This window comes from Enterobacter sp. 22452, assembly GCF_052045065.1.
Lineage (GTDB): Bacteria > Pseudomonadota > Gammaproteobacteria > Enterobacterales > Enterobacteriaceae > Enterobacter > Enterobacter mori.
This window is the reverse complement of the sequence record NZ_JBQEOB010000006.1, coordinates 181,506-238,434: the sequence shown is the minus strand read 5'-3', so window position 1 is coordinate 238,434 and position 56,929 is coordinate 181,506. Positions and strand designations below refer to the sequence as shown.

The 56,929-nt window shown below is 55.3% G+C and carries 53 protein-coding genes and 4 tRNA genes (2 of these 57 only partly in view); 22 read left to right on the top strand and 35 right to left on the bottom strand.

What is annotated here, in order from left to right; genetic code table 11:
- Nucleotides 1-488, bottom strand: the 5' portion of a protein-coding gene (gene pldA, locus ACTJJA_RS18385; RefSeq protein WP_042716814.1) for a phospholipase A. It extends 382 nt beyond the left edge of the window; the window shows 488 of its 870 coding nt (coding positions 1-488); it begins with the start codon at nt 486-488; the stop codon falls past the left edge of the window.
- Between the two features lie 160 nt (nt 489-648).
- Between pldA and yigI the strand changes: the two genes are divergently transcribed.
- Both yigI and rarD read left to right on the top strand, forming a co-directional pair.
- Nucleotides 649-1,116 (top strand): acyl-CoA thioesterase YigI, encoded by a 468-nt coding sequence (gene yigI, locus ACTJJA_RS18380; RefSeq protein ID WP_010426301.1) that lies wholly within the window; start codon nt 649-651, stop codon nt 1,114-1,116.
- A gap of 51 nt (nt 1,117-1,167) precedes the next feature.
- Nucleotides 1,168-2,064 carry an EamA family transporter RarD gene (rarD, locus tag ACTJJA_RS18375; RefSeq protein ID WP_440668880.1) on the top strand — a complete coding sequence of 299 codons (897 nt, stop codon included), beginning with the start codon at nt 1,168-1,170 and terminating at the stop codon, nt 2,062-2,064.
- A 43-nt stretch (nt 2,065-2,107) separates the two neighbouring features.
- Here the strand turns inward: rarD and corA are convergent, their stop codons facing one another.
- From corA to lptM, 8 genes are all read right to left on the bottom strand, one after another.
- Nucleotides 2,108-3,058 (bottom strand): magnesium/cobalt transporter CorA, encoded by a 951-nt coding sequence (gene corA, locus ACTJJA_RS18370; protein ID WP_010426304.1) that lies wholly within the window; start codon nt 3,056-3,058, stop codon nt 2,108-2,110.
- Between the two features lie 150 nt (nt 3,059-3,208).
- The gene (ysgD, locus tag ACTJJA_RS18365) at nt 3,209-3,265 is read right to left on the bottom strand and encodes a YsgD/CorL family protein (protein ID WP_212743980.1); all 57 of its coding nucleotides are present in this window, start codon (nt 3,263-3,265) and stop codon (nt 3,209-3,211) included.
- A 149-nt stretch (nt 3,266-3,414) separates the two neighbouring features.
- Nucleotides 3,415-5,577, bottom strand: a complete 2,163-nt coding sequence (gene uvrD / locus ACTJJA_RS18360; protein ID WP_440668879.1) for a DNA helicase II — start codon at nt 5,575-5,577, stop codon at nt 3,415-3,417.
- A 107-nt stretch (nt 5,578-5,684) separates the two neighbouring features.
- Nucleotides 5,685-6,401 (bottom strand): 5-amino-6-(5-phospho-D-ribitylamino)uracil phosphatase YigB, encoded by a 717-nt coding sequence (gene yigB, locus ACTJJA_RS18355; protein ID WP_010426308.1) that lies wholly within the window; start codon nt 6,399-6,401, stop codon nt 5,685-5,687.
- A complete protein-coding gene (gene xerC, locus ACTJJA_RS18350; protein ID WP_010426310.1) occupies nt 6,401-7,300 on the bottom strand; it encodes a tyrosine recombinase XerC in 900 nt (299 codons plus the stop codon). The genes yigB and xerC overlap by 1 nt, the downstream gene beginning before the upstream one ends.
- Nucleotides 7,297-8,004 (bottom strand): DUF484 domain-containing protein, encoded by a 708-nt coding sequence (locus ACTJJA_RS18345; protein ID WP_100167445.1) that lies wholly within the window; start codon nt 8,002-8,004, stop codon nt 7,297-7,299. The genes xerC and ACTJJA_RS18345 overlap by 4 nt, the downstream gene beginning before the upstream one ends.
- Nucleotides 8,001-8,825: a diaminopimelate epimerase gene (gene dapF / locus ACTJJA_RS18340; protein WP_440668897.1), complete on the bottom strand. Its 825-nt coding sequence runs from the start codon at nt 8,823-8,825 to the stop codon at nt 8,001-8,003. Before dapF ends, ACTJJA_RS18345 begins: the two co-directional genes overlap by 4 nt.
- Nucleotides 8,826-8,861: 36 nt before the next feature.
- On the bottom strand, nt 8,862-9,065 hold the full coding sequence (lptM, locus tag ACTJJA_RS18335; RefSeq protein WP_042716806.1) for an LPS translocon maturation chaperone LptM: 204 nt from the start codon (nt 9,063-9,065) through the stop codon (nt 8,862-8,864).
- 135 nt (nt 9,066-9,200) lie between these two features.
- On the opposite strand from lptM, the gene cyaY reads away from it, so the two are divergent.
- Nucleotides 9,201-9,521 carry an iron donor protein CyaY gene (gene cyaY, locus ACTJJA_RS18330; protein WP_440668878.1) on the top strand — a complete coding sequence of 107 codons (321 nt, stop codon included), beginning with the start codon at nt 9,201-9,203 and terminating at the stop codon, nt 9,519-9,521.
- A 75-nt stretch (nt 9,522-9,596) separates the two neighbouring features.
- Here cyaY and cyaA read toward each other — a convergent pair whose 3' ends face one another.
- Nucleotides 9,597-12,140, bottom strand: a complete 2,544-nt coding sequence (gene cyaA, locus ACTJJA_RS18325) for a class I adenylate cyclase (protein WP_421511351.1) — start codon at nt 12,138-12,140, stop codon at nt 9,597-9,599.
- A 350-nt stretch (nt 12,141-12,490) separates the two neighbouring features.
- Between cyaA and hemC the strand changes: the two genes are divergently transcribed.
- The 5 genes from hemC (at nt 12,491) to ACTJJA_RS18300 (ending at nt 17,968) form a co-directional block, all read left to right on the top strand.
- Nucleotides 12,491-13,432, top strand: coding sequence for a hydroxymethylbilane synthase (gene hemC, locus ACTJJA_RS18320; RefSeq protein WP_139157908.1), 942 nt, complete (start codon nt 12,491-12,493; stop codon nt 13,430-13,432).
- On the top strand, nt 13,429-14,169 hold the full coding sequence (gene hemD, locus ACTJJA_RS18315) for a uroporphyrinogen-III synthase (RefSeq protein WP_440668877.1): 741 nt from the start codon (nt 13,429-13,431) through the stop codon (nt 14,167-14,169). Before hemC ends, hemD begins: the two co-directional genes overlap by 4 nt.
- Before the next feature lie 20 nt (nt 14,170-14,189).
- Nucleotides 14,190-15,383 carry a uroporphyrinogen-III C-methyltransferase gene (gene hemX, locus ACTJJA_RS18310; protein WP_174340366.1) on the top strand — a complete coding sequence of 398 codons (1,194 nt, stop codon included), beginning with the start codon at nt 14,190-14,192 and terminating at the stop codon, nt 15,381-15,383.
- Between the two features lie 2 nt (nt 15,384-15,385).
- On the top strand, nt 15,386-16,585 hold the full coding sequence (hemY, locus tag ACTJJA_RS18305; RefSeq protein WP_042715887.1) for a protoheme IX biogenesis protein HemY: 1,200 nt from the start codon (nt 15,386-15,388) through the stop codon (nt 16,583-16,585).
- 171 nt (nt 16,586-16,756) lie between these two features.
- The gene (locus ACTJJA_RS18300; RefSeq protein WP_440668876.1) at nt 16,757-17,968 is read left to right on the top strand and encodes an MFS transporter; all 1,212 of its coding nucleotides are present in this window, start codon (nt 16,757-16,759) and stop codon (nt 17,966-17,968) included.
- Nucleotides 17,969-18,474: 506 nt separating this feature from the next.
- On the opposite strand, the gene ACTJJA_RS18295 is transcribed toward ACTJJA_RS18300, so the two are convergent.
- The 17 genes from ACTJJA_RS18295 to trxA form a co-directional block, all read right to left on the bottom strand.
- Nucleotides 18,475-18,551 (bottom strand) — tRNA-Pro (locus ACTJJA_RS18295).
- Between the two features lie 46 nt (nt 18,552-18,597).
- Nucleotides 18,598-18,683: transfer RNA gene (locus ACTJJA_RS18290), tRNA-Leu, on the bottom strand.
- Nucleotides 18,684-18,705: 22 nt separating this feature from the next.
- Nucleotides 18,706-18,781, bottom strand: a tRNA-His gene (locus ACTJJA_RS18285).
- Between the two features lie 64 nt (nt 18,782-18,845).
- Nucleotides 18,846-18,922, bottom strand: a tRNA-Arg gene (locus tag ACTJJA_RS18280).
- Between the two features lie 102 nt (nt 18,923-19,024).
- Nucleotides 19,025-20,410, bottom strand: a complete 1,386-nt coding sequence (thrP, locus tag ACTJJA_RS18275; protein WP_440668875.1) for a bifunctional threonine/serine APC transporter ThrP — start codon at nt 20,408-20,410, stop codon at nt 19,025-19,027.
- A gap of 196 nt (nt 20,411-20,606) precedes the next feature.
- Nucleotides 20,607-21,347 (bottom strand): lipopolysaccharide N-acetylmannosaminouronosyltransferase, encoded by a 741-nt coding sequence (gene wecG, locus ACTJJA_RS18270; protein ID WP_212474327.1) that lies wholly within the window; start codon nt 21,345-21,347, stop codon nt 20,607-20,609.
- Nucleotides 21,348-21,359: 12 nt separating this feature from the next.
- Nucleotides 21,360-22,712: an ECA oligosaccharide polymerase gene (gene wzyE, locus ACTJJA_RS18265; protein ID WP_440668874.1), complete on the bottom strand. Its 1,353-nt coding sequence runs from the start codon at nt 22,710-22,712 to the stop codon at nt 21,360-21,362.
- On the bottom strand, nt 22,709-23,788 hold the full coding sequence (locus ACTJJA_RS18260) for a TDP-N-acetylfucosamine:lipid II N-acetylfucosaminyltransferase (RefSeq protein WP_440668873.1): 1,080 nt from the start codon (nt 23,786-23,788) through the stop codon (nt 22,709-22,711). The genes wzyE and ACTJJA_RS18260 overlap by 4 nt, the downstream gene beginning before the upstream one ends.
- Nucleotides 23,785-25,035 (bottom strand): lipid III flippase WzxE, encoded by a 1,251-nt coding sequence (gene wzxE, locus ACTJJA_RS18255; RefSeq protein ID WP_010426338.1) that lies wholly within the window; start codon nt 25,033-25,035, stop codon nt 23,785-23,787. The genes ACTJJA_RS18260 and wzxE overlap by 4 nt, the downstream gene beginning before the upstream one ends.
- Nucleotide 25,036: 1 nt before the next feature.
- Nucleotides 25,037-26,167 (bottom strand): dTDP-4-amino-4,6-dideoxygalactose transaminase, encoded by a 1,131-nt coding sequence (gene rffA, locus ACTJJA_RS18250; protein ID WP_042717731.1) that lies wholly within the window; start codon nt 26,165-26,167, stop codon nt 25,037-25,039.
- A gap of 4 nt (nt 26,168-26,171) precedes the next feature.
- Nucleotides 26,172-26,849 (bottom strand): dTDP-4-amino-4,6-dideoxy-D-galactose acyltransferase, encoded by a 678-nt coding sequence (gene rffC, locus ACTJJA_RS18245; protein ID WP_440668872.1) that lies wholly within the window; start codon nt 26,847-26,849, stop codon nt 26,172-26,174.
- A complete protein-coding gene (gene wecC / locus ACTJJA_RS18240) occupies nt 26,846-28,108 on the bottom strand; it encodes a UDP-N-acetyl-D-mannosamine dehydrogenase (protein WP_421511344.1) in 1,263 nt (420 codons plus the stop codon). The genes rffC and wecC overlap by 4 nt, the downstream gene beginning before the upstream one ends.
- Nucleotides 28,105-29,235 (bottom strand): non-hydrolyzing UDP-N-acetylglucosamine 2-epimerase, encoded by a 1,131-nt coding sequence (gene wecB / locus ACTJJA_RS18235; RefSeq protein WP_010426343.1) that lies wholly within the window; start codon nt 29,233-29,235, stop codon nt 28,105-28,107. Before wecB ends, wecC begins: the two co-directional genes overlap by 4 nt.
- Nucleotides 29,236-29,291: 56 nt before the next feature.
- On the bottom strand, nt 29,292-30,338 hold the full coding sequence (gene wzzE, locus ACTJJA_RS18230) for an ECA polysaccharide chain length modulation protein (protein WP_042717725.1): 1,047 nt from the start codon (nt 30,336-30,338) through the stop codon (nt 29,292-29,294).
- A 13-nt stretch (nt 30,339-30,351) separates the two neighbouring features.
- The gene (gene wecA / locus ACTJJA_RS18225) at nt 30,352-31,455 is read right to left on the bottom strand and encodes a UDP-N-acetylglucosamine--undecaprenyl-phosphate N-acetylglucosaminephosphotransferase (RefSeq protein ID WP_089598263.1); all 1,104 of its coding nucleotides are present in this window, start codon (nt 31,453-31,455) and stop codon (nt 30,352-30,354) included.
- Between the two features lie 244 nt (nt 31,456-31,699).
- Complete coding sequence (gene rho, locus ACTJJA_RS18220) at nt 31,700-32,959, bottom strand: transcription termination factor Rho (protein ID WP_001054528.1); 1,260 nt, start codon at nt 32,957-32,959, stop codon at nt 31,700-31,702.
- A 341-nt stretch (nt 32,960-33,300) separates the two neighbouring features.
- Nucleotides 33,301-33,630, bottom strand: coding sequence for a thioredoxin TrxA (gene trxA, locus ACTJJA_RS18215; protein WP_004386384.1), 330 nt, complete (start codon nt 33,628-33,630; stop codon nt 33,301-33,303).
- A 144-nt stretch (nt 33,631-33,774) separates the two neighbouring features.
- Between trxA and rhlB the strand changes: the two genes are divergently transcribed.
- Both rhlB and gppA read left to right on the top strand, forming a co-directional pair.
- Nucleotides 33,775-35,043, top strand: coding sequence for an ATP-dependent RNA helicase RhlB (rhlB, locus tag ACTJJA_RS18210; RefSeq protein ID WP_010426359.1), 1,269 nt, complete (start codon nt 33,775-33,777; stop codon nt 35,041-35,043).
- 6 nt (nt 35,044-35,049) lie between these two features.
- Complete coding sequence (gene gppA / locus ACTJJA_RS18205; RefSeq protein ID WP_010426361.1) at nt 35,050-36,534, top strand: guanosine-5'-triphosphate,3'-diphosphate diphosphatase; 1,485 nt, start codon at nt 35,050-35,052, stop codon at nt 36,532-36,534.
- Between the two features lie 51 nt (nt 36,535-36,585).
- Here the strand turns inward: gppA and rep are convergent, their stop codons facing one another.
- Entirely contained in the window at nt 36,586-38,610 is a 2,025-nt protein-coding gene (gene rep / locus ACTJJA_RS18200) for a DNA helicase Rep (RefSeq protein WP_126545694.1), read from the bottom strand.
- An 85-nt stretch (nt 38,611-38,695) separates the two neighbouring features.
- Here rep and ppiC point away from each other — a divergent pair, with 85 nt between their 5' ends.
- The gene (ppiC, locus tag ACTJJA_RS18195; protein ID WP_006812396.1) at nt 38,696-38,977 is read left to right on the top strand and encodes a peptidylprolyl isomerase PpiC; all 282 of its coding nucleotides are present in this window, start codon (nt 38,696-38,698) and stop codon (nt 38,975-38,977) included.
- A gap of 55 nt (nt 38,978-39,032) precedes the next feature.
- Here ppiC and cysE read toward each other — a convergent pair whose 3' ends face one another.
- The 5 genes from cysE to ACTJJA_RS18170 form a co-directional block, all read right to left on the bottom strand.
- Nucleotides 39,033-39,854 carry a serine O-acetyltransferase gene (gene cysE / locus ACTJJA_RS18190; protein WP_010426365.1) on the bottom strand — a complete coding sequence of 274 codons (822 nt, stop codon included), beginning with the start codon at nt 39,852-39,854 and terminating at the stop codon, nt 39,033-39,035.
- Between the two features lie 74 nt (nt 39,855-39,928).
- Entirely contained in the window at nt 39,929-40,948 is a 1,020-nt protein-coding gene (gene gpsA / locus ACTJJA_RS18185; RefSeq protein ID WP_440668871.1) for an NAD(P)H-dependent glycerol-3-phosphate dehydrogenase, read from the bottom strand.
- Nucleotides 40,948-41,415 (bottom strand): protein-export chaperone SecB, encoded by a 468-nt coding sequence (gene secB, locus ACTJJA_RS18180; protein ID WP_003860835.1) that lies wholly within the window; start codon nt 41,413-41,415, stop codon nt 40,948-40,950. The genes gpsA and secB overlap by 1 nt, the downstream gene beginning before the upstream one ends.
- Before the next feature lie 32 nt (nt 41,416-41,447).
- On the bottom strand, nt 41,448-41,699 hold the full coding sequence (grxC, locus tag ACTJJA_RS18175) for a glutaredoxin 3 (RefSeq protein WP_010426371.1): 252 nt from the start codon (nt 41,697-41,699) through the stop codon (nt 41,448-41,450).
- A gap of 11 nt (nt 41,700-41,710) precedes the next feature.
- Entirely contained in the window at nt 41,711-42,142 is a 432-nt protein-coding gene (locus ACTJJA_RS18170) for a rhodanese-like domain-containing protein (protein ID WP_010426372.1), read from the bottom strand.
- Nucleotides 42,143-42,389: 247 nt separating this feature from the next.
- Between ACTJJA_RS18170 and gpmM the strand changes: the two genes are divergently transcribed.
- Genes gpmM through ACTJJA_RS18145 form a run of 5 tightly spaced genes read left to right on the top strand, consistent with a single transcriptional unit; the run spans nt 42,390 to nt 48,326 of the window.
- Entirely contained in the window at nt 42,390-43,934 is a 1,545-nt protein-coding gene (gpmM, locus tag ACTJJA_RS18165; protein WP_421511341.1) for a 2,3-bisphosphoglycerate-independent phosphoglycerate mutase, read from the top strand.
- Between the two features lie 33 nt (nt 43,935-43,967).
- Nucleotides 43,968-45,227: a murein hydrolase activator EnvC gene (gene envC, locus ACTJJA_RS18160; protein WP_029484911.1), complete on the top strand. Its 1,260-nt coding sequence runs from the start codon at nt 43,968-43,970 to the stop codon at nt 45,225-45,227.
- A gap of 3 nt (nt 45,228-45,230) precedes the next feature.
- The gene (locus ACTJJA_RS18155; RefSeq protein WP_089598268.1) at nt 45,231-46,181 is read left to right on the top strand and encodes a divergent polysaccharide deacetylase family protein; all 951 of its coding nucleotides are present in this window, start codon (nt 45,231-45,233) and stop codon (nt 46,179-46,181) included.
- 9 nt (nt 46,182-46,190) lie between these two features.
- Nucleotides 46,191-47,396 carry a glycosyltransferase gene (locus ACTJJA_RS18150; protein ID WP_440668870.1) on the top strand — a complete coding sequence of 402 codons (1,206 nt, stop codon included), beginning with the start codon at nt 46,191-46,193 and terminating at the stop codon, nt 47,394-47,396.
- Nucleotides 47,397-47,411: 15 nt separating this feature from the next.
- Nucleotides 47,412-48,326 (top strand): hypothetical protein, encoded by a 915-nt coding sequence (locus tag ACTJJA_RS18145; RefSeq protein ID WP_440668869.1) that lies wholly within the window; start codon nt 47,412-47,414, stop codon nt 48,324-48,326.
- A gap of 27 nt (nt 48,327-48,353) precedes the next feature.
- Here ACTJJA_RS18145 and tdh read toward each other — a convergent pair whose 3' ends face one another.
- A complete protein-coding gene (gene tdh / locus ACTJJA_RS18140) occupies nt 48,354-49,382 on the bottom strand; it encodes an L-threonine 3-dehydrogenase (protein WP_042717745.1) in 1,029 nt (342 codons plus the stop codon).
- A 9-nt stretch (nt 49,383-49,391) separates the two neighbouring features.
- Nucleotides 49,392-50,588, bottom strand: a complete 1,197-nt coding sequence (gene kbl / locus ACTJJA_RS18135) for a glycine C-acetyltransferase (RefSeq protein WP_416719797.1) — start codon at nt 50,586-50,588, stop codon at nt 49,392-49,394.
- Between the two features lie 215 nt (nt 50,589-50,803).
- Here kbl and rfaD point away from each other — a divergent pair, with 215 nt between their 5' ends.
- The 6 genes in view from rfaD to ACTJJA_RS18105 are tightly spaced (at most 5 nt apart) and all read left to right on the top strand, a layout consistent with a single transcriptional unit that may run on beyond the window.
- The gene (rfaD, locus tag ACTJJA_RS18130) at nt 50,804-51,736 is read left to right on the top strand and encodes an ADP-glyceromanno-heptose 6-epimerase (RefSeq protein WP_008502707.1); all 933 of its coding nucleotides are present in this window, start codon (nt 50,804-50,806) and stop codon (nt 51,734-51,736) included.
- Nucleotides 51,737-51,738: 2 nt separating this feature from the next.
- Nucleotides 51,739-52,785, top strand: coding sequence for an ADP-heptose--LPS heptosyltransferase RfaF (gene rfaF / locus ACTJJA_RS18125; RefSeq protein WP_108417300.1), 1,047 nt, complete (start codon nt 51,739-51,741; stop codon nt 52,783-52,785).
- A gap of 3 nt (nt 52,786-52,788) precedes the next feature.
- A complete protein-coding gene (gene rfaC / locus ACTJJA_RS18120) occupies nt 52,789-53,772 on the top strand; it encodes a lipopolysaccharide heptosyltransferase RfaC (protein ID WP_440668868.1) in 984 nt (327 codons plus the stop codon).
- A gap of 3 nt (nt 53,773-53,775) precedes the next feature.
- Complete coding sequence (locus tag ACTJJA_RS18115; protein ID WP_440668867.1) at nt 53,776-54,885, top strand: glycosyltransferase family 9 protein; 1,110 nt, start codon at nt 53,776-53,778, stop codon at nt 54,883-54,885.
- A gap of 5 nt (nt 54,886-54,890) precedes the next feature.
- The gene (locus tag ACTJJA_RS18110) at nt 54,891-55,799 is read left to right on the top strand and encodes a glycosyltransferase family 2 protein (RefSeq protein WP_440668866.1); all 909 of its coding nucleotides are present in this window, start codon (nt 54,891-54,893) and stop codon (nt 55,797-55,799) included.
- On the top strand, nt 55,787-56,929 hold the 5' portion of the coding sequence (locus tag ACTJJA_RS18105; protein ID WP_440668865.1) for an O-antigen ligase family protein. Its footprint extends 69 nt past the window's final position; 1,143 of the gene's 1,212 nt are visible here — the first part of the coding sequence; the start codon lies at nt 55,787-55,789; the stop codon falls past the right edge of the window. Before ACTJJA_RS18110 ends, ACTJJA_RS18105 begins: the two co-directional genes overlap by 13 nt.

Here is a 56,929-nt window from a genome sequence, read left to right as displayed (position 1 = left end):
TCGTGGTTAAAGCCCACCTCGACGTCACGCAGCGTCCAGCCAGCAAATTCGTAATCCGTTGCGAAGCCGAGGAACAGCTGCGGCTCATAGTTGGTTTCACGGAACGGCGAGGACTCACCGCTGTTGGAGAGCTGCCACCAGGACTTTTGGGTGTATGACGCACCGAGCACCGAGTTCGGCCCAAGAATGCCTCGCCAGAACGGGAACGCGAGGCTGAGCTGGAACTTCACCTCATCTTTACGCGCGTTATCGGACCAGTTATAGGAACTTATCGCCTCTTTGTTGAGATCGCTGGTCTGGGTGTAGATCACGTAGTTGGTATCATACGGGTACAGCGTGAACGGATTGTCATGCTCCTGAAGCATATTGGCGATAATGCTGCCGCGTACTGCGGGGGCATCGTGCACTTCTTTGACGGTTGCTTCTTGCGCATATGCTGTGAGGGGCAGCGAAACCGCCGCCAGTAACCAACCCAGATACGTCCGCATCGGTGGTGTTCTCCTGAAAGGGTGAAATTTAATAAATAGTTTTGTCCGGGCATTCTACAGACTTCTGCAGCAACTTCCGCCTCCTCGTTTCTGAAAGTGGAAATCCTTATTGTTGAGGCATAAAATCAACATTTTGTTAACAACAAGGATGCAACCCCTCATGTCAGCCACGCTTACCGCCGAAGAAACGTTAAAACTCGTGGGCGAGATTTTTGTGTACCACATGCCGTTTAACCGCGCGCTGGGGCTGGAGCTGGAGCGATACGAGAAAGACTTTGCCCAGCTCAGCTTTAATAATCAGCCAATGATGGTAGGCAACTGGGCGCAAAGTATTTTGCACGGCGGGGTAATTGCCTCCGCGCTGGACGTGGCGGCAGGGCTGGTCTGCGTCGGCAGCACGCTGACGCGCCATGACACCATCAATGAAGAGGAGCTCCGCCAGCGTCTTTCGCGGATGGGCACTATCGATTTACGCGTCGACTATCTGCGCCCTGGCCGGGGTAATCGCTTTACCTGTACCAGCAGCCTGCTGCGCGCGGGCAACAAAGTCGCGGTAGCGCGCGTTGAGTTGCATAACGAAGAACAGGTTTATATCGCCAGCGCAACCGCCACTTATATGGTGGGTTAAGGCGATAAAAACGGGTAAAATTAATTCACTCTTTTGTAACGGATTTTCCCGATGGATGCTAAACAGACGCGGCAGGGCGTTTTACTCGCCCTTGCCGCTTATTTTATTTGGGGTATCGCACCGGCGTACTTCAAATTTATCGCCTATGTACCGGCCGACGAGATCCTCACCCACCGCGTCATCTGGTCGTTCTTCTTTATGATTGCGCTGATGAGCGTCAGCCGTCAGTGGTCCGGCGTCAAAACGCTGCTGCAAACCCCTAAAAAGGTCTTCCTGCTGGCGCTTTCTGCGGTACTGATCGGCGGCAACTGGCTGCTGTTCATTTGGGCGGTGAATAACCATCACATGCTTGAAGCGAGCCTGGGATACTTTATTAACCCGCTGGTGAACATTGTGCTGGGGATGATTTTCCTCGGCGAACGCTTCCGCCGGATGCAGTGGGTAGCGGTGATTCTGGCTTTCTGCGGCGTGCTGGTGCAGCTGTGGACCTTCGGCTCACTGCCGATTATTGCCCTCGGTCTGGCGTTCAGCTTTGCGTTCTATGGGCTGGTACGTAAGAAGATTGCGGTGGAAGCGCAGACCGGGATGCTGTTCGAAACCCTGTGGCTGCTGCCGGTGGCGGCAATTTATCTGTTTGGCATCGCCGACAGCGCCACCAGCCACATGGGCAGCAACCCGTGGTCGCTGAACCTGATGCTGATGGCCGCGGGCGTAGTGACCACCATTCCGCTGCTGTGCTTCACCGGCGCGGCGACGCGCCTGCGTCTCTCCACGCTGGGCTTCTTCCAGTACATTGGCCCAACGCTGATGTTCCTGCTGGCAGTGGTGTTTTACGGCGAAGTGCCGGGTGCGGATAAGATGGTGACCTTCGCCTTTATCTGGGTGGCGCTGGCGATTTTCGTTGCAGATGCCATTTATACCCAGCGCAGGGCCCGCAAAGGAATATAGGTGTTTTGTAGGGCGGGTAAGCGCAGCGCCACCCGCCAGGTTTTTACAGCCAGTTCCGACGCTTGAAATAGAGATACGGCGCCAGCCCGGCGAGGATCATGAAGATTATCGCCCCCGGGTAGCCAAAGCTCCACTTCAGCTCCGGCATAAACTCAAAGTTCATCCCATAGCTGGATGCCACCAGCGTCGGCGGCAGGAACACCACGGAGACCACCGAGAAGATCTTGATGATGCGGTTCTGCTCGATGTTGATAAAGCCCATCGCCGCCTGCATCAGGAAGTTCACCTTCTGGAACAGGGATTCGTTGTGCGGCAGCAGGGATTCGATATCTCGTAAGATCTCACGCGCCTGCTCCAGCTGACCGCCCGGCAGACGTGCTTTACGCACCAGGAAGTTCAGCGCACGCTGGGTATCCATCAGACACAAACGCACTTTCCAGCCGATATCTTCCTGCTCCGCCAGCGTCGAAAGCGCTTCGTCATATTCATCGCCCTGATGGCCTTCCATGATCACGCGGCTCAGCTTTTCCAGATCGCTGTAGATGTTCTCAATTTCGTCCGCCAGCTGTTCAATTTTGGTTTCGAACAGATCGAGCAGCAGCTCGTAAGCATTACCGTCCACCATCGCCTGGCTACGGGCGCGCATGCGGTAGAGACGAAACGCAGGCAGTTCGCGCTCGCGCAGGGTAAACAGACGACCATCACGGATGGTAAACGCCACGGTGGAGTTACCCGCGTGGTCATCAGCGTCTTCAAAGAAGAAGAAGGAGTGGATGTGCAGACCGTCTTCATCTTCAAAAAAACGTGCGGATGCTTCGATGTCTTCCAGTTCAGGACGCGTTGCCAGGCTTTGCCCCAGCTCAGATTGTACGCGAAGGCGCTCATCGTCGTCCGGCTCGACCAGATCCACCCATACGGCATCAACGAGGGGCTGTGACTCTTCGGCTTCAAGCCGAGTCAGTCGGTTATTTTCGAGTTGAAATGCGCTCAACATGACCGGGACTCCCAATGCAAAAAATATCGGACAGTTCGGTGGGCACACAGAAACAATTTGGGTTTCAGACCATTAAACAGCCTGACTCAGCGCGACGGGGATAATGCAGTCGCTGACAACCACTAAGGCCATCAGCAAGGGGAGATAGCCTTAGGAGTTGTTCCTGGATGACAGGGAATTGAGCCAGTATCTACTGGGTGTGTCCAAGGCGAATGTCCTCTTAGCGTAATCGTGCGCGCATGTTACGCCAGCAGTAACTGTGGCGTCAACACGCAACGGAACGCTGAAGGGCATTAATTGACCTTCAGCCTATAAGGTTAGCAGATCATTACAAAATAATGATATTTTTCTGAACGTTACACGGTTTCCAGCCTGGCGTAAGCAGCCACCAGCCATTTGATCCCCTGGCCCTGGAACGCCACCTGTAAGCGGCTGTGTTCACCGCTACCTTCGAGGTTCACGATGGTGCCTTCACCAAATTTCGAATGACGCACGCGCTGGCCCAGCTTGTAGCCGGTATCGGTTTCAGCGATGGGTGAACCCATACGCTGATGGCTGACCGGACGGCTGATGCTTGCCCGCAGACGCACTTCTTCCACGCACTCTTCCGGCAGCTCGCCGATGAAGCGCGACGGACGGTGATACACCTCTTTGCCGTACAGACGGCGGGTTTCGGCGTAGGTCAGCGTCAGCTTTTGCATCGCACGGGTTACGCCCACGTAGGCCAGACGACGCTCTTCTTCCAGACGCCCGCCTTCATCCAGCGACATCTGGCTCGGGAACATCCCCTCTTCCATCCCAACGATAAACACCTGCGGGAACTCCAGACCTTTGGCGGAGTGCAGGGTCATCAGCTGAACCGCATCCTGCCAGGTGTCCGCCTGCCCTTCTCCCGCTTCCAGCGCGGCGTGGGACAGAAACGCCTGCAGCGGCATCAGGTCTTCGTCTTCTTCGTTGTAGCTGAACTGGCGCGTTGCCGTCACCAGTTCCTCTAAGTTCTCAATACGGGTCTGGCCCTTCTCGCCTTTTTCCTGCTCGTACATGATGCGCAGGCCGGAGTCTTTAATCACCCGGTCGGTCTGCACGTGCAGCGGCATATCGGCCGTTTCCTGCGCCAGCGCGTCAATCAGTTCGAGGAAGCGCTGTAATGCGCTGGCGGCACGTCCGGCGAGGGCTTTTTCCTGCAGCAGCTCGCGGCATGCCTGCCAGAGCGTAAGCTGGCGGTCACGCGAGGCCTGACGCACCACGTCCAGCGTGCGGTCACCGATGCCGCGCGTCGGCGTGTTCACCACGCGCTCAAACGCCGCATCGTCGTTGCGGTTGGCGATCAGGCGCAAATACGAGAGCGCATCCTTGATCTCCTGACGTTCGAAGAAGCGCATCCCGCCGTAAATGCGGTACGGCATGCTCACCTGCAGCAGCGCCTCTTCCAGCACGCGCGACTGGGCGTTGCTGCGGTAGAGAATGGCGCACTGCTCCAGGACGCCGCCGTTGTCCTGCCAGGTTTTGATGCGGTTCACCACGAAGCGGGCTTCGTCGAGCTCGTTGAAGGCGCAGTAAATCGAAATCGGTTCGCCGTCGACGCCGTCGGTCCACAGCTTTTTACCCAGACGCCCGTTGTTGTTTTCGATCAGGGCGTTAGCCGCGCTGAGGATGTTGTTCGTCGAGCGGTAGTTCTGCTCCAGACGGATAGTTTCCGCGCCGGGGAAGTCCTTGAGGAAGCGCTGGATGTTCTCCACCTGCGCCCCGCGCCAGCCGTAGATCGACTGGTCGTCATCGCCTACGATCATTACCTTGCCGGTATCGCCGGCCAGCAGGCGGATCCATGCGTACTGGATGTTGTTGGTATCCTGGAATTCGTCCACCAGGATATTGGTGAAGCGTTCACGGTAGTGCTGAAGGATGTGCGGCTTGTTGAGCCATAGCTCGTGGGCGCGCAGCAGCAGCTCGGCGAAATCCACCAGACCGGCGCGATCGCACGCTTCCTGATAGGCCTTATAAACGTTCTGCCAGGTCTGCTCGACCGGGTTGCCAAAGCTCTGAATGTGGTGCGGGCGCAGCCCTTCGTCTTTCTGACCGTTGATGTACCACATCGCCTGACGCGGCGGCCACTGCTTCTCGTCAAGATTCATCGCCTTAATCAGGCGTTTGAGCAGACGGAGCTGGTCTTCGCTGTCGAGGATCTGGAAATCCTGCGGCAGGTTGGCGTCCATATGGTGCGCGCGCAGCAGGCGGTGCGCCAGGCCGTGGAAGGTGCCAACCCACATGCCGCCCTGGCTGGTGCCCATCAGCTGTGCGATACGGTGGCGCATTTCCGCCGCCGCCTTGTTGGTAAACGTGACCGCCATGATGGAGTACGGCGAGCAGTTCTCCACGCTCTGCAACCAGGCAATACGGTGAACCAGCACGCGCGTCTTACCACTGCCCGCTCCAGCCAGCACCAGCATATTGGTGCGCGAGGCCGCTACGGCTTCACGCTGTTTGTCATTAAGGCTGTCGAGCAGGTATGAAACGTCCATTGGCACCGTCACATAGTATTCAGGAACACAGCAAAACGCCCGGTGGCGCTTCGCTTACCGGGCCTACAACTGCAAAACCCTGGTAATTTATACAATATTACTGGTGATTATATCAGCGTCGTGAGGGATGCCAACCGCGAAATTTCCACGTGCGGCAGAAGACGGCTATCCTTCGTGGTCATCAGGTCGGCGTTTTCTGGCTTGATCCAGCAAGCCTGCATGCCGCAGCGAATGGCACCCGCTACATCCGTGGTCAGATCGTCGCCCACGTGCAAAATTTCACCCAGCGGCAGGTTCATTTTTTCCGCTGCCAGATGGTACATATCGCTGAACGGCTTCGAGCGCCCGTGCGGGCCCGCGCGCAGCACGAACTCAAAGTAATCGCCGAGGCCAAACAGTTCAGGCTGGGCGTTACCGTTAGTGATGGCCACCAGCGGCCACTTTTCGGCAAGCTTCGCCAACGTGTCGTGGGTCTCCTGCGGTACATCGATACGGCTGCGCCATTTGGCGAAGTTTTCCATTGCCGCTTCAGCCCCAATGGCCGCGTCCTGTACGCTCAGGCCCACGTTGAGCATCGCCTGCTCAACCGCACGACGACGCCATTCGGTCACGTCGTGGTAAATGTCCGGCTCGGTCTCCCGCAAGGACTGACGCAGGGTCTGAAAATCCTTGTTTTGCATTGCTTTCAGCGCGGGATGGTAGTTCTGCACAAACGCCAGCGACTCCTGCTCGGTACGCAGGATCACCTCACGGTTGTCATAAAGGGTGTCATCAAGGTCAAACGTCAGGGCCGAGATCTGACCGAGTGGGCGGTAAAAACGCATTATTTCCCCCGTTTGGCGCGTGGATGCGCCGCGTCATACACCGAGGCAAGGTGTTGGAAGTCTAAGTGGGTATAGATTTGAGTGGTCGACAGATTTGCGTGGCCAAGCAGTTCCTGCACGCCGCGCAGATCGCCGCTGGATTCCAGCATGTGGGTGGCGAACGAGTGGCGCAGCTTGTGCGGATGAACGTGGCTGTTTAGCCCCTGCTTGATGCCCCACTCCGCAAAGCGCTTCTGCACGTTACGCGCCGAGATCCGCTTGCCGAGCTTTGATAAAAACAGCGCATTCTCCTCTGCGCCAAACAGCCCGCGCAGATCCAGCCAGTGCTCAATCCAGGAAACTGCGTTGCGGCCAATCGGCAGGCGACGCTCTTTGCTGCCCTTGCCCATGACCCACACTTCGCCGGATTCCAGATCGAGATGCTTTAAATCAAGGTTCACCAGCTCAGAGAGACGCAGGCCCGCACCGTACATCACCTCCAGCATCGCGCGGTCGCGCACGGCCAGCGGATCGTTAAGGTCGATATCCAGCAGGCGATTTACGTCGTCGACGTCGATATTTTTCGGCAGATGGCGCGGGGCTTTTGGCGTGGCGATGCCTTTCGCCGGGTTGGCTTTTAAACCGCCCTGGCTCACCAGCCAGTCGAAGAAACTGCGCAGGGCGGAAAGCCTGAGCGCCAGGCTCGCCGGGCTGAGGTTTTTTTTACGGCTACGCACAACGAACCCGCGCACCGTGGCAGCATCACATTGTTGCCAGCTTTTCAGGCCGATCTCGTCGGCAATCTGGATGATGGCATCAAGCTGACGCTGATAGTTAAGCAGCGTTATGGGGCTGAGCTGACGTTCCACGCCCAGATAGCGCAGAAAGCGCGTGACGTCAGCGGCGAGTGCATCTGTCATACGCGCTCAATCCAGCGCTCCAGCAGCTCAGGCAGCATCAGGGCGATTTCCTGCAGCAGGTGCGTCCCCTGCCCCTGCTCATAATGATGTGCGTCACGGCTGGTAAATAACATCACGCCCAGATCGCCATCGCGCCCCATCAGCGACATCGCCACCGAGCCAATCGCTTTGGCTTCCGGCAACACGACCAGCAGCTCAGGCCCGTTTAGCGGCCCGAGATAGTGCTGCTCACGGCCCAGACGCTGAATGCGCAGCGGCTCAAACGCCTGGCGGCTCAGCGCCAGATGGGTAAACCCGGACGGCGCGCCAATGCGCCAGCGGTCCGGGAACAAGCGAATCGTCGCGCCTGCCAGCCCAAGCTCACGCGCCCAGCGGTGGAAGCGGCTGAGAAACTCTTCAAGGCTGTGCGCCGAGGCCAGACGCGCCTGCAGGTGCAGCAGACGATAAAACAGGCTCTCGTTATTGCTGGCCTGCTCCATCAGCAGCGTCATGTTCTCTTCAAGCTGATTGATGTGCTTGCGCGAGCGCGCCATGTGCCATTCGACCAGCGACACGGTTTCACGAACCGGATGCGGTACGCGCATCTGTTCAACAACGCGTGCATTGCGGATAAAAAACTCAGGATTGTTCAGCAGGTAATCAACAACAGCGCTGTCATCCAGTTCCGTCATTATTTCCTGCAGTTCTTCCCCTGGTTGTTTCATAGATGGATAAACCCGTCATAAACATGTGTCGCCGGGCCCGTCATATACAGTGGATGACCCGGTCCTTTCCAGGCGATATCAAGCCGACCGCCCGGTAATTCCACGCGAACCTCTTCTGCCAGTAACCCCTGAGAGATGCCCACAGCAACTGCAGCACAAGCACCGCTTCCGCAGGCCTGGGTTTCGCCCGCGCCGCGCTCGTAAACCCGCAGACGGATGTGCTCACGCTTCACCACCTGCATAAAGCCGATGTTCGCGCGCTCCGGGAAACGTTCGTGGCTTTCCAGCACCGGACCGAGCGTTTCAACCGCGGCGGTTTGCACATCATCAACCTGAATCACACAGTGAGGGTTACCCATCGAGACGACGCCGCACAATACTGTCTGCTCGGCCGCACGCATAATATAGGTCTTTTCCGCTTTGTTTGCGCGGAACGGTACGGCGGAAGGCTCGAAGTTTGGCTCGCCCATATTCACGCGTACCAGCTCGTCATCGGTCACGCTGAGCACCATACGGCCGTTCGCAGTACTGACGCGAATATCGCGCTTGTTGGTCAGCCCTTTCAGGCGGACAAAGCGGGCAAAACAGCGCGCGCCGTTGCCGCACTGGCTAACTTCGCTGCCGTCTGCGTTAAAAATGCGGTAGTGGAAATCGAGATCGGGATCGTAAGGCGGCTCGACCACCAGCAGCTGATCGAACCCCACGCCCACGTGCCGATCCGCCAGGCGGCGAATCAGCTCCGGGGAGAAAAACACATTCTGCGTTACCGCGTCGACGACCATAAAATCGTTGCCAAGGCCATGCATTTTAGAGAACTGCATCATTTGCTCCATTGCGCGGGTACAGAACGTAATTTGTCAGAGATTAACCTGAGTCGGGCCACCGTTATCGCCGCGATCGTTAGTATCTGGCGTAGTCGACTCAATGCCGCTTTGCACCGGTTTCGTTGGCGGCGGTGCGTTTTTATCCTCTGGCGGGAAGTACAGCGGCCCTTTCAGTCCACAGCCCGTCAGGCTAAACAGCGTGATGAGAACGGCAAGCGTTCGGAAGACGTTTTTCATTATCAAGTTGCTCGTAAGTTCAAATCTGTTTCTATCATCGCAGGAGAAGACACAAAAGCAAGAGTTTGCCGCTTTCCTGCAACGGGAATTATTTAGCGTTATACTGCCGCCATCACGAAAAACAGGAACAAAACCATGAACGACAGTGAATTCCATCGCCTTGCCGACACCCTGTGGATGACCATCGAAGAGCGCCTGGACGACTGGGACGGCGACAGCGATATCGATTGTGAAATCAACGGCGGTATCCTGACCTTAAGCTTTGAAAACGGCAGCAAAATTATTATTAACCGCCAGGAGCCGCTTCACCAGGTGTGGCTGGCGGCCAAACAGGGCGGCTATCACTTCGATCTGAAGGGTGATGAGTGGGTGTGCGACCGTAGCGGCGAAACGTTCTGGGATCTGCTGGAACAGGCGGCGACCGCGCAGGCAGGTGAAGAAGTGAGTTTCAGGTAGTTTTGTTGCCGGGTGGCGGCTACAGCGACTCGGACCGTAGGCCGGGTAAGCGTTAGCGCCACCCGGCGAAAAGGCTCAGGAGAAATACTGCTGCAACAGCGGCGCGGTATCCTGACTGGCAGGCGCGGCAGGCGTTACGGCCTGGGTCCGGAACGGGATCACCTGCGTACGACCATCGACGTTCACAATCTGATAGAACTGCGGCAGGTTGAAGTTAATGAAGCTTGAGCCGTAGGTAAAACGGTCGTGCGAAGAGGAATAGAAGCGGCTGACGTCGCGCACCAGCTCCTCTTTACTGCCTTCACAGTGGTGATACACCTCGGCGCGGTTAGTCTCATCAAGGATGTAGATATTGAAACCGGCATCCTCACCTGACTCTTCGAAGAAGAACTGAATAATCCCTTCGCTCGCAAAACCATCCACCACCTGCGGCAGCTTAACGTGGTTGGTTTCAACCTGCACCGACAGGCCATGCAGCTTGTTGTGTGAAATCGCGCCGTAGAACTCGATGGCATTTTCCAGCTTCTGTACTGACACGTTCAGGCGCTCGAAGAACAGTCCCCAGGTCTGGCCGGAGACGCGCAGCGCTTTAAAGCGCCCGGTTTCGTGACGGGTGCTGGAAAGACGCAGTTCGATGCACTCAGAGACCAGCTGCTGCACGCGGGTACGAATCAAACCGCGCAGGTGCTGGCTGTAGCAGAACACTTCGACGCTGTCCGGCGGCGCGGCGTCCTGGTGCATCTTGCCAAGAATGGTTTTCAGCGCTTCGATCATCGCCTGCTCGCCGTTGAAGTGCAGAGTACGCACTTCATTCCACGAGTTGCGGTACAGCAGATCTACGCTGCCCACCAGGCAGTTTTGCTGCTCGCCAAAGCTGAAGACGTCCAGCTTGCGGAAGTCAAAATGGACCACCTGATTGCGGAAGGCCGCCGTCGGGTCGTACTCCAGGTTGACGATAATCGCCAGATGGCGAATCTCGCACGGGCTGTAGAGCGCTTTTGGCGTTGGCGCAGGCAGACGCAGCGGGAAGTGGTGCGAGACGTCAGCGACCATCTCCTGCAGCTTGGCTAAATCAACCACCTCGTTGCCTTTGATAAACAGGCGCGTGCGCGAGGTCAGCAGGCCGTTAAACCAGGCCCAGGCCACCAGCTTGTTCAGGTAGCGGTTATACTCCAGCGGCTGATGGCTGATGATCGAATCCATGCTTGGGGCACGGTTGTACAGATACCACCCGGTGCGGTTTGCGCGGCCCGGTGGCACAAAGATAAAGGTCAGGTTCGGCTCTGACAGGTCAGGTGAAATCTGCGGGTTCACCAGGGTGACTTTACCCGGCAGCGCTTCAAACGCGGCGTACAGCTTGCGGGTCAATACCCCGATGTCCTGCGGGCTGGCGGAAACGCTGAGGTTGTTACGGCGCGCAAAGCGGATCAGATTACGATAGCTTTGCATCATTGCATCGAGCAGTTCGTTGTGCGCTTCACGCACCTGATCGATCTTCCAGTTGGCGCGGTTGTCGAGCATGGACAGACGCGCTTCGTCCCATCCCCACTCTTTGACTAACTGACTGACCACTTCACGACGCCAGCCCACGCAGGCGCGTTCGCGGCTCAGTTTTTCACAGACTTTGAGATAGAAACATCGACGCACCAGATCGAGACGCGTGGTGTCATCAATGGCTTTCAGGTATTCGGTAACGCGTTCCAGCATCATGCAGTAGGCATCAAGCCCGTAGGAGACAATCTCCCCATCGTGCAGACGCTGTTTGATGTCTTTCGCCAGCAGACGCGGCGTAGGGTATTCCCAGGAATAGGCTTCCAGCAGCAGCGTTTTCAGCACCGCTTTGTACGGTGAGTCGATGCTCTTATAAAGCTGCCAGAGGCTCGCGCCAAAGTACTCTTCGGCGGACAGAGAGCTGAGGCCCCCCAGATCCAGCCATTCGTTTGGCGTCAGTACGCCCTGCGAATAGAGCGACATGACGTAATCATCGTAATGCTCTTCTTCATCGCACGGCACCATATTCCACAGAATACGCTTTCCGGCGAGGCGAACGGCAGTACGGTAGAACTCATCCAGCAATAAGATGTGCTGAGTCGAGCCGCAGTCTTCACCACCCAGACTGCCGCTTTCGTTATGGCGGAAACGGTTTTCATCAATCAGGAAGAAGCTCACTTCCACGCCGAGCGACGCCGCCCAGCTCTCCAGCAGGCTGCATTTACGCTGCAGCAGCTGGCGCTCTTCGTTATCGAGCCAGGATTGATGGCAGACCCAGATATCCAGGTCAGAAGAACAGCTTTGCCCTACCGATGAGGTGCTCCCCATTGAGTAAACGCCAGTGATTGGCAGTTCACCTTTCGGAGAAACCTGAGGCGGCATGCCGCGGTAGAGTTCCAGCTCGTTCAGATAGTGCTGTTGGGTTTCATCAGGCGTGAAAAGGCAAATGCCCTGGGGAACGTTACCATCGAGGTAACCCGGCATCAGCGGATGGTGATAGTGCAATAATGTCGGCAGCAGACTGTATACCTGCTGGAAAGCAGGGCCCATGGCAGCAAGCGCGCGATCCACGCGCAGTTGATTTATGGCATCCAGTCTCTGTTTCAGAGTCTCAATATAGAGGTACAAGACGTATCGCCTGATGTTTCCGGGTGTCGTAAGCTATTCAAAACACGAATAACAGCGAGCCCGCAGTATTTCAAAAAGATAACCGTTACCCTTCTTTCGCCCTTATCATTATGGTGGTACCGACGAAAAAATGGTCTAAAACGTGATCAATTTAACACCTTGCCGGTTGACCGTAAAGAAAGATGCGCTACATACAAGTGTAGCACCGTTCTGTACGTGTAAATTCCTGAATACGGCTACGGCAGACGAATACGCCGCCTTGTCCCTCTCACCCTTCATCAACCGTAAAACTGCCATCCCAGAGTCAACAATGTTAGGATGGTTAGCGATTGATAATGACGGTAACAAGCATGTTAGACAATGTTTTGAGAATTGCCACACGCCAAAGCCCTCTTGCGCTCTGGCAGGCACATTATGTGAAGCAGCGCCTTGAAGCCTGCCATTCCGGATTGCGCGTCGAGCTGGTGCCGATGGTGACGCGCGGTGACGTGATCCTTGATACGCCGCTGGCGAAAGTCGGCGGAAAAGGCTTGTTTGTCAAAGAGCTGGAAATGGCCTTGCTTGAGAACCGTGCTGATATCGCCGTGCACTCCATGAAGGATGTGCCCGTTGAATTCCCGGAAGGGCTGGGGCTCGTGACCATCTGCGAACGTGAAGATCCGCGCGATGCGTTTGTCTCCAACCAGTATGATTCTCTTGACGCGTTGCCGGAAGGCAGCGTGGTTGGCACGTCCAGTTTACGCCGTCAGTGCCAGCTGGCTGAACGCCGCCCGGACCTGGTGATTCGCTCGCTGCGCGGAAACGTGGGTACGCGTCTGGGCAAGCTGGATAACGGCGACTACGATGCCATTATCCTCGCCGTTGCCGGTTTGAAGCGCCTGGGGCTGGAATCACGCATTCGCGTCGCATTGCCGCCAGAGCTGTCGCTACCGGCCGTGGGCCAGGGTGCGGTGGGCATTGAGTGCCGTCTTGACGATGCGCGCACGCGCGAGCTGCTTGCACCGCTGAACCATGACGAGACCGCCATCCGCGTAAAAGCCGAGCGCGCCATGAATACTCGCCTCGAAGGCGGCTGTCAGGTGCCAATTGGCAGCTATGCTGAATTAACCGACGGTGAGCTGTGGCTACGTGCGCTGGTTGGCGCGCCGGACGGTTCACAGATGGTACGCGGCGAACGTCGCGGTAAGGCGCAAGATGCCGAGCAGCTTGGCGTGTCGCTGGCCGAAGAGTTACTGGATAACGGCGCCCGCGAAATTCTGGCTGACGTTTATAATGGAGAACCCCCTGCATGAGTATTCTTGTCACCCGCCCTTCTCCCGCAGGAGAGCAATTAGTGAGCCGTCTGCGCGCACTGGGGCAGGTGGCCTGGAGTTTTCCGCTGATTGAATTCTCCCCCGGTCGGGAGCTGTCCATGCTCGTCGACCAGATGAATGCCCTGCAGGAAGGCGACCTGATCTTCGCGCTGTCGCAACATGCCGTGGAATTTGCCCATGCGCAATTGCAACAAGCAGGGAGAGACTGGCCAACCGCTCCCCGTTATTTCGCTATCGGGCGAACAACCGCACTGGCCTTACATACCGTTAGCGGAACAGACGTTCGCTACCCGTTAGATCGGGAAATCAGTGAAGTCTTGCTACAATTACCTGAATTACAAACTATTGCCGGAAAACGTGCGCTCATTTTACGCGGTAACGGTGGACGTGAACTGTTGGGTGAAACGCTGCGGGAACGCGGGGCCAACGTCACGTTCTGCGAATGCTATCAGCGTTGTGCGAAACACTACGATGGCGCGGAAGAGGCGATGCGCTGGCACATGCGCGGCATCAATACCCTGGTCGTAACCAGCGGTGAAATGCTGCAGCAGCTATGGTCGCTTATTCCACAATGGTATCGTGAGAACTGGTTACTCCACTGTCGGCTTCTGGTCGTCAGTGAGCGTCTGGCGAACCACGCCCGGGAACTGGGCTGGCAAGATATTCGGATCGCTGATAACGCCGACAACGATGCGCTGCTGCGCGCATTACAATAACTCTCAAATGGGAAGCCATAATGACGGAACACGAAAAATCCTCCGCCGTGGTTGAAGAGACCAGGGAGACTGTGGACACAACCCCACAGCCAGAGACGACAGAGAAAACCGCTGAGAAGAAAAACGGCAGCAACAAAACCAGCCTCGCGCTGAGCGCAATTGCCATCGCCATTGCCCTGGCGGCAGGCGTTGGCCTGTACGGTCTTGTTAAGCAGCAAGGCTCTAACCAGACGGCCACCAGCGATGCGCTGGTCAATCAAATTACCGCCCTGCAAAAAGCGCAGGAGACGCAGAAAACCGAGCTGGAAGGCGTGATCAAACAGCAGGCCGCCGCGCTTGCCGATGCGAACAGCAAACGGGAAGAGTTGACCAAACAGCTGAGTGAAGTGCAGGAGAAAGTCGCCACGATTTCCGGTACCGATGCCAAAACCTGGCTGCTCTCACAGGCCGATTTTCTGGTGAAACTGGCCGGACGTAAGCTCTGGAGCGATCAGGACGTTACCACTGCCGCCGCGCTGCTGAAAAGCGCCGACGCGAGCCTGGCTGACATGAACGATCCAAGCCTGATCGCCGCGCGCCGCGCCATTACCGAAGATATCGCCAGCCTGTCTGCGGTGTCGCAGGTGGATTACGACGGCATTATCCTCAAGGTGAACCAGCTTTCGAACCAGATTGATAACCTGCAGCTGGCGGATAACAACGACGACGATTCCCCGATGGATTCCGACGGTACCGAACTTTCCAGCTCCCTGAGTGAATGGCGCATAAATCTGCAAAAAAGCTGGCAGAACTTTATGGACAGCTTCATCACCATCCGCCGCCGCGATGAAACCGCCGTGCCGCTGTTAGCACCGAACCAGGATATCTATCTGCGCGAAAACATCCGCTCCCGCCTGCTGGTTGCGGCACAGGCTGTACCGCGTCATCAGGAAGAGACCTACAAGCAGGCGCTGGATAACGTCTCGACGTGGGTGCGTGCGTATTACAACACTGATGACGCGACGACCACTGCCTTCCTGGAAGACATTGATAAGCTGAGCCAGCAAAACATCACCATGAACGTGCCGGATAAGCTGGAAAGCCAGCCGATTCTGGAGAAGCTGATGCAGACGCGCGTGCGTAACCTGCTGGCCCAGCCCGGCGTTCCGGCGGAAGGCACGGCTGAAGCACCGGCCGCTGCGCCAGCGCCTGAAAGCGCGCCACAAGGAGAGTAATGATGCTTAAAGTCCTCTTACTCTTTATCCTGCTGATCGCCGGGATCGTCCTGGGGCCGATGCTCGCGGGCCATCAAGGCTATGTGCTGATCCAGACTGATAACTACAACATTGAAACCAGCGTTACCGGCTTAGTGATTATCCTGATCCTCGGCGTGGTGGTGCTGCTTGCTGTGGAATGGATCCTGCGCCGTATTTTCCGCACCGGGGCGCATACCCGCGGCTGGTTCGTTGGCCGTAAGCGCCGTCGTGCCCGTAAGCAAACGGAGCAAGCGCTGCTGAAACTGGCCGAAGGCGATTATCAGCAGGTAGAAAAGCTGATGTCGAAGAATGCCGATCACGCAGAACAGCCGGTGGTGAACTATCTGCTGGCCGCTGAAGCGGCACAGCAGCGCGGCGATGAAGCCCGTGCTAATCAACATCTTGAGCGCGCGTCCGAGCTTTCGCCTAAAGATCCGATTCCGGTGGAGATCACTCGCGTTCGCCTGCAGCTGGCGCGGAACGAAAACCATGCGGCGCGCCACGGCGTTGACCGACTGCTGGAAATCACCCCACGCCATCCCGAAGTGCTGCGCCTTGCTGAACAGGCCTACATTCGTACCGGTGCCTGGGGTTCACTGCTGGACATCATTCCTTCGATGGCAAAAGCAGACGTTGGTGACGATGAACATCGTGACGAACTGCAGCGCATGGCGTGGATTGGGCTGATGGATCAGGCGCGCGCCGACCTGGGCAGCGACGGACTGAAAACCTGGTGGAAGAATCAGAGCCGTAAAACGCGTCAGCAGGTTCCACTGCAGGTAGCGATGGCGGAACATCTGATTGAATGTGACGATCATGACACTGCGCAGGAGATCCTCCTCGACGGTCTGAAGCGCCAGTACGACGACCGCCTGGTAATGGTGATCCCGCGCCTGAAAACCAATAATCCTGAGCAGATCGAAAAAGTGCTGCGCCAGCAGATCAAAACCGTGGGCGACCGTCCGCTGCTGTGGAGCACGCTGGGCCAGTCGCTGATGAAGCACGGCGAATGGCAGGAGGCGAGCCTCGCCTTCCGCGCGGCGCTAAAACAGCGTCCGGACGCGTTTGACTACGCCTGGCTTGCTGATTCACTGGATAAACAGCACAAGCCGGAAGAGGCCGCTGCCATGCGGCGTGACGGGTTGCTGTTGACGTTGCAAAATAACGGTAACCAGCCGTAATGGAAATGGAGGCCTTGAGGCCTCCTTTTTTTATCTTCACTCTCCTGCTACATTCATTGCATCTTCCGCAGGAAACGAACCCGCCAATGTAACGATCGCTTTTCATTAACCCCTTTTTCGCACACGCGCATTTTGCAGCGTGGAGTAAAACGTTTTTGAAAGGAAATCGTCATGAATTCGCTTTTGTATGCGCTTATTGAAGCGCTGCGCTGCCACCGCTGGCTGCGCCTGCTTGCCTGCGCGTTTATCTTCTCTTCACTGGGGAATGGTTTGACCCAGGTTGTTGTTTTCGGCTTACTGCTGCAGTGGTCAGCACCACCGGTGCTGCTGACGCTCGCTTTTCTTTTTGCCACGGTGCCGGGATTCCTCGGCAGTATGATCGGCGAAAAATTGTGCTCTCGATTTTCCCCGTTGTCTTTGCTGATTCTGACTGAGGTACTGGGATTGCTCGCCCTGTTCTTTCCCTTTCTCGGTGTGCATTATCACAGCATACCCGCCCTGCTTGCCATGCAATCCGCTGAAGCATTATTGAGTGGGATCGGCTGGCCTGCGCTAACGCTGCTGTTCAAACGCGGCCTCAGTGATGCCGAGCTGCCTGCCGCAACCGTTCTGGAGAATCTGATATTTGCTTCTCAAGTCCTTTTGGGAACCGGACTTGGCGTCGTGCTTTTTCAGAAAATGCCGGTCGTCGATTTGCTGGCAATCGATGCCGCCAGTTTTCTGGGATCGCTCTTGATGCTCCTGCTGGCGAGGCGAGAGTTTGCGGCACGGATAAAACCCTCCCCCACCGATGCTCACGCACTCGTCGCGCTACGTTGGCAGAGGCTAACCCAGCGGCAAAAACGCTCTTTGCTCCTGCTGCCAGCGCTGGCTGCCGTAGGCTCACCGGCTATGGCGTTACTGCCCGCCCTGGCGCAGGAGATACAGCCTGAGAATGCGGCAGGTCTCGCGCTGCCCCTGCTTTTCGCCAGGAGCATGGGGCAGCTTTGCGGTCCAATGTTGCTCAAGAGAGACAGTCTGACGCGCGTCGCGACCCAACCTCTCCTGCTGATGGGCTACCTTGCTCTCTTTCTGGCTGCTTATGGGGTGCTTCCGCTGTTATCCGGCTGGGTTGTGCCCGCGCTGGGAATGATCTTCATTGCACATCTGGCGTCGAATATTGTATTTGCGGCAGGTACGTTTGGGGTGCTTAGTAACTTTCAGATGGCCCAGATTTCGTCAGCAAGCAGTAAAGCCTGGCGCTGGCAAACGCTTAGCGCTTCCCTCTTTACTGGCCTCGCAGCGATGGTAGCGACAGCGTTCGGGGCAGTTGAGGCGCTGTATATGGTCTCTGGCACCGCGCTGCTTTTCGTTACGCTGGTACTGAGGCGTTTCAGTGATTAAGACATAAAAAAACGCCTGCTATAAAAGCAGGCGTTAAAACAGGTCTGTAAGACAACATATTTGGTGCTTCACTCAACGTTGTGTCCATGGTGTTTGATGAGGCCGAAGCGACATCTGTCAGTGGACGATAAGCACCGTAAACGGCTCTGCGTCATTCCTGAGTTTATGAGGCACTAAGGCGAACATAAGAGATGGAATGAGCATCTACACGCATATTATTGCACGTTACATGCCAGGTTTACACGCAGAACTTTTACATTGCGCAACATTCTAAGATAAAAGGAAATTCTGCTGTTAAGAACCGTCTGAAGCCCGATAATGTACCGATAAGAGATTCAACCTGTCGTCGGCAAGAGACAATAAAGCCGCCGGTATATTAAATTGTTTATTTACAAGGCATTGCGTGTCGCCAAATCGCGACAATGGAGAAGTGTGTTGTTGGGGAATAACGACAGGGATTAAAAACCGCAGAAAACAAAAAACCCCGCCGAAGCGGGGTTCAAAATTGGTCGGCGAGAGAGGATTCGAACCTCCGACCCACTGGTCCCAAACCAGTTGCGCTACCAAGCTGCGCTACTCGCCGATATACTGCTTTTTTGAATTTTTAGTTCAATTCATTTAAAAAGTCGTGGTGCGAGGGGGGGGACTCGAACCCCCACATCCAAAGGACACTAACACCTGAAGCTAGCGCGTCTACCAATTCCGCCACCTTCGCAATTCACAACTCTTTCAAATAATGGGGTGGCTAATGGGATTCGAACCCACGACAACTGGAATCACAATCCAGGGCTCTACCAACTGAGCTATAGCCACCACTGTATTCTTTCACGCGGTACTGACTACTTCTCAGACCACCGCAGCTCTAGCACCGGGTTAATGGTGCGCCCGACAGGATTCGAACCTGAGACCTCTGCCTCCGGAGGGCAGCGCTCTATCCAGCTGAGCTACGGGCGCTTAGCGCCGTTGCGGGGCTGGATATTACGTACCTCCGTCCCCGCTGTCTAGTGCTTTTTTGAAAAAAATGCGCGTTTGGTTATGGTTTGCACATTTTGCCGCTTATTCCTCCACTTTATGCGTGGTAGCGCGGCGACCCAGGCCAAAAAGCTTATATGCCGCTGTGACGGCAGCCAGGAAGATCATCCCGACAAACAGCGACATGCGGGTATCTTCATTAAAGTACATCCCAATTAATACGCAAATCAGGAACGCCATCGTCAAATAGTTCGCGTACGGGAACAAAATGGAGCGGAACGGATGGCTGGCGATCGCTTTTTTATGCGCATGACGGAAACGCAGCTGGCTAATCAGGATCACAAACCACGGCACCATGCCCGGCAGCACGCTGGCGCTATAAACGTAAACGAACACGCGCTGCGGATTCGGGATGATGTAATTCAGACATGAACCAATCAGCAGGATCACGATCGATACTGCCACGCCCATAACCGGCACGCCCGCACGGGACACTTTCCCCATCACCGCAGGCAGTTGGTTGTTTTTCGAAAGCGCGTAGAGCATGCGGCCACAGCTGTACATCCCGCTGTTGCAGCCAGAGAGCGCAGCCGTCAGCACCACGAAGTTAATAATCCCTGCTGCCGCTGTAATACCAATTTTCGCGAAGGTTAAGACAAACGGGCTGCCGGTGGTGCCGATTTCGTTCCACGGGAAGATAGTCACGATAACGAAAATTGCGCCCACATAGAAAATCAGGATACGCCACAGCACTTTGCCCACCGCGCTACGCAGCGTGACCTGCGGGTTTTTCGCTTCACCGGCAGTAATACCGATCAACTCAACGCCCTGATAAGAGGCGACAACGATACAGAGCGCCGTCAGAAAGCCCTTCCAGCCACCCGCGAAGAAGCCACCGTTCTCGGTCAGGTTGCCGAAGCCAATCGCGTGCCCGCCGTTGCCGAAGCCAAAGAAAATAACCCCGAGACCCACGACAATCATCACGATAATAGTGGTGACTTTGATCATCGCAAACCAGAACTCGATCTCACCGTAGAGTCGCACGGCAGCCAGGTTAGCCAGCGCCACCAGCCCCACAGCAATAAGCGCAGGTATCCACTGGACCATGTCCGGGAACCAGAACTGTACGTAGACCCCTATCGCCGTGATTTCCGAGATGCCCACGGCCATCCACATAAACCAGTACGACCAGGCCGTAAGGTAGCCAAAGAACGGGCTCATATAGCGGTGCGCATAAACGGCGAAAGAGCCGGTGACCGGCTCCAGGAAGAGCATTTCGCCCATTGAACGCATGATGAAGAAAACGAACAGCCCGGCGATGATGTACGCCAGTAATACGGAAGGACCCGCCCATTTGAGCGTACTTGCGGAGCCCATGAACAGGCCAACGCCGATAGTGCCGCCCAGCGCTATCAATTCAATGTGTCGAGCTTCCAGCCCACGCTGTAGCTCCGGTTTTTTCTCTGCCATAAATCCTCGGTTGTGTCTGCTGTTTACCGGCTTAAGCCGGTTATTGTTTTTTAGGGGAACTAAAATACGGTGCGAATGGTTTCTTAAATTCTGCTAAATGGCAAACGATGCATTAAAAAAATGAATGCATTGCACAGATTAGCAGCAGTTTTGCAGGGGAGTTGCAGCGCGAACAGCATATCGCGCTACATTTTGATTACATTTTACCGGTGTAGTGCCAGGCGAGATAGCGCAGCAGACGGATCTGCCGTTTGATACGCGTCGGTTGTGATAACAGACGATACAGCCACTCAAGGCCGAGGTTTTGCCAGACTTTCGGCGCGCGCTTAACGTGGCCGGTAAAGACGTCGTAGGTGCCACCAACGCCCATGTACAGGGCATCCGGGCAGACCAGACGGCAATCGCGCATCAGGATCTCCTGACGCGGCGAGCCCATCGCCACGGTAACAATTTTCGCCCCGCTGTCGCGCACGCGTTCAAACAGCGCCTGCCGATCTTCTGGTTTAAAATAGCCGTCCTGGCTACCCACAATGTTAACATTCCACTGGCTACGCAGCTTCTGCTCCGTCTGGGCCAGCACCTCCGGCTTACCGCCGATCAGGAAGACCGGCGTGCCTTCCGCTCCCGCGCGCGCCATGAGCTGCTCCCAGAGGTCAGCCCCCGCCACGCGTGAAACATTAGCGCCAGGATACTTTTTGCGGATAGAGCGCACGACGCTGATGCCGTCTGCGTACTTGAATTCGGCTGCGGTAATCAGGTCTTTCACTTCCGCGTTATCTTCAACCGCGAGCATTTTTTCCGCATTGATGGCCACCAGCGTGCCCGATTTCATCTGCCCGTCCGAGAACAGAAAATCCAGCGCGTGTTGCATATCACGCCAGCCTATAAGCTGTTGACCGCGCAGCGCATAGCGCGGCGCAGAAGTTGTGTCAGTCATTACACTCCCTACTCAGACTTGCGACAGCGTTGTGCTGCCCTGATGCTCGCGTCGGTGGACAAGCCCTGCGCTGTCAAACAGCCAGTACAACAGTTTTGCCAGCACCAGACACACACCGAAAACGACCATGAAGAACACCACGCGCGAGACGAACGAATCCAGCCCCTCGCGTGCCAGAACAATCATATTGAAAATGGCACCAAAGCAGAAACTGTGCAAAATAGCCGCCTTGTAGCGGTTGGTCTCTTCGTTACCGAGCGTGTAAAGCCAGTCGAACCATTTAATGATCAGCCCAACCGCAATCGCGCCAGGCAGGATAAACCACGCGCCGCCCATCACGACCAGCGAGCCAATCAGCGTTGGCGAGATTGCCAGGCCAGAATGGTTGTTCAGCACTTCCCAGGTAAAGTAGTTCGCCGTATTGAGCACCACGCCAGGACGGTCCGGCCACAGCCAGGTCGGAATAAAGACGTAGAAGTCGCGGGCAATGGGTGCAAGCCCCTGGAAGTCGATCTTGTCGTAGTTTTGCAGCAGCAATGCCAGGTTTTCCCACGGCGAGAAGGTGTCGCGCGTGAGGTAGAGGAAGGTGTAAAACGCTTCGTCACCGGCAACGTTTAACCCATAGCGCTTCAGCGCCAGCCAGAACATTCCCACAATGCCAAATACGCCTGCCGCCGCCAGCATCCACAGGGAGATCCACCCGCGAATGATGCCGATAAACAGGAAGATGGCGAAGGCGATAATGATGTTGGCGCGCGTTCCACCCACAATCATGTAGGTCAGGATGCCGAAGGCGACGGTACTGACGAGGAAAAACAGCCACGCCTTGCTGTCCTGGCGCAGGAAAAAGACCACCAGCATCGCCGGAATGAAGAAGTAGAAGAACCGTTTGAGCGCCACGCCTGACACTTCAGCAGAGAAAATCTGGCTGTAGGACTGGAGCTTAAACAGCAGGAAGCCGTTATGCATGAAGAAGATGCCGACGCTGACCAGCGCGATAGTCATCAGCATCACCCACGTAAGGTGCGTCTCCACCCGGTTCATGGTGAAAATCGGTCGCCGTGGCGCGGACGCTGTTGATGAGCGCAGGCGCGTTTTATAGGTGACGTAGTAGACGGCGTAGAAGCAGGTTGCGGAGAGCAGCGCCTGCAGCAAAATTTCCGGCGGGGCAACGGCCACATCAAAACGGAAAACCAAAATACTGGTCAGCGGGAAGCCGAAGTAAAAGGTCAGCAAAAACAGCAGCGAGAAGAAGACGTTGAAGTTAAAGCGCACGCGACGGAACTCAAACCAGGTGAGCGTGGCGATAAACAGCGTGCTCAGCAGCCAAACCACCAACAAGCCGCTAAATTGCAACTGGCTCATGCGTTGTCTCCTGCAGCGATACGCAGCGCGCGGTGCCACGGCGTGAGGTAGTTCGGGCTAAAGAAGTCGATGCTATTTTTATCCACCAGCGCCAGCTGGCGCTGCGCTTCCCGCACGATATCGATGTTCAGCGTGTCCGAGGTAAACAATACCGGAATATGCTGCTCGGTCATATCCTGCCAGAACGGGTTTTCGCGGTTCAGCACGCACGGAACGCCTGCCTGGATAAGCAGACATAAGGTACCAATCCCCTGCTGACGGGCAAAGATAAAATAACCCAGGTCGCACTTTCTCAGGAGTGCGAGATAGTCATCAAATTCCAGCTTATCCTGCAGAATATTCACATGCTCAGCGCTGAATAACGCCAGCGCCTGCTGACGGACCTCAGCGATGTAGGCGTCGTTATTCGCCGGGTAGCCCATTGGCACAACCACGTTCACCGTATCGCCAAACTGCTGATGCACCGCCCGGAGCGCCGCAACATGTTCGTTACTGCGATCCCCGGAGTTACCCACCAGAATCGTCAGTTTGCCCTCGCGCACCGTGTCGTTCGCCATATTGTTCAACGCCGGGTTCATGCGGGTCGGGAAATAGAGCAGCTCACCGCGCACGTGCGGATGCCGTTCAGCAAAGTAATTAAGATCGCCACGGGTAGCGAACACGCAGCCCACGCGCCCCTGAGCCATACGGCGCAGAGGATAGAAAAGGCGGAACTTCCAGCCGCGCGACACTTCATAGAGATCGGCGCCCCAGATATGCCAGCTACACTGGGAAGGCTTTATCCCACCGCTCAGCAGAGCCATCCACAGGCCCGTATTGAACTGCCCATGGAAGAAGAAGCGTTGTTCACGATCGGCTTTTGCCTTCGCGATGACCGCTTTCGCCAGCGCGGCTTTATCTGGCCAGAAGGTGATGTTAAGCGCCGGACACGCCGCGCCCAGGCCATTGTCCTGACCTGCAACTATAAACTCGCGCGCATCAGGATTGCCCGACGCCAGCTCATCGTTGAAGAACCGCAGTACGGTCTGGTTATGGTGTGGGATGTCCGACCCCAGGATGTGAATCAGTGCAGTCATGCGCGTTTACGCCAAAGTAAAAATACGCCGCAACAGGCAGCGAAATAAACGATATAAGTTGCCATATAGGCCTGAGCAGCCCCCAGCGCGCCGTGCGAAGGGATCAGCCAGTGAGAGAACGCCGTCAGCAGCGCAAACTGACTAATCTCCGCCAGGATATACAACCGCAGCGAGGCTTTCGCAATCACCAGATAACCGAAAACGTAAGCGCCGACTTTCAACACATCGCCTACCAGCTGCCAGGCGAACAGATCGCGCATGGCGATAAACTTTGCCGAGAAGAGCAGCCAGATGGCGACATCACGTAATAACCAGACGGTAAAGCTGGCGGCCGCCACGGCAGGGAGCACAAAACGCAGTGAGCGGAAAATCTCGCGAGTAATATCCTTTTTTACGGTCAGCCGGGATAAGGTTGGCAGCAAATAGACGCTAAAGGAAGCCGTTATAAATTGGAGGTAGGCATCGGAAATGCTGCTCACGCCCTGCCAAATCCCGACTTCATCCCAACTGTAATGCGCAGCCAGCAGGTTTCGCATCATGACGTAGGCCACCGGAAGCGTCACCGAGGTGATGAGCGCCATCAGGGTAAATTTGCCTAACTGTCCCGCCAGCATCTTGTCCCACTGCGGTTTCAGGTAACGTAGCGGGATGACCCCTCTGCGCATCAGCATAAACGCCGCCGGAACGACAACCAGGGCAGGCACGAGCGCCAGCCCCAGCAGTGCGCCCTCATAGCCACCCAGGCGATAGCAGAAATAATAGGCAATCACACCGATGACGCTTCCCAGGATCAGCGCCAGCGCATTGCCCGCCGCATCACGGAAGCCCTTCATCAGTGCCAGCAGCAGGTTGGCCCAGGCAATCCCCATCTGAACCAGCGCGACCAGGCGAACCAACCCCTGATACTGCGTGTGCCCAAACAGCCCCTGGCTAATCGGTGCCGCCGCCAGTAAAAACACAACGGCCAGCAGCGTGGAAAATCCCAGGACCATGGCCGAGGACGTTCCCACAACCGTGCGCAGTTTTTCGGCATCATCATGATGCTGAGCCACGTATTTGGTGACGCCGTTAAATATTCCCGCCCCGGCCAACACGCCGAGAACCGTGACCAGCTGGCGGAAATTGCCCGCCAGCCCGACGCCTGACGGGCCGAATGAGACAGCCAGCAACTTGACGACCAGCAATCCGGCACCAATTTTTACAAGCGTGGACGCAGCCGTCCACACCGATGCTTTTGCCAGAGACATATCAGCCGAAATAACTCAGAAGGGTATTGATCACCGTGCGTTGATTAACGGGTGCGAGGTTGTAGAACAGAGGCAGGCGGAGCAAACGCTCGCTCTCTTTGGTGGTGTAACGGTCTTCGCCCGCAAATACGCCAAACGCTTCTCCAGCCGGGCTGGAGTGCAGCGGGATGTAGTGGAATACCGCCAGAATTTCAGCCTCTTTCAGCCAGGCAATCAGGCTGCTGCGATCGTCGTTATCGCGCAGCTTGATGTAAAACATATGGGCGTTGTGGACGCAGTCTGCCGGGATCGTCGGCAGTTCAATACGCCCGGCTTTCGCCAGCGGCTCCAGCGCGTCGTAGTAGGTTTGCCACAGGGACAGGCGTTGCAGATTAATACGCTCCGCCGCCTCCAGCTGCGCCCAAAGATATGCGGCCTGCAGATCGGCCATCAGGTAGCTTGAGCCGATATCGCGCCAGGTGTACTTGTCGACCTGACCACGGAAGAACTGGCTGCGGTTGGTGCCTTTTTCGCGGATCACCTCGGCACGCTCCACCAGCGCACGGTCGTTAATCAGCGTCGCGCCGCCCTCACCGCCTGCGGTGTAGTTTTTGGTTTCGTGGAAGCTAAAGCAGCCGATGTGGCCGATCGTGCCCAGCGCGCGCCCTTTGTAGGTGGACATCACGCCCTGCGCGGCGTCTTCCACCACGAACAGGTTGTGCTTTTTGGCGATCGCCATAATCGTGTCCATTTCGCACGCCACGCCCGCATAATGAACCGGGACAATCGCGCGCGTTTTGTCGGTAATCGCCGCTTCAATCAGCGTTTCGTCGATGTTCATGGTATCCGGACGGATATCCACAAAGACAATTTTCGCCCCGCGCAGGACAAACGCGTTCGCCGTAGAGACAAAGGTATAACTCGGCATGATCACTTCATCGCCGGGCTGGATGTCCAGCAGCAGTGCGGCCATCTCCAGGGAGGCCGTACAGGATGGCGTCAGCAGCACTTTGGCGCTGTGAAAACGCTGCTCCATCCACTGCTGGCAGCGACGGGTAAAACCGCCGTCGCCGCAAAGTTTGCCGCTGCCCATGGCAGACTGCATATAGTCGAGTTCCGTTCCCACGACGGGTGGTGCGTTAAATGGAATCATCATGTCACCTGTATAACCAGTAAGCGGTGGCGTCGACGTTGGCCCCACTCGCAATATAACGTTTAAGCGCGGCGGTGTTGCCCATCTGGGTCGCCACCCGCAGCGTCGATAACTGTTCCTGCTCAGCCCAGTGCAGCGCGGCCTGCATGAGTTCCTTACCCATGCCGCGTCCGGCGAGTAGGCCGATACGCGCGTCCTGCTCATTCACCTTACGCAGGGAAACAAAGCCCTGAATCTGTCCATCCACCGCGCGGAAAACCAGACACACGTGGTCGAACGTGCCTTTTACCGCATTTTCAATCCACTGTGCATAAAAACGGCCGCTGTCTTCAGGCTTATACCAGGGAGCACGAAAGCGGCTTTGGGCAAAGGCCTGCGCCGCCATCTGGCGCAGCGCGGGAATGTCCTGCTCTGCTGCAATTTCTGCGCCTGCCGACGGGTGGCGGGAAACCGTTATGGAGAGATCAACCTCGCCCTCGACCAGCTGGAAACCATGTTGCTGCAGCGCATCCAGCAGATCGGCACGGCCCGCCGGTATCTTCGCCTGCACGCGCGGCCAGGCCGCGAAGTCGGACGCCTGCAAAGCAGGCGCATCGTCACGCAGCCGAACAATCGCCGAAGGCCGGGCAAAAAAAGTGCTTTCCCACTCAAGGGATTCCAGCACGCCGTTGAGTTGACTCAACGCCACACGCCTTTGGTATCAACCACGTACTTCTGGGACACGGTCTTGCCGGGGATCGCTTTGAACGCTTTGTGATCTACCAGCAGCACCAGCACATCCGCCGTCGCCAACGCATCGTTTAGCGCGGTCAGCGTACAATGGCCCGCCAGCTTCGCTGGCAGCTCATGGATATTCGGCTCAACCACAAGCGTCTCACCGCTGTGCCATCCTGCGATCATCTCAGCAATTTCCATCGCCGGACTTTCGCGCAGATCGTCAATGTTCGGTTTAAAGGCCAGGCCAAAGCAGGCAATTTTCAGCTCGCTGGCGCGCTTGCCGCTTTCAGCCAGACAATCCGCCACCGTCGCTTTTACCTGATTGAGTACCCAGTGAGGTTTGCTGTCGTTGACTTCACGCGCGGTGCGGATCAGGCGCGCCTGATCGGGGTTTTGCGCCACGATAAACCAGGGATCGACGGCGATGCAGTGACCGCCCACGCCCGGACCCGGCTGGAGAATGTTGACGCGTGGATGGCGATTCGCAAGGCTAATCAGCTCCCAGACGTTAATCCCCTGATCGGCACAAATCAGTGACAGTTCGTTCGCAAAGGCGATGTTAACGTCGCGGAAGCTGTTTTCGGTCAGTTTGCACATCTCGGCGGTGCGGGAGTTGGTCACCACGCATTCGCCTTCAAGGAAAATCTTATACAACTCGCTGGCGCGCGCGGAACATACCGGCGTCATGCCGCCAATCACGCGGTCGTTTTTAATCAGCTCGACCATGACCTGACCCGGCAGCACACGCTCCGGACAGTAGGCGATATTAATATCGGCCTGCTCACCCACCTGCTGTGGGAAGGTTAAATCTGGACGGGCTTCTGCCAGCCACTGGGCCATCTGCTCGGTAGCGCCCACCGGCGACGTGGACTCGAGGATCACCAGCGCCCCTTTTTTCAACACAGGCGCGATAGATTTTGCTGCCGCCTCAACGTAAACCATGTCGGGCTCATGATCGCCTTTAAATGGCGTCGGAACCGCAATCAGAAAGGCATCGGCGTCGACCGGCGTGGTGCTGGCACGCAGGAATCCTCCGTCGACGGCCTTTTTCACCACGAGGTCGAGATCGGGCTCCACAATATGAATTTCGCCACGGTTAATGGTGTCCACCGCGCGCGCATTGATGTCGACGCCTACAACCTGCTTTTGACGAGAGGCAAAGGCCGCCGCAGTAGGCAGTCCAATGTAGCCAAGACCCACGACAGAGATGGTAGTAAAACTCATAGCGTTACCCGATTGTGTTTAAGTGCATGCAAAATACGACCACAAGACTGCCCATCACCATACGGGTTATGGGCCCGGCTCATCGCCTGATACTCTTCTTCATCGTGCAGCAGGCGCGTCACTTCGTCGACGATACGACGCATATCCGTGCCCACCAAGCGTACCGTGCCCGCTTTTACCGCTTCCGGGCGCTCGGTGGTTTCACGCATGACCAGCACCGGTTTGCCGAGAGACGGCGCTTCTTCCTGAATCCCGCCGGAATCGGTGAGGATCAGCCAGGCGTGATTCATCAGCCAGACGAATGGCATGTAGTCCTGCGGTTCGATCAGAAGGACATTGTCCACATGACCCAAAATACGGTTCACCGGCTCGCTGACGTTAGGATTGAGGTGTACCGGATAGACAATCTGCACATCTTCATTCTGCGCGGCAATCTCAGCCAGCGCGTGGCAGATTTGCTCAAAGCCGCGACCGAAACTTTCGCGACGGTGGCCCGTCACCAGGATCGTTTTCTTGCCGTTATGCAGGAAAGGATAGCGCGCAGCGAGTTCTGCCTGCAGATCGGTGTTTGCCAGCACGCGGTCACGTACCCAGATCAGTGCATCGATAACCGTATTCCCGGTGACAAAGATCTTATTGTCGGCAATATTTTCCCGCAGCAGGTTCTGACGCGAGTTTTCAGTTGGCGCAAAGTGGTACATCGCCAGATGTCCGGTCAGCGTGCGGTTGGCCTCTTCCGGCCAGGGCGAGTAAAGGTTGCCCGTGCGCAGGCCCGCTTCAACGTGACCAACGGGAATACGCTGATAGAATGCGGCCAGGCTGGTCGCCACGGTGGTCGTGGTGTCGCCATGAACCAGCACCACATCAGGTTTGAAAGATTCCAGAATAGGCTTCAATTCTTGCAGAATACGGCAGGTGATCTCCGTCAACCCCTGCCCCGGTTTCATAATATTGAGATCGTAATCCGGGACGATAGAAAAGAGAGTTAAGACCTGATCGAGCATCTCCCGGTGCTGGGCAGTCACGCATACTTTTGCTTCAATATCAGGATCTCTGGCCAGCGCATGAACCAGAGGCGCCATCTTGATGGCCTCCGGCCTGGTGCCAAATACGGTTAGTACTTTCACATCGATTCTCTTCGATTAGGCGATGAAGGCCGTAGCCTTCATCGTAGACGGCGTTCTTAATTTGTGCGACGACGCATTAATGCTACGCCAGCGCCAGTCAGTGCGCCCACAATCCCCCACATGATCATCAGGAATGCGCGTCGCGGACTATCGCGTTTTACAGGTTCTTCAGGCGTTCTCAAATAACGATACGTCTGAAAACGGGGGTCCATCGTTGGACCGACGTTCAGGGTGTTAAGCATGGCGCGGTTTTGGTCGTAATCGAGGTCAAAATCAGGGCCAACGGCCTGGAGATTTTCCAGTCGCGCCTGGAGCATAGGACGACCAAGGAGGAACATTTCGGAATCAGGCAGTTCATCAGCCGGAACATCCGTTTCGCTGCGAGAGATATTGTGCTGCTCCGCAATTTTAAGCGCCTGCTCAATATTGTGGACACGGCGGGCAAAAATGGCTTTCGCCACCTCTTCCTGACGTTTCACCTGCGCCTTCATCTGAATCGTTCGCGCAGCCCAGGCACCTTTCAGCTCATCATTGAGATGGCTGGCGGCACGCTGGCTGGCAAAGGCCACATACTGACGTAGCAGGTTGTTCGCATCCGGCGCCGTTTCGGCAATCAGCTTCACGCTGTCGCTGACATTGCGCAGCGCATCGCCCGGCATAAACTGGATATTGTTGATGAGATCATCCAGCAGCGCGGCATCGACTTTTGTGTTATCAACCCGACGCTGCTTGAAGTAATCGGTCTGCGACCAGAAATCGCGACGCGTATCCCATGAGGCGAGCTGCATCACGAACTCTTTGTAGGCCTCATCCATGACGGATACCTGATCCGGCGTGGCGAGATTCGCTTTAATATCCAGGTTACGCAGGAACTGCTGCTGGGAATAGAAGCCGCCGAGCATGTTAACCGTTGGTCTGTCGGTAATCGCCGTCGCGCTCCACTCTTGTTTTGCAAAGAATGTGTAGGCCAGCGCTAACAGAGCGAACCCTAACGCGATCCCCGCTATCCAGAATTTGCCCCGCCATAACACGCGGAACAAACCACGAATATCCAGCTCATTCTCAGTTACCACTGATTTCGCTCCCGCCAACGGTTGAGTCATCATAGTCCCGGTTTTACTTAGTTAATGTTGTGTTTTTGCCACTGTTCCGACGCATCCTGCGTTTTAAACGTTTAATGAATCGTGCGACTTTCCATGCGCGTTTGATGCAGTAACCGTACATAAAGAATGCTAGCAAGAATAATACCAACATTACCCATTCAGGGATGAAATGAGCATATTCCGCGGCCACACCAATACCGGCGAGGATAGCCGCTGCGAGGGTGATCAGGACAAAAGCCTGACGGGACGTGAACCCGGCGCGCATGATCAGATGGTGGATATGCTGACGGTCAGGGGAGAAGGGGCTCATCCCTTTACGCAGACGGCGATACATAATCGCCACCATGTCCATCAGCGGGATAGCAATAATCCACAGCGCCGTTACCGGGCTAATCGGATGCGTTTTACCTTGTGTGGTTTCCAGCAGGACCCAGATAACGGTAAAGCCAATCAAGGTACTTCCCGCATCACCCATGAAGACTTTATAGCGACGCCCCAATACACCGAGGTTGAGGAAGATATAGGGCAGGATGGCGGCAATCATGGCGAAACACCACATTGACAGGCTGTACTGACCATCAAACCACAAAATAATACCGATCGCGGCAAACGAGACGGAGGACAACCCGCCGAGCAGGCCGTCAATACCATCGACCATGTTGAAAGCGTTAATTGCCGCCCAGACGGCAAACAGCGTCAGGAAGAAACCAAACGGCCCCAGCACCAGCTCCCACGGGCCAAAAACATAACCCAGACTTCTCAGGTACAGGCCGCCGACCACCATCATGATGACGCCAATGGCCGCCTGTACGGTCGCGCGAAACTTCACACTGATATCAAATCGGTCATCAAGCGCCCCGACTAACACGAGGACACCCGCACATGCCAGGTAGAGCGCGGCATGCGGAATATAGTAATCCGCGATCGCAAATGTGAAACAGATACCTGCGTAAACCGAAATCCCCCCCACCAGCGGGATAAGCCCCTGATGGCGCTTACGGAAATTCGGCTTGTCCACTAACCCGATTCTTTTTGCTACCTTGCGCGCAATGAACAAAAAACAGGTTGTGAATAAAAAAATACTGATCAGCTCAGTTACTGCAGTGAGTAGATTCACAATGGATTGCTCTCAACAAAAGTTAGTCCCGGAAGTATAACCATGAAGCACCCTGCCTCTGAAGGAATAAAAGGTGGCCTCTCACAACTCCCTTTGTATGTTTTTCAATCAATTATTTCTTTGATTGTTTAAACCTGCTTATTGTCGCACCGACAGGTCGAAAATGGGAGTCTGTGGTAATAGCGTATAGTCCATAAATGAAAAACGCCACGTAAAAACGTGGCGTTCACTGGGATAATTTGCGTTACGAGCGTTTCATCATGTCGAAGAAATCGTCGTTGGTTTTGGTCATCGCCAGTTTGTTGATGAGGAACTCCATTGCGTCGATTTCACCCATTGGATGGATGATTTTGCGCAGGATCCACATTTTCTGCAGCTCTTCCTGAGTGGTGAGCAGCTCTTCCTTACGGGTACCGGAACGGTTGTAGTCGATAGCCGGGAAGACGCGTTTTTCAGCGATCTTACGAGAGAGGTGCAGTTCCATGTTGCCTGTACCTTTAAACTCTTCGTAGATAACTTCGTCCATTTTGGAGCCGGTATCAATCAGCGCGGTCGCAATGATGGTCAGGCTGCCGCCCTCTTCCACGTTACGTGCCGCACCGAAGAAGCGCTTCGGACGATGCAGGGCGTTGGCATCCACACCACCGGTCAATACTTTACCGGAAGCTGGCACCACAGTGTTGTACGCACGCGCCAGACGGGTGATGGAGTCGAGCAGGATGATCACGTCTTTCTTGTGCTCAACCAGGCGTTTCGCCTTCTCGATAACCATTTCTGCAACCTGAACGTGGCGAGATGCTGGCTCGTCGAAGGTAGAAGCAACCACTTCACCTTTGACCAGACGCTGCATCTCGGTCACTTCTTCCGGACGTTCGTCAATCAGCAGTACCATCAGCACGCAGTCTGGGTGGTTGTAGGCAATGCTCTGCGCGATGTTCTGCAGCAGCATGGTTTTACCCGCTTTTGGCGGTGCCACAATCAGGCCACGCTGACCACGACCAATAGGTGATGCCAGATCCAGAACGCGAGCAGTTAAGTCTTCGGTAGAACCGTTACCACGCTCCATGCGCAGGCGAGAGTTCGCGTGCAGCGGCGTTAAGTTCTCAAAGAGGATCTTATTGCGCGAGTTTTCCGGTTTGTCGTAGTTAACTTCGTTAACTTTTAACAACGCAAAGTAGCGTTCACCCTCTTTTGGAGGACGAATCTTACCTGAAATGGTGTCACCAGTGCGGAGGTTGAAACGGCGGATTTGGCTAGGGGATACGTAGATGTCGTCAGGGCCGGCGAGGTAGGAGCTGTCTGCAGAGCGGAGGAAACCAAATCCGTCTTGCAATATCTCCAGCACACCGTCGCCAAAGATATCTTCGCCACTCTTAGCGTGCTGCTTCAGGATGGCGAAAATGATGTCCTGCTTGCGCATACGAGCCTGGTTTTCCAGCCCCATATTTTCGCCGAGAGTGATCAGCTCAGAAACCGGCGTATTCTTTAATTCGGTAAGATTCATAATGGTGTGGGTTCTTAAACTCGGGGTGATTCTCGAACTTAATGTTGTGAATGGTATGGCAGGGTCATCCATGCCTGTTTAGCGGCCATCAACTCATGTCTGTTCGCTGTCTGGTCACAGGGAAAGAACGCAGAACTGAAACGACAAGACGGATTGAGTGACAAGCCCGGAATCTAGCAACTTCACGCACTGTTCATGTTAACAACGGGAAGTATCGGGTAAAACAAGATTCAAACAACAAGATATGTTTAAAACGAAGTCATAGCTAACTTAGCACGACTAAAGCCGGGCGTCCAGAGATCCACACAATTTAGGCGCTCAGGACGCTCAGCCGAGAAACCTTACGCCAGATTAGCGTCGAGGAACTCTTTCAGTTGACCTTTGGACAGTGCGCCCACTTTGGTCGCTGCCACTTCACCGTTTTTGAACAGCAGCAGGGTCGGGATGCCACGGATACCGTATTTTGGCGCGGTGCCCGGGTTCTGGTCGATGTTCAGCTTGGCAACGGTCAGTTTGCCCTGATATTCGTCAGCGATTTCATCCAGAATCGGGGCGATCATTTTGCAAGGACCACACCATTCAGCCCAGAAATCGACGAGGGTTAGCCCGTCAGCCTTAAGCACGTCCGTGTCAAAACTGTCGTCAGTCAGGTGAATAATTTTATCGCTCATATATAACTCCACAGGAATAAGCCTGGTACGTTGGTTTTGTCTCCACCAACGACGTGTTGATGTCGCATTAACCAACTAAAGGTTGACTTTATTTCACCGGATACGCTTTCGTAAAGCAATAGTAAGCTGATATTCTACCACACTATGAGCAAAACACATTTAACAGAACAGAAGTTTTCCGACTTCGCCCTGCACCCAAAAGTGATCGAAGCCCTTGAAAATAAAGGGTTTCATAACTGCACGCCCATTCAGGCTCTCGCCCTGCCGCTTACGCTGGCCGGTCGCGATGTTGCAGGGCAGGCGCAAACCGGTACTGGCAAAACGATGGCGTTCTTAACGTCAACGTTTCATTATTTACTGTCTCATCCAGCGATTGCAGACCGCAAAGTTAACCAGCCGCGCGCGCTTATTATGGCCCCGACGCGAGAACTGGCGGTACAGATCCACGCAGACGCTGAACCCCTGGCGCAGGCTACTGGCCTGAAGCTTGGCCTGGCCTATGGCGGCGACGGCTACGATAAGCAGCTGAAAGTGCTGGAAAGCGGTGTGGATATCCTGATCGGTACCACTGGCCGTCTTATCGACTACGCCAAACAGAACCATATCAACCTCGGTGCCATCCAGGTTGTCGTGCTGGATGAAGCCGACCGTATGTACGATCTGGGCTTCATTAAAGACATCCGCTGGCTGTTCCGCCGCATGCCTGCTGCGAATCAGCGTCTGAACATGCTGTTCTCTGCAACCCTTTCTTACCGCGTTCGCGAACTGGCGTTCGAACAAATGAACAATGCCGAGTATGTGGAAGTGGAGCCAGAGCAGAAAACAGGTCACCGCATTAAAGAAGAGCTCTTCTATCCTTCGAATGAAGAGAAAATGCGTCTGCTGCAAACGCTGATCGAAGAAGAATGGCCCGATCGCGCCATCATCTTTGCGAACACCAAACACCGCTGTGAAGATATCTGGGGCCATCTGGCTGCAGACGGTCACCGTGTTGGTCTGCTGACCGGCGACGTCGCACAGAAAAAACGCCTGCGTATTCTTGAAGAATTTACCCGTGGCGATCTCGATATTCTGGTCGCAACCGACGTTGCCGCTCGTGGTCTGCACATCCCAGCCGTGACGCACGTTTTTAACTATGATCTGCCAGATGACTGCGAAGACTATGTACACCGTATCGGTCGTACCGGTCGTGCGGGCGCAAGCGGTCACTCTATTAGCCTTGCGTGTGAAGAGTATGCGCTGAATCTTCCAGCCATTGAGACCTACATCGGTCACTCTATTCCGCAGAGCAAATACAACCCGGAAGCGCTGTTAAGCGAACTGCCGCCGCCGAAGCGTCTTACTCGCCCACGCTCCGGCAATGGTCCGCGTCGTTCTGGTGGCGCACCGCGTAATCGTCGTCGTTCAGGTTAAGAAATTATGCTCAGTTCCACCTCGCTATATGCGGCAATTGATCTCGGTTCGAATAGTTTTCATATGCTGGTTGTGCGCGAGGTGGCGGGAAGCATACAGACGCTGACGCGCATTAAGCGCAAGGTCCGCCTGGCGGCGGGCCTGAGCAGCGACAATCACCTCTCCCCCGAAGCCATGGAACGTGGCTGGCAGTGTCTGCGCCTCTTTGCTGAGCGCCTGCAGGACATACCCCATACCCAAATCCGCGTTGTCGCTACCGCAACGCTTCGCCTGGCGGTTAATGCCGTGGATTTTATTGCCAAAGCGCAGGAAATTCTCGGTTGCCCGGTGCAGGTCATCAGCGGTGAAGAAGAAGCGCGTCTGATCTATCAGGGCGTGGCGCACACCACCGGGGGTGACGATCGCCGTCTGGTGGTGGATATTGGCGGAGCGAGCACCGAACTGGTCACCGGCACGGGCGCCCAGGCGACGTCGCTGTTCAGCCTGTCGATGGGCTGCGTGACCTGGCTTGAGCGCTACTTTACCGACCGCAATCTCGCGCAAGAGAACTTCGACGAGGCTGAAAATGCCGCGCGCGAGGTGCTGCGTCCGGTCATGGACGAATTGCGCTACCACGGCTGGAAAGTGTGTGTTGGCGCGTCCGGAACCGTACAGGCGTTGCAGGAAATCATGATGGCACAGGGGATGGACGAGCGGATCACGCTTGCCAAACTCCAGCAACTGAAGCAACGTGCTATTCAGTGTGGTCGGCTGGAAGAGCTGGAAATTGAAGGCCTGACGCTTGAGCGTGCATTGGTTTTTCCAAGCGGTCTGGCCATTCTGATCGCCATTTTCACCGAACTGAACATCCAGTGCATGACCCTGGCAGGCGGCGCGCTGCGCGAAGGTCTGGTCTACGGAATGCTGCATCTGTCGGTTGATCTGGACATCCGCAGCCGTACGCTGCGTAACGTTCAGCGCCGCTTCATTGTGGATACCGAGCAGGCGCAACGGGTGGGACAGCTGGCGTCGCTCTTTGCGGACCAGGTCAAACCGCGTTGGGATATTGAACCATTAAGTCGCGATTTGCTGCTAAGTGCCTGTGCGCTGCATGAAATTGGCCTGAGCGTTGAGTACAAGCAAGCGCCGCTGCATGCCGCGTGGCTGGTGCGTAATCTTGATTTGCCGGGCTATACCCCTGCGCAGAAAAAATTGCTCGCTACCCTGCTGCTAAACCAGACCAATGCCGTGGACCTCTCTTCACTCCACCAGCAAAACGCGGTGCCGCCGCGCGTGGCCGAGCATCTGTGCCGTTTACTTCGTCTGGCGATTTTGTTTGCCAGCCGTCGCCGCGACGATCTCCTCCCGGCAATTACGCTGGTGGCAGACGATGAAAAGCTCACGCTGACGCTACCGGAAAATTGGTTGGATAATCACCCACTTGGGGCAGAGCTGATCGAGCAAGAGTGCCAATGGCAGAGCTACGTGCACTGGGCGCTTGAGATAAAGTAAGTCGCTGAACAATGCCGGGTGGCGGCTTCGCCTTACCCGGCCTACTCACCATTATCCTTTCTCTTTGGCTTTTGCCAGCATGGCGCGAATATTCGCCACGTTAGCCTGTCCCTTGTGCATGCGCTCTTCCGCGGTAATGACTTTGCGTTCCTGCTCCCAGATGAGGTCGTCCTGAGGTAGCTCCAGGAGGAAACGGCTCGGCTCAGGGCGCACCAGTTCACCGTACTGTCTGCGCTCTTTACACAGGGTAAAAATCAGCTCTTTCTGCGCGCGGGTGATCCCCACGTAGGCCAGTCGACGCTCTTCATCGACGTTATCTTCATCAATGCTGCTCTGGTGCGGCAGTAAGCCCTCTTCCATACCGACCAGATAGACATACGGGAATTCCAGTCCTTTGGACGCATGCAGGGTCATCAACTGCACCTGGTCGGCCTCTTCCTCACTCTCACCGCGCTCCATCATATCGCGCAGCGTAAAGCGGGTGACTACCTGGGTCAGCGTCATCGGTTCGTCAATTTCCGAGCCTTCCAGCATTTCGGTCATCCAGCTAAAGAGCTGATTGACGTTTTTCATCCGCATCTCGGCCGCTTTCGGGCTGGCAGAGGTTTCGTACAGCCAGGATTCGTAGTCGATACCGTGGATCAGGTCGCGCACGGCAGCCACGGGCTCACGCTCTGCCAGCCGCTGTACTTCACCAAGCCAGTGGGTGAATCGGGTTAAGTTGTCATATCCGCGTCCCGTCAGCGTCTGGCTTAGCCCCATATCAAAGCTGGCGGTAAACAGGCTTTTATTGCGGGTCATCGCCCACTCGCCCAGCTTTTGCAGCGTTGCCGGGCCGATCTCGCGTTTCGGCGTATTCACAATGCGCAGGAAGGCACTGTCATCATCCGGGTTGGTCAGCACGCGCAGATAGGCCAGCAGATCTTTGATTTCCGGGCGCGAGAAGAATGAGGTTCCACCCGAAATTTTGTAAGGAATACGGTTCTGCATCAGCATCTTTTCAAAGACGCGCGACTGGTGATTACCGCGATAGAGGATCGCGTAATCCTTGTACTCCGTTTTATTAACGAAGTGATGGGCAATCAGCTCACCGGTGACGCGTTCGGCTTCGTGTTCTTCATTGTTGGCGCTGAGCACTTTCAGCTCTGTACCGTAGCCCAACTCGGAGAACAGACGCTTCTCAAACACGTGTGGGTTATTGGCGATCAGGATATTCGCCGCTTTCAGGATGCGACCGGACGAACGGTAGTTCTGCTCCAGCTTAATCACCTGCAACGCCGGGAAATCTTTGCTCAGCAGCACCAGGTTTTGCGGACGCGCGCCGCGCCAGGAGTAGATCGACTGGTCGTCGTCACCTACCACGGTGAAACGCGCGCGTTGCCCTACCAGCAATTTCACCAGCTCGTACTGACTGGTGTTGGTGTCCTGATATTCATCCACCAGCAGGTAGCGGATCTTGTTCTGCCAGCGCTCGCGCACCTCTTCATTACGCTGCAACAGCAACGTCGGCAGCAGGATCAGGTCGTCGAAATCCAGCACGTTACACGCTTTCATGTGCGCGTCGTACAGACCATAGCAGTGAGCGAAGATACGATCCCGTTCCCCTTTCGCGCTGGCTGCCGCCTGGGCTGGCGTCATCAGATCGTTTTTCCAGTTGGAGATCGTCGAGATCAGCTGTTGCAGCAGGACTTTGTCATCTTCAATCAGCCCTTCCGTCAGCTCTTTAAGCAGCGCCACCTGGTCAGTATCATCGAAAAGCGAGAAGTTGGACTTCATTCCCAGCGCCGCGTATTCGCGTTTAATAATATCCAGCCCCAGCGTGTGGAAGGTGGAGATCATCAGCCCGCGCGCCTCTTTACGGCCCAGCGTCTGCCCCACACGCTCTTTCATCTCGCGCGCCGCTTTGTTGGTAAACGTTACGGCAGCGATGTGCCGCGCCTGATACCCACATCCACGGATCAGGTGGGCGATCTTATTGGTGATGACTCGCGTTTTGCCCGATCCTGCACCCGCCAGCACCAGGCAGGGTCCGGTGACGAATTCGACGGCTTGTTGTTGTCCGGGGTTTAAACGCATAAAAGATCACTCAATGAAAGTCGGGAGAGGAGGAAAAACGCGTGGTAGTATACCGAGCGTAAACTAGTCGACTCAAGGCACGATCATGGCAAAAACAGCAGCAGCACTGCATATCCTTGTTAAAGAAGAGAAACTGGCACAGGATCTTCTGGAACAGATTAAAAACGGCGCCGACTTCGGCAAGCTGGCGAAGAAGCACTCTATCTGTCCGTCAGGTAAACGTGGCGGTGACCTGGGTGAATTCCGCCAGGGCCAGATGGTTCCGGCATTCGATAAAGTGGTCTTCTCTTGCCCGGTACTGGAGCCAACCGGTCCCCTGCACACGCAGTTCGGATACCACATTATCAAAGTGTTATACCGCAACTAACAAAAAGCCCGGTGAGTCAATGCACCGGGCTTTTTTGTCAATGGCTGCCGACAGGCTAAATGCCGTCGCCATACTCGAACGTATGATGAATACCGTTGAAGTGCTGATCCATATCCATCGACGGTTTATCGCTATCCGGTTTACCGACAATGCGCGCCGGTACGCCAGCAGCGGTAGTGTGCGGCGGTACAGGCTGCAGCACAACTGAGCCCGCCCCTATTTTGGCCCCACGTCCCACTTCGATATTACCGAGGATCTTCGCTCCCGCGCCAATCATCACCCCTTCACGGATCTTCGGATGGCGATCGCCGCTGGTTTTACCGGTACCGCCCAGGGTAACCGACTGCAGGATAGAGACATCATCTTCAATCACCGCCGTTTCGCCGACAACAATGCCAGTGGCGTGGTCGAGCATGATGCCACGACCAATTTTCGCCGCAGGGTGAATGTCCACCTGGAAGGTCACAGAAACCTGATTTTGCAGGAAGATAGCCAGCGCGCGGCGGCCTTCATTCCATAACCAGTGGCCGATGCGATAAGCCTGAAGCGCGTGGAAGCCCTTCAGATACAGCAGCGGCGTGGAATATTTATCGACCGCCGGGTCACGCGTGCGCACAGCCTGGATATCACAGGCAGCAGAGGCGATCATCTCCGGGTCAGCGGCATAGGCCTCTTCCACCACTTCACGAATAGCGATAGCAGGCATGATGGAGGAAGCCAGTTTATTGGCGAGCATATAGCTCAGGGCGCTGCCGAGGTCTTCGTGCTTGAGTAGCGTCGCGTGGTAGAAACTGGCCAGCATAGGCTCGCAGTCGGCCAAAGCCCGGGCTTCGGCTTTAATATTGTTCCAGACGATATCCAGTTCTTCACACGGCATTGCTTACTCCAGACGATAGTTAATGACCAGCCAGTTCTGCGCTGGCTGGGTCATTCAGGTGACAACGGTTCCGACTAGTTACTGCTGCGCTCGTCCTTGCGCGCACGACCTAATAAGGTCAATGCTGCCTCGCGCGCATTTTTTCCGCAATACAATACCTGATAAATTTCCTCGGTTATTGGCATTTCGACACCGAAACGGTGCGCCAACTCTCGGACTTCCTTGGTATTGCGGTAGCCTTCAACCACCTGACCAATCTTCTCCTGTGCACTTTTTACATCGCTGCCCTGACCGAGCATCATGCCGAAGCGACGGTTACGAGACTGGTTATCGGTACAGGTCAACACCAGGTCACCCAGGCCCGCCATGCCCATAAAGGTGGCGGGATCGGCACCCAGCGCTGCGCCCAGGCGCGACATCTCGGTCAGACCTCGGGTGATCAGCGCAGTACGTGCGTTCGCACCAAAACCGATACCGTCGGACATCCCGGCACCGATGGCAATCACGTTCTTCACCGCGCCGCCCAGCTGTACACCGATGAAATCGGGGTTACTGTAGACACGGAAGCTCTTGCCGCAGTGCAGCAGCTGCTGGAGATCGTCAGAGAAGGCCTGGTCAGTGGATGCCAGTGAAATCGCTGTCGGCAGGCCAGCAGCAAGCTCTTTGGCAAACGTCGGCCCGGAAATCACCGCAAGCGGGATATCATCGCCCAGCGCTTCGCGGGCTACGTCCTGCAGCAGGCGTCCGGTTTCCGCTTCCAGCCCTTTTGTCGCCCAGACAATGCGTGCATCCGGGCGCATCAGCGGCTTGATCTGACGCAGTACTTCGCCAAACACATGGCTCGGCACCACAATCAGAATGTTGCGGCTGGCCGCCAGCGCGGTCGCGAGGTCGCTTTCCAGGTGCAGGGATTCAGGGAACGGAACGTCCGGGAGAAACGCCACGTTGCAGCGGTCACGTTGCAACGTCGCGATATGTTTGGGATCGTGGCCCCACAGGACCACGTCGTGACCATTTCTTGCCAGCGTGATGGCAAGAGCGGTGCCGTAAGAGCCGGCACCGATCACAATCATTGACGCATTAACAGTGCTCATCAGGCATCCTGATGTTGTTCGGCACCTTCGCCAGCCTGCTGCTGCAGATAGTTCATGAACAGCGCATCAAAGTTAACTGGCGCAAGGTTCAGTTGCGGGAATGTACCGCGAGAGACCAGGCTGGTGATGCATTCGCGAGCATACGGGAACAGGATGTTCGGGCAGTATGCACCCAGGCAATGTGCCATCTGGTTGCCTTCGATACCGCCAATGGAGAAGATGCCGCCCTGCTGTACTTCACACAGGAACGCCGTTTCTTCGCCCAGAGATGCGGTTACGGTCACACGCAGTACAACTTCATACACATCATCCGCCAGTTGGGTGGATGCGGTATCAAGATCAAGTTTAACCTCTGGCTGCCAATCTTTCTGGAAAACGTGTGGCGCATTTGGCGCTTCGAAAGAGACATCTTTGGTGTAGATGCGCTGGATCTGGAAAGTCATTTCAGTGTTGTTTTGTTCTGACATGGAAAAACCCTTTTTAATTGTCCTAAAGTCTCTTAGCTCAGCAGCGGATCGAGTCCACCACGGGCGTCGAGCGCATACAAGTCATCACAGCCACCAATGTGCTGCGCATCAATGAAAATCTGCGGAACCGTCGTGCGACCACTGCGTTGGATCATCTCTTCGCGTTTAATCGCGTCACCATCGATTGGCAGTTCCTGGAACGTTACGCCTTTGCTGTTCAGCAGTGCTTTCGCACGGTGGCAGAACGGGCAAGTTGCTTTGGTGTAGATCTCAATATTGGCCATCACTGAACTCCTTATTTACCGCGAACTAAAGGAAGATTTTCCCCGCTCCAGCCGGAAATACCTTCTTTCAGTACCGTTACGTTTTCGAAGCCTGCTTTATGCAGTGCGTTGGCAGATTCCTGCGCCTGCATGCCGGTGCCGTCAACAACGATGATCGGCTGGGCTTTATGTTTTTCCAGCTCACCAATGTTGTTCGCTTTGATTTCAGCGGGCAGCAGGTTAATAGAGCCTGCAATGTGACCTTTGCGGAAATCGTCGCGCTGACGCAAATCGACGACGACAGCGTCTTCTTTGTTGATCAGACGTGTCGCTTCACCGCGGGTGATCACCTTAATTTTAGACGTCAGTCCCTTAAAGGTGGTGAACAGCACAGCGACAAGCAGGCCAATCCACGCGATGCTCAGAACCGGGTGGCGGCTAACGAATTGCATAATTTCTTGCATGGGGGTAACAACTCCCGACTAAGTGATTAAAAAAACCAGGACAGGAGTATACCTGTGCGTTGTGGCAAATACAGCCAGCGACAATAAGCTAATCGATTTTCTGCGGCATGCCACGAAAAAAAAGCCTCAAAATGTCCTGGGAAGTGCCTTGCCCCTACGCATTCTTTGATCTTCTGCGGCTATTTGATCGATTCAGCTGTAGTAAAATTACGCAAATTTTTCGTCTCTTGAGCATGAGGTTGTCGCAATGTCGGTTTCTAAAAAACCTATGGTACTGGTGATTCTGGATGGCTATGGCTACCGTGAAGACAGCCAGGATAACGCTATTTTCAACGCCAAAACGCCAGTTATGGATGCACTGTGGGCGAAACGCCCTCATACCCTGATTGACGCGTCTGGCCTGGAAGTGGGCCTGCCGGACCGCCAGATGGGCAACTCCGAAGTCGGTCACGTTAACCTGGGCGCGGGTCGTATCGTGTATCAGGACCTGACGCGTCTGGACGTTGAAATCAAAGAACGCACCTTCTTCTCCAACCCAACGCTCGCAGGTGCGGTAGATAAAGCCGTTGCCGCAGGTAAAGCCGTGCACATTATGGGCCTGCTCTCTGCAGGCGGCGTGCACAGCCACGAAGATCACATCATGGCGATGGTTGAACTGGCCGCCGAGCGCGGTGCGGAAAAAATCTATCTGCACGCTTTCCTGGACGGCCGCGATACGCCGCCACGCAGCGCAAAAGGCTCTCTGCAAGCCTTCGAAGAGAAATTCGCCGCGCTGGGCAAAGGCCGCGTGGCGTCCATCATTGGTCGTTACTACGCGATGGACCGCGACAACCGCTGGGATCGCGTTGAACAGGCCTATGACCTGATGACCCTGGCAAAAGGTGAATTCCAGTTCGCGACCGCCGTTGAAGCACTGGAAGCCGCTTACGCACGCGATGAAAACGACGAATTCGTGAAAGCATCCGTCATTCGTGCTGAAGGCCAGGCTGATGCCGCCATGGAAGATGGCGACGCGCTGATCTTCATGAACTTCCGTGCTGACCGCGCGCGTGAAATCACCCGTGCGTTCGTCAACAGCGACTTCGACGGTTTCGCCCGCAAGAAAGTGGTGAAACTGGACTTCATCCAGCTGACTGAATACGCCGCAGACATCAAAGCGCCTTGCGCGTATCCGCCAGCATCTCTGGCAAACACCTTCGGCGAGTGGATGGCGAAGAACGACAAAACGCAGCTGCGTATCTCTGAAACTGAAAAATACGCGCACGTGACCTTCTTCTTCAACGGCGGCGTTGAAGAGCCGTTCAAAGGTGAAGATCGCATTCTGATCAACTCGCCGAAAGTCGCTACCTACGATCTGCAGCCAGAGATGAGCTCTGCAGAATTGACTGAAAAACTGGTTGCGGCCATCAAGAGCGGTAAGTACGACACCATCATCTGTAACTACCCGAATGGTGACATGGTGGGCCACACCGGCGTGATGGAAGCAGCGGTTAAAGCAGTTGAAGCGCTGGACAACTGTGTTGAGCAGGTAGCAAAAGCCGTTGAATCTGTGGGTGGCCAGCTGCTGATCACCGCTGACCACGGTAACGCAGAGCAAATGCGCGACCCGGCGACCGGCCAGGCACATACCGCGCACACTAACCTGCCTGTTCCGCTGATTTATGTGGGTGATAAATCACTGAAAGCAGTGGAAGGCGGTAAGCTTTCCGACATCGCACCAACCATGTTGACGCTGATGGGCATGCCGATCCCTGAAGAGATGACTGGTAAGCCGCTGTTCATCGTGGAATAATCGCTCCCCATGAGGGGAAAGGCGATTTTTTCAATCACATGGGTCGTGAAGCCGCTTAGGTTATCAGTCAGACCTCTGTTTTACGCCAGCGCACTCAGCGCTGGCGTATTGCTGTGCGCCGCATCTGCCCACGCGGATGACCGCGACCAGCTGAAATCCATTCAGGCCGATATCGCCGCCAAAGAGCGTGCGGTACGCCAGCAACAGCAACAGCGTTCCTCGCTTCTAGCCCAGCTTAAGCAGCAGGAAGAGGCGATCTCCGCCGCCGCACGCAAACTCCGCGAAACGCAAAACACCCTCGCCCAGTTGAACAAACAGATCGATGAGATGAACGCATCGATAGCCAAACTGGAACGCCAGCGTGATGCCCAGGAGCGCAATCTTGCCGCACAGCTTGATGCCGCGTTTCGTCAGGGTGAACACACCGGCCTCCAGCTGATCCTCAGCGGGGAAGAGAGCCAGCGCGGCCAGCGTCTGCAGGCCTATTTTGGCTACCTGAACCAGGCGCGTCAGGAGACGATCGCGCAGTTGAAGCAGACGCGCGAAGAGGTCACCACTCAGAAAGCCGAGCTGGAAGAGAAGCAGACCCAGCAGCAGACGTTGCTCTACGATCAGCAGGCCCAGCAGGCGAAGCTGGAGCAGGCGCGCAACGAGCGTAAGAAAACCCTGTCCGGCCTTGAGTCTTCCATTCAGGAAGGTCAGAGCCAGCTGAGCGAAATGCGCGCTAACGAATCGAAACTGCGTAACAGCATTGCGCGAGCAGAAGCCGCAGCGAAAGCGCGCGCGGAAAAAGAGGCGCGCGAGGCGCAGGCCGTTCGCAACAAGCAGCAGGAAGCGTCCCGTAAAGGTACAACCTACAAACCAAGCGAAAGCGAACGTTCTCTGATGTCGCGCACCGGCGGTTTAGGCTCGCCTCGCGGCCAGGCTTACTGGCCGGTTCGCGGTTCCATTCTGCATCGCTATGGCGAACAGCTGCAGGGTGAACTACGTTGGAAAGGGATCGTTATCGGTGCATCTGAAGGCAGCGAAGTGAAAGCCATCGCCGATGGCCGCGTGATCCTGGCCGACTGGCTGCAGGGTTACGGGCTGGTCGTGGTGGTCGAACACGGTAAAGGCGACATGAGCCTTTACGGCTACAACCAGAGCGCGCTGGTCAGCGTCGGCACTCAGGTGCGCGCAGGTCAACCCATCGCCCTTGTGGGCAGCAGTGGCGGTCAGGGCCGCCCGTCACTCTATTTCGAAATTCGTCGCCAGGGTCAGGCGGTCAATCCACAGCCGTGGTTGGGAAGATAAGTTTTGCTTCAATTTCGTCGAATGATTCTCTCCGTCGCCAGCGCACTGGCGCTGGCTGCACCGGTATACGCAGGCAAACTCGCTATTGTCATTGATGACTTCGGTTATCGTCCGCACTATGAAAATCAGGTACTGGCGATGCCGTCAGCGATCTCCGTTGCGGTCCTCCCCAATGCGCCTCACGCGCGGGAAATGGCGACCAAGGCCCATAACAGCGGTCATCAGGTCCTGATCCACCTGCCAATGGCACCGCTTAGCAAACAGCCGCTGGAAAAAGACACGCTTCGTCCGGACATGAGCAGCGATGAGATCGACCGCATCATCCGCGACGCCTACAATAAAGTCCCGTATGCCGTCGGCCTGAATAACCACATGGGCAGCGCGATGACGTCCAGCCTGTACGGAATGCTGAAAGTGATGCAGTCGCTGGAACGCTACAACCTCTATTTCCTCGACAGCATGACCATCGGCAACAGCCAGGCGCTGCGAGCCTCTCAGGGAACCGGCGTGAAGGTAATCAAGCGCAAGGTGTTCCTGGATGACACGCAAAATGAAGCGGATATTCGGGTGCAGTTTAATCGTGCTGTACAGCTAGCCCGCCGCAACGGCTCAGCCATTGCCATCGGTCATCCGCATCCTTCAACGGTGCGCGTGCTACAACAGATGCTGCCGACCTTACCTGCTGATATCACGCTGGTGCGACCGAGCGATCTGCTCAATGAACCGCAGGTGGATACGTCTCGTCCTGGCAGCGCACAGCCGCCAGCAACGCAGCCGCGTAATCCGTTCAGCGGCGTAAAAAACTGCAAGCCAAAACGGCCGCTTGAACCGGTGCATGCAACCCGCTTCTTCACAGTAATTAGCGAAAGCGTGAGCCAGAGTACGCTGGTGCAATATTTCCAGCATCAGTGGCAAGGTTGGGGTAAAAAGCCCTTCCCCGCGACAGGTGACTAAGGTAGAAAGATGCCGCAACGACACAAAATCCTGCTCCTCGATACCGGTAAAGAATGGGGAGGAGGCACCAACAGCATGCTCGAACTTCTGAAGCGCATTAATCGCGAGAAGTTTGATATCACCTGTTGTTTTTACTCCGACTACAGCCGGGCCGAAGGGCAAACCATCGGTCAGGTGTTGAATGGCATTGGCATCCCGTTAATTGTCATCCCTCAGCATAAGCAGCCCGCGTGGGCGAAGATTGCAAAAGAACTGGGTCGCAGCCTGCTTTTCTTCTCGCGCAGCGGCCGCAAGGCCGTCACGCGCCATATCGATACGCTCTGGCGTATTCGCCCCAACGTCAGCAAAATCGAGACGATTTTCAGGGAAGGCGGTTTCGATACGCTGTACATGAACAACCAGCCAGGTTCTAACGAAGAGGGTTACCTGGCGGGAGCTAAACTGCGTGCGCGGATCATCCAGCACTGCCGCATTGAACCGGTGCTGACGCCGCCGCTGGTAAAGCTGGTGAATGCCCATGTCACAAAAATCATCGCCGTCTCGCACGGCGTTGAGCGCGTGTTACTTCAGCATGGCGTCCGGCCTGAGCTGTGCACAACGGTCAACAATGCCATCGACATCCACCAGCCTTTACCGGATCGACGCGCCATGCGTCATCGCCTGAACATTGATGACGATACGTTTGTCTTTGGCAGCATTGGATCGTTAATTCCTCGCAAAGCCAACCACCACACGCTGGCGGCGCTGGCACAGTTCAGCCGCAGGGAACCCGACGCAAAATGGAAGATGGTGCTGGTGGGTGAAGGTGCGGAGCGTGCCGCATTAACCGCGCAAGCCAAAGAATTGGGCATTGAGAACAACGTGATTTTCACGGGCTTCCAGAATACGCCTTTTGACTACCTTGCCACGTTTGACGCGTTTATACTCGCCTCAAAAAGCGAAGGGCTGCCTCGCGTAGTGCTGGAAGCGATGCTGCTTAAAATCCCTGTTATTGGCTCTCAGGTGACGGGTACGGCTGAATTGATTGATCATGAGTCAACGGGGCTGCTCTTCCCCTGGAGCGATGTTTCACAGCTTGCTCAGCATCTGAATAATATCTGGGCGAATGCAGACCTGCGGGCTCGACTGGCTGCGGCTGCATACCAGAACGTCTGCCATACCTACGCTATCGAAAACTATGTCAGCGGTGTCGAAGCCGTTCTTGGCGCGCACTAACCAAACGAGAAGAACATGTTTAAATTCCTGAATGCTCGCTACCGCCACATCACCGGGCGACATAACATTCCGTACGATTCCCTTCCGGTCACGCGCGATCTCGTGGCGGTAGATTCCATCGTGATCCCGTGTACGGGCGCAGATTTCGTCGAAGAAGCGTTATTGTCAGCGACGTTTGCAGAACGTTACGCCACTGCCGTCAGCGAGATCGTCATCGTCAGCGATCAGCCTGAATCCGCCTTTGGGGTCCTGCCGCCGAAAACCCGCGTAGTGACGCTGAATCTTCCGGTTCGTGAAGAAGGTTACCGCTATAAGCAGATCTACCTCAGCCGTCTGGTGAAGCTTAACGCCCCGCTGCAGGCGCGCGGTGAAGGCGTATTGATGATCGACTCCGATCTCAACCTGCTCAAGATGCCCGAGATCAACATGGCCGACATGCACATCTACTCCAGCTTCCGTCAGGGCAAAATGATTGCCAAGCTGGACGGCGCGCCAGCGGAGAAAGTGCCGGCGTATTACAAGGAGACGGTGCGTCCGTATCTGGTCGATCACGTTAACGGCGCGTTTCTTGCGGCAACCAAAAAAACCTGGCGCCGCATCTGCCCGCTGTGGCTGACGCTGTTCCAGGATACCTGGGAGCTGATGGACGACACGCAGCCGCCGACCGATCAGCTGCCGCTCGCCGCGCTGCTGGACATGCTGGATTTAAAAACGGTTAACCTGGGCGACTGGATGAACTGGCCGGTCTCCAAGAAGATCGGTGGTCAGGAAGCCGTTGTACCGAAAGAGGTGATTGGCGCGCACGGCGGTTTCCCTCTCTCCGAATGGCAGAAGTATCTTGAATCGCCGGATAACAAACTGCTGTTCAAAGGTCAGGACTACACCCGCAAGGTGCGCTACCTGACGGACGAAGAGAAAAAGAACCAATAAAAAAAGGGGCCTGAGGCCCCTTTTTGATTACTTATCCCAGCTCAGGATCACTTTCCCTGACTGGCCGGAACGCATCGCGTCAAAGCCCTGCTGGAACTCATCGATGGAGAAACGGTGAGTAATAATCGGGGACAGATCCAGACCGGACTGGATCAGCGCCGCCATCTTGTACCAGGTCTCGAACATCTCGCGGCCATAGATACCCTTGATGAACAGCCCCTTGAAGATGACTTTGTTCCAGTCGATGGACATATCTGACGGCGGAATACCCAGCATCGCGATACGGCCACCGTGGTTCATGGTGTCGAGCATAGTGCGGAACGCCGGTGGCGCGCCGGACATCTCCAGACCCACATCAAAGCCTTCGGTCATGCCCAACTCTTCCATCACGTCGGTCAGGCTCTCTTTCGAGACATCCACCGCGCGGGTAACGCCCATCTTACGCGCCAGCGACAGACGGTATTCGTTCACGTCGGTGATCACCACGTTGCGCGCCCCTACGTGCTTCGCTACGGCTGCCGCCATAATGCCGATGGGGCCTGCGCCGGAGACCAGCACGTCTTCACCCACCAGGTCGAAGGAGAGCGCCGTGTGTACCGCGTTGCCGAACGGGTCGAAGATAGAGGCCAGATCGTCAGAGATGTTGTCCGGAATTTTGAACGCGTTAAACGCCGGGATCACCAGGTATTCCGCGAAGCAGCCCGGACGGTTTACGCCCACGCCGACGGTGTTGCGGCACAGGTGCGTACGTCCGCCACGGCAGTTGCGGCAGTGGCCGCAGGTAATGTGGCCTTCGCCAGAAACGCGATCGCCAATTTTGAAGCCTTTCACTTCCTGGCCGATACCGACCACTTCGCCGACGTATTCGTGACCGACAACCATTGGTACCGGAATGGTTTTCTGCGACCATTGGTCCCAGTTGTAGATGTGAACGTCAGTGCCGCAGATGGCTGTTTTACGAATTTTGATCAGCAGATCGTTATGACCGACTTCCGGCTCCGGCACGTCGGTCATCCAAATCCCTTCTTCCGCTTTCAGTTTGGATAACGCTTTCATCACACGTCCTCAGGCAATTACGCCCAGCTGTTTGCCGATGCGGGTAAAGGCTTCCACCGCACGCTCAATTTGTTCAGGCGAATGCGCCGCAGACATCTGGGTGCGGATACGCGCCTGACCTTTTGGCACCACCGGGAAGAAGAACCCGGTGACGTAAATCCCTTCTTTCTGCAGCTCGCGGGCAAACGTCTGCGCAACGACCGCATCGCCCAGCATGACCGGAATGATCGCGTGGTCAGCACCGGCCAGGGTAAACCCTGCGGCGCTCATTTTTTCACGGAACAGACGGGCGTTGGACCACAGGCGGTCGCGCAGCTCAGCGCCGGACTCCACCATCTCCAGCACTTTGATGGAGGCAGAAACAATCGCCGGTGCCAGGGAGTTGGAGAACAGATACGGGCGAGAGCGCTGGCGCAGCCACTCCACCACCTCTTTGCGCGCGGCGGTGTAGCCGCCAGATGCGCCGCCGAGCGCTTTGCCCAGCGTACCGGTGATGATGTCCACGCGGCCCATCACGTCGCAGTATTCGTGGGAACCACGGCCGTTTTCGCCGACAAAGCCGACCGCGTGAGAGTCATCGACCATCACCAGCGCGTCGTACTTGTCTGCCAGGTCGCACACGCCCTTCAGGTTAGCGATCACGCCGTCCATGGAGAACACGCCGTCGGTGGCGATCAGCACGTGGCGAGCACCCGCTTCACGGGCCTCTTTCAGACGCGCTTCCAGCTCAACCATGTCGTTGTTGGCGTAGCGGAAACGCTTCGCTTTACACAGGCGTACGCCGTCGATGATGGAGGCGTGGTTCAGGGCGTCGGAGATAATCGCATCTTCTGCGCCAAGCAGGGTCTCAAACAGACCGCCGTTGGCGTCGAAGCAGGAGGAGTACAGAATCGCGTCTTCCATTCCGAGGAAGCTCGCCAGCTTTTGCTCAAGCTGCTTGTGGCTGTCCTGCGTACCGCAGATAAAGCGTACGGAGGCCATGCCGAAACCGTGGGTGTCCATGCCGTTTTTTGCAGCGGCAATCAGCTCAGGGTGATTCGCAAGACCCAGGTAGTTGTTCGCACAAAAGTTGATCACATGGCTGCCGTCGGCAACGGTGATGTCCGCCTGCTGAGCAGACGTGATAATACGCTCTTCCTTGAACAACCCTTCCGCACGTGCGGTGTCGAGGTCGCTGTTTAACTGTTTGTAAAAATCACCACGCATTGCAATTCTCCAGACTCGGCAAATTTCGGCACATATTACCCAAACCTATAGTTCATGACGAGATGACGCAGTATCTCTTCTCGTTTTTGCAGCATAAATCACGTGTAACCCTGCTGCATATCGGTGAATGGCTGAAGGGTCGCCATACTAATGATATGATATGAATATTAGCGTCCGGGATTGTCCCCGGGCTCCACACTTCAAAGGTTACAGTTATGATCATCGTTACCGGCGGCGCGGGCTTTATCGGCAGCAATATTGTTAAGGCCCTCAATGACAAAGGCATCACCGACATCCTGGTGGTGGACAACCTGAAAGACGGCACCAAGTTCGTTAACCTGGTGGATCTGAACATCGCTGACTACATGGATAAAGAAGACTTCCTTATCCAGATTATGGCGGGTGAAGAGTTCGGCGAGATCGAAGCCATCTTCCACGAAGGTGCGTGTTCTTCCACCACCGAGTGGGACGGCAAGTACATGATGGACAACAACTATCAGTACTCCAAAGAGATCCTGCACTACTGCCTGGAGCGTGAAATTCCGTTCCTGTATGCCTCTTCCGCGGCAACCTACGGCGGCCGTACCTCTGACTTCATCGAATCGCGCGAGTACGAGCAGCCGCTGAACGTCTACGGTTACTCTAAGTTCCTGTTCGACGAATACGTACGTCAGGTTCTGCCAGAAGCGAACTCGCAGATCGTCGGCTTCCGCTACTTCAACGTTTACGGGCCGCGCGAAGGCCACAAAGGCAGCATGGCAAGCGTGGCGTTCCACCTGAACACCCAGTTGAATAACGGCGAAAGTCCAAAACTGTTTGAAGGCAGCGACGGCTTCAAGCGTGACTTCGTCTACGTAGGCGACGTTGCAGCCGTAAACCTGTGGTTCTGGGAAAACGGCGTGTCCGGTATCTTCAACCTGGGCACCGGCCGCGCGGAATCCTTCCAGGCGGTGGCAGACGCGACGCTGGCGTACCACAAGAAAGGCAGCATTGAGTACATTCCGTTCCCGGATAAGCTGAAAGGCCGTTATCAGGCGTTCACGCAGGCGGATCTGACCAACCTGCGCGCCGCAGGCTACGACAAGCCGTTCAAGACCGTTGCCGAAGGCGTAACGGAATATATGGCCTGGCTGAACCGCGACGCATAAGTATGAAGATTCTGGTGATCGGCCCGTCATGGGTGGGCGACATGATGATGTCGCAAAGTCTCTATCGCACGCTCAAGGCGCGTTATCCCCAGGCGATAATCGACGTGATGGCACCCGCATGGTGCCGTCCGCTGTTGTCGCGTATGCCGGAAGTGAATGAAGCCATCCCGATGCCGCTCGGCCACGGGGCGCTGGAAATCGGCGAGCGCCGCAAGCTTGGCCACAGCCTTCGAGAGAAGCGCTATGACCGCGCGTACGTGTTGCCAAACTCCTTTAAGTCCGCCCTCGTGCCTTTCTTTGCGGGCATTCCACACCGTACCGGCTGGCGCGGTGAAATGCGCTATGGCCTGCTGAACGACGCGCGGGTGCTGGATAAAGAGGCCTGGCCGCTGATGGTGGAGCGCTACGTGGCGCTGGCCTACGACAAAGGGGTGATGCGCAGCGCGAAAGACCTGCCGCAGCCGCTGCTCTGGCCACAGCTTCAGGTTAACGACGGAGAGAAATCCCACACCTGCAATGCGTTTGGACTTTCATCCGAACGCCCGATGATTGGTTTCTGCCCCGGTGCAGAGTTCGGTCCGGCGAAACGCTGGCCGCACTATCACTACGCCGAACTGGCGAAACAGCTGATCGACGAAGGCTACCAGATTGTGCTGTTTGGCTCGGCGAAAGATCACGAGGCGGGTAACGAAATTCTCGCCACCCTGAGCAACGAGCAGCAGGCCTGGTGCCGCAATCTGGCTGGCGAAACGCAGCTTGAGCAGGCGGTTATTTTGATCGCCGCCTGTAAGGCCGTGGTCAGCAACGACTCTGGCCTGATGCACGTGGCCGCCGCACTGGACCGCCCGCTGGTGGCGCTGTATGGCCCAAGCAGCCCGGACTTCACGCCACCGCTGTCGCATAAAGCACGCGTCATTCGACTCATCACCGGCTACCACAAGGTGCGTAAAGGTGATGCTGCTGAAGGTTATCATCAGAGCCTGATCGACATTACGCCAGAGCGCGTCCTTGAGGAACTCAACGCCCTGCTGTTGAGCGAAGAAGGATAACGAATGCGGGTATTGATCGTTAAAACGTCTTCAATGGGTGATGTTCTGCATACGCTACCGTCGCTGACGGATGCGATGCGGGCCATTCCCGGCATTCGTTTCGACTGGGTGGTGGAAGAAGGCTTCGCGCAGATCCCCACCTGGCATGAAGCGGTTGATCGCGTGATCCCGGTGGCGATTCGCCGCTGGCGCAAAGCGTGGTTCTCTGCCCCCATTAAAGCCGAGCGCAAAGCCTTTCGCGATGCGGTGCAGGCTCAGCGTTACGATGCCATCATCGATGCGCAGGGACTGGTCAAAAGCGCCGCGCTGGTGACACGTCTGGCGCACGGCGTAAAGCACGGTATGGACTGGCAAACCGCCCGCGAACCGCTGGCAAGCCTGTTCTATAACCGTCGCCACCACATTGCAAAACAGCAGCACGCCGTCGAACGCACCCGGGAGCTGTTCGCGAAAAGCCTCGGCTATGCGAAACCCGACACTCAGGGCGATTACGCCATTGCGCAGCATTTTTTGCGTAATACAGACCCCGACACTCAGCCTTATCTTGTCTTCCTGCATGCCACAACGCGCGACGATAAGCACTGGCCGGAAACGCACTGGCGAAGGCTGATTGAACTAATGCAACCTTGCGGTATCCATATTAAACTCCCGTGGGGCGCTGAACATGAACGACAGCGTGCGGAGCGTCTGGCCGCAGGATTTTCGCATGTTGAGGTTTTGCCTAAACTCACGCTGGCACAGGTTGCTGCGCAGTTAGCGGGAGCGAATGCTGTCGTTTCCGTTGATACGGGATTAAGCCATTTAACCGCTGCGCTGGATCGTCCAAATCTGACGATTTTTGGCCCGACCGATCCGGGTTTGATTGGGGGTTACGGTAAAAACCAGCATCAGATGGTCAGCCCGACTCAGCAAACAAAGGATATTAGCGCAGATGCGATTTTTTCATTTTTACAGGGCAGCCACTGGCTTTCCAACAGGGATATTTAACCCATGAGTTATGTATTTCTGCTGATTTTACTCTTTCCGGTGAAGCTCATCCGGAAGCTGTTTCGCAAGGACACAGGTAAAAACCTTGTCATTCAAACAGCCAAAATCGGTGACTTTGTTAATGCTACGCCCCTCCTGGCGTACCTGCAAAAAAGCGATGTGCTTATCAGTCGCAGCGTGGGTGCGCTGGCGAAGCATGATGACACTATCGAGCAGATTTATTTTATCGAGCAGCATAAGCGCAATCTGTGGCGTAAGCTCTGCTTTGCCTGCAGGATCATGAACCGCTATGACAACGTGTATCTCCTGCAACCCAACAGCGTGAACCTCTTTTTCGCCTCCGTCTGTAATGCAAAAAACAAACAATTTTTAAGCACTTATACGCGCAGATGGTATCACGGCATTTTCTATACCACGGCTGACGGTACCGTTGAGCATGGTAAACAAACGTTGTCGGTCACCAACTATCTGAAGCTGGCGGACCGCTCGCTTACGTGGCAAGACTCCCCAAAGCACGCAACAAAGCCACTTTTTAAGCCGCAGACTTGGCCGGAAAGCCTTGATAAACCTGGCGTTATCCGCATCGGCATCAGTATCGCCGCCGGGAATAAAGCGAAAACCGTTCCGCCTATTATCTGGAAGCGAATAGTTGAGCATCTCGCTGACCTGCCCTGCGAGTTTTATGTATTTGGTGCGCCCAATGAGCAGCCGTGGATGGATGATATCACCCGTGCTTATGGTGAAATGCCCAATTTCACCAACCTCATCGGGCAAATTTCCCTTGAAGAGCTTCCCTGGGCGATTTCAAAGATGGATTGCTATATCGCATCGGATTCGGGGAACGTTTATATTGCCGACGCGGTAGGTGTGCCGGTGGTGTTGCTGTTTGGACCATGCTGTCACCATGAACAGCGTCCGCTTGGCAATGTATTGTTGATTGGTAATGACGACAACATTTGTTCTTATGTGTTTGAAACACGTTATTATTTTTCACAAGAACGCGAAGCATTATTCGCGGTAACAGAAGACGCGCTACGCGAGCTTAAACATTTTATCTGCGAGTTACCTAACGTTAACGCAACCACCTATGCTATTGATGCTCAAGGAAACTAATTTCTATGGCTTTTCTTAGCGTCATTATTGCCGCGCATAACGCCGAAGATACGCTTCATGCTACGTTAGAAAGCCTGCACGCCGCGATTGATAATGCCGGCGATGCTGTTGAAGTCATTATCTTTAATGACAGTTCTGATGATGCCACCCAGGATATTATTGAAAAATGGTTGCCTGCGTTCCCACACGCGCAATCCCGGTACGTTGAGTACCGTAACGTCGGTCATGTTCGAAACAGTGCAGTGTCTCTGGCATCAGGCGATTACATCACGATGCTGGATAGTGATGATCAACTCAAGCCTTGCAGCGTCAGGGACGCAGTGGCTTTTTTGAAAGCACAGCGTCCAGATATGCTACTGACACGCTTGCTGGAAACTCGTGATATCAGGAAAATCACCGCATTCTGGCAGGGCTTTACGCCCGTCTCTTTTTCACAGAATGAGGCGATAAAGCGTTTCTTGCAGCATAAAGAGTTTCAGGCACATCTCATCGGTCAATTTATTCATCGGACGTTGTACAAGAGCAACCCTATTCCCTCGATGGTCTGTTACGAAGACTTTGCGGTATTTCCTGCCATGCTCATGCAGGCAGAAAAAATCTGCTATCAACGCCAGGGCCATTACTATTACATCAAACGTAGCGAAAGTTTGTCGAGTCGTCTCGACGCCAGTAAAATCACGACACTTGTTGAATGTACATTAATGATGGAAAAAACGTTTCCGCAAGCGTTTAAAAATCTGATTAATTGTCACTGGTTTGATATCTACAGTAACCATCGGCAACACCTTACCGAACAACAGCTCACATTCGTTAAATCACGGGTAAATGCGCTTTATTCGCTGTCATTTTTCTTATCCAGTGATGTTCGTTTTAGCTATAAAAAAAGGGTTATTGAGGCATTATGGAAAAAGTAAAATTGCGTCTTTATCAACTGACGCTAATTCTGAGCCTTATCTCGCTTGCATTGGCCTTGATCAGTTCGGGTAAGCAGCGAGAGTTTTTCTATATCGCGATTTATGCCAGCATTATCGGCTTAGCGCTCGAATATAAAAAAATCTCACTGCGCCCCTTTTCAATAGCACTTCCCATTTTGTTGATTGGGTTACTTAATTTTGCCTGGTACATGGTTTATGAATACCATAGTGAAGGTTTGAACGCTTACAGCGATTATCTCGGTTCAAGTAAGAAGCTGATTTTAGCCAGCTTCCTTATTTTCTATCTTGACCGGTTTAAGTCTTACGTTGATAAGGCCTCCTTCCAGAAGTATTTCTTCTATGCCTCCGGCGCGGGGTTTGTCCTCGCCACGGGTTATGGCTTATGGCAGGCATCGCAGGGAATGGGACGTGTTGAGATGGCCATTAATCGTGCGACCGTATCAGCTTACGTATACTCTGTGTTATCTCTCGCTTTTATATACAGTCTTTATCTGCAGAAAAACGTTAAGCTGTACGTGGCTGCGGGTCTCACCATCTTAATTTCTTACTTCGTCATTCTTCTGACGGGGACGCGTGCCGCAATGGGCCTCTATTTGCTTTTGGCCATTGTGCTCACGCTTTACCACTTCAGACGAATTCATCTTAAATCGACGCTGATCTTTTTATGTGTTGTGGCGGGGATTGTCATCGTTAGCTACAAGCCATTGATTTCTCCCAAGATAACGCAAACGCAAATCGAAATAGAAAAGTATGAGAAAGGGTATGACAAAACCTCACTCGGCGCGCGTTTCTCTATGTGGACGGTGGGTATTCAGAACGGGCTCGCGCATCCATTGGGGCAGTCAGTTGAAGATCGCCAGGTATGGACGCAGCGTTATATAAAAGAGGGACATCCGCATCTCATTACTGCACTAAAATATATCAATGTTCATCTGCACAATGAATTTATTGAAAAATATTCGCTGCAGGGTATCCCTGGGCTGGTGATATTATTCTTTTTCTTTGCGTCGATGATCGCTTACGCGCTTAAAAATAACAATGGCCTGTTGCTAACGACCATGCTCCTGCTTTTACTGTATGGCCTGACCGACGTTATATTATTGAGTTCT

What these genes read in the sequence shown, in the direction of transcription:
- trxA (WP_004386384.1), bottom strand. Translation starts at nt 33,630, where the DNA reads ATGAGCGATAAAATTATTCACCTGACTGACGACAGTTTTGACACGGAC.
- ACTJJA_RS18150 (WP_440668870.1), top strand. Translation starts at nt 46,191, where the DNA reads ATGCCGCAACGACACAAAATCCTGCTCCTCGATACCGGTAAAGAATGG.
- uvrD (WP_440668879.1), bottom strand. Translation starts at nt 5,577, where the DNA reads ATGGACGTTTCATACCTGCTCGACAGCCTTAATGACAAACAGCGTGAA.
- gpmM (WP_421511341.1), top strand. Translation starts at nt 42,390, where the DNA reads ATGTCGGTTTCTAAAAAACCTATGGTACTGGTGATTCTGGATGGCTAT.
- corA (WP_010426304.1), bottom strand. Translation starts at nt 3,058, where the DNA reads ATGTTGAGCGCATTTCAACTCGAAAATAACCGACTGACTCGGCTTGAA.
- rep (WP_126545694.1), bottom strand. Translation starts at nt 38,610, where the DNA reads ATGCGTTTAAACCCCGGACAACAACAAGCCGTCGAATTCGTCACCGGA.
- rfaC (WP_440668868.1), top strand. Translation starts at nt 52,789, where the DNA reads ATGCGGGTATTGATCGTTAAAACGTCTTCAATGGGTGATGTTCTGCAT.
- tdh (WP_042717745.1), bottom strand. Translation starts at nt 49,382, where the DNA reads ATGAAAGCGTTATCCAAACTGAAAGCGGAAGAAGGGATTTGGATGACC.
- secB (WP_003860835.1), bottom strand. Translation starts at nt 41,415, where the DNA reads ATGTCAGAACAAAACAACACTGAAATGACTTTCCAGATCCAGCGCATC.
- hemY (WP_042715887.1), top strand. Translation starts at nt 15,386, where the DNA reads ATGCTTAAAGTCCTCTTACTCTTTATCCTGCTGATCGCCGGGATCGTC.
- ACTJJA_RS18110 (WP_440668866.1), top strand. Translation starts at nt 54,891, where the DNA reads ATGGCTTTTCTTAGCGTCATTATTGCCGCGCATAACGCCGAAGATACG.
- rho (WP_001054528.1), bottom strand. Translation starts at nt 32,959, where the DNA reads ATGAATCTTACCGAATTAAAGAATACGCCGGTTTCTGAGCTGATCACT.
- hemD (WP_440668877.1), top strand. Translation starts at nt 13,429, where the DNA reads ATGAGTATTCTTGTCACCCGCCCTTCTCCCGCAGGAGAGCAATTAGTG.
- dapF (WP_440668897.1), bottom strand. Translation starts at nt 8,825, where the DNA reads ATGCAGTTCTCTAAAATGCATGGCCTTGGCAACGATTTTATGGTCGTC.
- wecG (WP_212474327.1), bottom strand. Translation starts at nt 21,347, where the DNA reads ATGACTGACACAACTTCTGCGCCGCGCTATGCGCTGCGCGGTCAACAG.
- lptM (WP_042716806.1), bottom strand. Translation starts at nt 9,065, where the DNA reads ATGAAAAACGTCTTCCGAACGCTTGCCGTTCTCATCACGCTGTTTAGC.
- wecC (WP_421511344.1), bottom strand. Translation starts at nt 28,108, where the DNA reads ATGAGTTTTACTACCATCTCTGTCGTGGGTCTTGGCTACATTGGACTG.
- gpsA (WP_440668871.1), bottom strand. Translation starts at nt 40,948, where the DNA reads ATGAGCACTGTTAATGCGTCAATGATTGTGATCGGTGCCGGCTCTTAC.
- ACTJJA_RS18115 (WP_440668867.1), top strand. Translation starts at nt 53,776, where the DNA reads ATGAGTTATGTATTTCTGCTGATTTTACTCTTTCCGGTGAAGCTCATC.
- cysE (WP_010426365.1), bottom strand. Translation starts at nt 39,854, where the DNA reads ATGCCGTGTGAAGAACTGGATATCGTCTGGAACAATATTAAAGCCGAA.
- rhlB (WP_010426359.1), top strand. Translation starts at nt 33,775, where the DNA reads ATGAGCAAAACACATTTAACAGAACAGAAGTTTTCCGACTTCGCCCTG.
- yigI (WP_010426301.1), top strand. Translation starts at nt 649, where the DNA reads ATGTCAGCCACGCTTACCGCCGAAGAAACGTTAAAACTCGTGGGCGAG.
- grxC (WP_010426371.1), bottom strand. Translation starts at nt 41,699, where the DNA reads ATGGCCAATATTGAGATCTACACCAAAGCAACTTGCCCGTTCTGCCAC.
- thrP (WP_440668875.1), bottom strand. Translation starts at nt 20,410, where the DNA reads ATGGCAGAGAAAAAACCGGAGCTACAGCGTGGGCTGGAAGCTCGACAC.
- ACTJJA_RS18170 (WP_010426372.1), bottom strand. Translation starts at nt 42,142, where the DNA reads ATGCAAGAAATTATGCAATTCGTTAGCCGCCACCCGGTTCTGAGCATC.
- cyaY (WP_440668878.1), top strand. Translation starts at nt 9,201, where the DNA reads ATGAACGACAGTGAATTCCATCGCCTTGCCGACACCCTGTGGATGACC.
- wzxE (WP_010426338.1), bottom strand. Translation starts at nt 25,035, where the DNA reads ATGTCTCTGGCAAAAGCATCGGTGTGGACGGCTGCGTCCACGCTTGTA.
- ACTJJA_RS18300 (WP_440668876.1), top strand. Translation starts at nt 16,757, where the DNA reads ATGAATTCGCTTTTGTATGCGCTTATTGAAGCGCTGCGCTGCCACCGC.
- rfaD (WP_008502707.1), top strand. Translation starts at nt 50,804, where the DNA reads ATGATCATCGTTACCGGCGGCGCGGGCTTTATCGGCAGCAATATTGTT.
- yigB (WP_010426308.1), bottom strand. Translation starts at nt 6,401, where the DNA reads ATGCGTTTTTACCGCCCACTCGGTCAGATCTCGGCCCTGACGTTTGAC.
- wzyE (WP_440668874.1), bottom strand. Translation starts at nt 22,712, where the DNA reads ATGAGCCAGTTGCAATTTAGCGGCTTGTTGGTGGTTTGGCTGCTGAGC.
- hemX (WP_174340366.1), top strand. Translation starts at nt 14,190, where the DNA reads ATGACGGAACACGAAAAATCCTCCGCCGTGGTTGAAGAGACCAGGGAG.
- rffA (WP_042717731.1), bottom strand. Translation starts at nt 26,167, where the DNA reads ATGATTCCATTTAACGCACCACCCGTCGTGGGAACGGAACTCGACTAT.
- rarD (WP_440668880.1), top strand. Translation starts at nt 1,168, where the DNA reads ATGGATGCTAAACAGACGCGGCAGGGCGTTTTACTCGCCCTTGCCGCT.
- wzzE (WP_042717725.1), bottom strand. Translation starts at nt 30,338, where the DNA reads ATGACTCAACCGTTGGCGGGAGCGAAATCAGTGGTAACTGAGAATGAG.
- kbl (WP_416719797.1), bottom strand. Translation starts at nt 50,588, where the DNA reads ATGCGTGGTGATTTTTACAAACAGTTAAACAGCGACCTCGACACCGCA.
- rfaF (WP_108417300.1), top strand. Translation starts at nt 51,739, where the DNA reads ATGAAGATTCTGGTGATCGGCCCGTCATGGGTGGGCGACATGATGATG.
- ACTJJA_RS18345 (WP_100167445.1), bottom strand. Translation starts at nt 8,004, where the DNA reads ATGAAACAACCAGGGGAAGAACTGCAGGAAATAATGACGGAACTGGAT.
- ACTJJA_RS18145 (WP_440668869.1), top strand. Translation starts at nt 47,412, where the DNA reads ATGTTTAAATTCCTGAATGCTCGCTACCGCCACATCACCGGGCGACAT.
- ppiC (WP_006812396.1), top strand. Translation starts at nt 38,696, where the DNA reads ATGGCAAAAACAGCAGCAGCACTGCATATCCTTGTTAAAGAAGAGAAA.
- ACTJJA_RS18260 (WP_440668873.1), bottom strand. Translation starts at nt 23,788, where the DNA reads ATGACTGCACTGATTCACATCCTGGGGTCGGACATCCCACACCATAAC.
- hemC (WP_139157908.1), top strand. Translation starts at nt 12,491, where the DNA reads ATGTTAGACAATGTTTTGAGAATTGCCACACGCCAAAGCCCTCTTGCG.
- xerC (WP_010426310.1), bottom strand. Translation starts at nt 7,300, where the DNA reads ATGACAGATGCACTCGCCGCTGACGTCACGCGCTTTCTGCGCTATCTG.
- gppA (WP_010426361.1), top strand. Translation starts at nt 35,050, where the DNA reads ATGCTCAGTTCCACCTCGCTATATGCGGCAATTGATCTCGGTTCGAAT.